62 protein-coding genes (2 of these 62 cut by a window edge) are annotated in these 57,671 nt (G+C 48.4%); all 62 read left to right on the plus strand.

What is annotated here, in order from left to right; translation table 11 throughout:
* Positions 1–214, plus strand: the end of a protein-coding gene (trmFO, locus tag JZI27_RS08805; RefSeq protein WP_122907564.1) for an FADH(2)-oxidizing methylenetetrahydrofolate--tRNA-(uracil(54)-C(5))-methyltransferase TrmFO. It extends 1,088 nt beyond the left edge of the window; the window shows 214 of its 1,302 coding nt (coding positions 1,089–1,302); its start codon lies off the left edge, out of view; it ends in the stop codon at positions 212–214.
* Positions 215–287: 73 nt separating this feature from the next.
* Positions 288–1,226, plus strand: a complete 939-nt coding sequence (xerC, locus tag JZI27_RS08810) for a tyrosine recombinase XerC (RefSeq protein WP_122907563.1) — start codon at positions 288–290, stop codon at positions 1,224–1,226.
* A gap of 16 nt (positions 1,227–1,242) precedes the next feature.
* Positions 1,243–1,785: an ATP-dependent protease subunit HslV gene (gene hslV / locus JZI27_RS08815; RefSeq protein ID WP_122907562.1), complete on the plus strand. Its 543-nt coding sequence runs from the start codon at positions 1,243–1,245 to the stop codon at positions 1,783–1,785.
* A 19-nt stretch (positions 1,786–1,804) separates the two neighbouring features.
* Positions 1,805–3,202, plus strand: coding sequence for an ATP-dependent protease ATPase subunit HslU (hslU, locus tag JZI27_RS08820; RefSeq protein WP_280207321.1), 1,398 nt, complete (start codon positions 1,805–1,807; stop codon positions 3,200–3,202).
* A gap of 43 nt (positions 3,203–3,245) precedes the next feature.
* Complete coding sequence (gene codY / locus JZI27_RS08825) at positions 3,246–4,025, plus strand: GTP-sensing pleiotropic transcriptional regulator CodY (RefSeq protein ID WP_122907560.1); 780 nt, start codon at positions 3,246–3,248, stop codon at positions 4,023–4,025.
* Positions 4,026–4,396: 371 nt separating this feature from the next.
* Positions 4,397–4,810 carry a flagellar basal body rod protein FlgB gene (gene flgB, locus JZI27_RS08830; RefSeq protein WP_280207322.1) on the plus strand — a complete coding sequence of 138 codons (414 nt, stop codon included), beginning with the start codon at positions 4,397–4,399 and terminating at the stop codon, positions 4,808–4,810.
* A 3-nt stretch (positions 4,811–4,813) separates the two neighbouring features.
* The gene (gene flgC, locus JZI27_RS08835) at positions 4,814–5,272 is read left to right on the plus strand and encodes a flagellar basal body rod protein FlgC (RefSeq protein WP_251243433.1); all 459 of its coding nucleotides are present in this window, start codon (positions 4,814–4,816) and stop codon (positions 5,270–5,272) included.
* Positions 5,273–5,290: 18 nt separating this feature from the next.
* The gene (gene fliE, locus JZI27_RS08840; RefSeq protein ID WP_122907557.1) at positions 5,291–5,587 is read left to right on the plus strand and encodes a flagellar hook-basal body complex protein FliE; all 297 of its coding nucleotides are present in this window, start codon (positions 5,291–5,293) and stop codon (positions 5,585–5,587) included.
* Positions 5,588–5,617: 30 nt separating this feature from the next.
* A complete protein-coding gene (gene fliF, locus JZI27_RS08845) occupies positions 5,618–7,201 on the plus strand; it encodes a flagellar basal-body MS-ring/collar protein FliF (protein WP_280207323.1) in 1,584 nt (527 codons plus the stop codon).
* A 13-nt stretch (positions 7,202–7,214) separates the two neighbouring features.
* Positions 7,215–8,228: a flagellar motor switch protein FliG gene (gene fliG / locus JZI27_RS08850; RefSeq protein WP_122907555.1), complete on the plus strand. Its 1,014-nt coding sequence runs from the start codon at positions 7,215–7,217 to the stop codon at positions 8,226–8,228.
* Positions 8,212–9,030 (plus strand): FliH/SctL family protein, encoded by an 819-nt coding sequence (locus tag JZI27_RS08855; RefSeq protein ID WP_280207324.1) that lies wholly within the window; start codon positions 8,212–8,214, stop codon positions 9,028–9,030. The genes fliG and JZI27_RS08855 overlap by 17 nt, the downstream gene beginning before the upstream one ends.
* Positions 9,027–10,346, plus strand: a complete 1,320-nt coding sequence (gene fliI, locus JZI27_RS08860) for a flagellar protein export ATPase FliI (RefSeq protein WP_280207325.1) — start codon at positions 9,027–9,029, stop codon at positions 10,344–10,346. Before JZI27_RS08855 ends, fliI begins: the two co-directional genes overlap by 4 nt.
* Position 10,347: 1 nt before the next feature.
* Positions 10,348–10,794: a flagellar export protein FliJ gene (fliJ, locus tag JZI27_RS08865; RefSeq protein WP_280207326.1), complete on the plus strand. Its 447-nt coding sequence runs from the start codon at positions 10,348–10,350 to the stop codon at positions 10,792–10,794.
* An 11-nt stretch (positions 10,795–10,805) separates the two neighbouring features.
* On the plus strand, positions 10,806–11,714 hold the full coding sequence (locus JZI27_RS08870) for a MotE family protein (RefSeq protein ID WP_280207327.1): 909 nt from the start codon (positions 10,806–10,808) through the stop codon (positions 11,712–11,714).
* Between the two features lie 68 nt (positions 11,715–11,782).
* Positions 11,783–13,009 carry a flagellar hook-length control protein FliK gene (locus tag JZI27_RS08875; protein ID WP_280207328.1) on the plus strand — a complete coding sequence of 409 codons (1,227 nt, stop codon included), beginning with the start codon at positions 11,783–11,785 and terminating at the stop codon, positions 13,007–13,009.
* Positions 13,010–13,033: 24 nt separating this feature from the next.
* On the plus strand, positions 13,034–13,429 hold the full coding sequence (locus JZI27_RS08880) for a TIGR02530 family flagellar biosynthesis protein (protein ID WP_251243440.1): 396 nt from the start codon (positions 13,034–13,036) through the stop codon (positions 13,427–13,429).
* Between the two features lie 170 nt (positions 13,430–13,599).
* Complete coding sequence (gene flgG, locus JZI27_RS08885; RefSeq protein ID WP_122907548.1) at positions 13,600–14,421, plus strand: flagellar basal body rod protein FlgG; 822 nt, start codon at positions 13,600–13,602, stop codon at positions 14,419–14,421.
* A 73-nt stretch (positions 14,422–14,494) separates the two neighbouring features.
* Entirely contained in the window at positions 14,495–14,716 is a 222-nt protein-coding gene (locus tag JZI27_RS08890; RefSeq protein WP_122907547.1) for a flagellar FlbD family protein, read from the plus strand.
* A 14-nt stretch (positions 14,717–14,730) separates the two neighbouring features.
* Entirely contained in the window at positions 14,731–15,186 is a 456-nt protein-coding gene (locus JZI27_RS08895) for a flagellar basal body-associated FliL family protein (protein WP_122907546.1), read from the plus strand.
* 38 nt (positions 15,187–15,224) lie between these two features.
* Positions 15,225–16,220: a flagellar motor switch protein FliM gene (gene fliM / locus JZI27_RS08900; protein WP_122907545.1), complete on the plus strand. Its 996-nt coding sequence runs from the start codon at positions 15,225–15,227 to the stop codon at positions 16,218–16,220.
* Entirely contained in the window at positions 16,213–17,553 is a 1,341-nt protein-coding gene (gene fliY / locus JZI27_RS08905) for a flagellar motor switch phosphatase FliY (RefSeq protein ID WP_122907544.1), read from the plus strand. Before fliM ends, fliY begins: the two co-directional genes overlap by 8 nt.
* A 38-nt stretch (positions 17,554–17,591) precedes the next feature.
* On the plus strand, positions 17,592–17,954 hold the full coding sequence (locus tag JZI27_RS08910) for a response regulator (protein WP_122907543.1): 363 nt from the start codon (positions 17,592–17,594) through the stop codon (positions 17,952–17,954).
* A complete protein-coding gene (locus JZI27_RS08915) occupies positions 17,954–18,628 on the plus strand; it encodes a flagellar biosynthetic protein FliO (protein ID WP_122907542.1) in 675 nt (224 codons plus the stop codon). The genes JZI27_RS08910 and JZI27_RS08915 overlap by 1 nt, the downstream gene beginning before the upstream one ends.
* Entirely contained in the window at positions 18,625–19,389 is a 765-nt protein-coding gene (gene fliP / locus JZI27_RS08920) for a flagellar type III secretion system pore protein FliP (RefSeq protein WP_122907541.1), read from the plus strand. Before JZI27_RS08915 ends, fliP begins: the two co-directional genes overlap by 4 nt.
* A 31-nt stretch (positions 19,390–19,420) precedes the next feature.
* On the plus strand, positions 19,421–19,690 hold the full coding sequence (gene fliQ / locus JZI27_RS08925) for a flagellar biosynthesis protein FliQ (protein WP_122907540.1): 270 nt from the start codon (positions 19,421–19,423) through the stop codon (positions 19,688–19,690).
* A gap of 3 nt (positions 19,691–19,693) precedes the next feature.
* On the plus strand, positions 19,694–20,470 hold the full coding sequence (fliR, locus tag JZI27_RS08930; RefSeq protein ID WP_122907539.1) for a flagellar biosynthetic protein FliR: 777 nt from the start codon (positions 19,694–19,696) through the stop codon (positions 20,468–20,470).
* 2 nt (positions 20,471–20,472) lie between these two features.
* Positions 20,473–21,570 carry a flagellar biosynthesis protein FlhB gene (flhB, locus tag JZI27_RS08935; protein ID WP_122907538.1) on the plus strand — a complete coding sequence of 366 codons (1,098 nt, stop codon included), beginning with the start codon at positions 20,473–20,475 and terminating at the stop codon, positions 21,568–21,570.
* A gap of 18 nt (positions 21,571–21,588) precedes the next feature.
* Positions 21,589–23,631, plus strand: coding sequence for a flagellar biosynthesis protein FlhA (gene flhA, locus JZI27_RS08940; RefSeq protein ID WP_122907537.1), 2,043 nt, complete (start codon positions 21,589–21,591; stop codon positions 23,629–23,631).
* Positions 23,628–24,977 (plus strand): flagellar biosynthesis GTPase FlhF, encoded by a 1,350-nt coding sequence (gene flhF / locus JZI27_RS08945; protein ID WP_280207329.1) that lies wholly within the window; start codon positions 23,628–23,630, stop codon positions 24,975–24,977. Before flhA ends, flhF begins: the two co-directional genes overlap by 4 nt.
* Before the next feature lie 5 nt (positions 24,978–24,982).
* Positions 24,983–25,846 (plus strand): MinD/ParA family protein, encoded by an 864-nt coding sequence (locus JZI27_RS08950; protein ID WP_280207331.1) that lies wholly within the window; start codon positions 24,983–24,985, stop codon positions 25,844–25,846.
* A gap of 32 nt (positions 25,847–25,878) precedes the next feature.
* A complete protein-coding gene (locus tag JZI27_RS08955; RefSeq protein ID WP_122907534.1) occupies positions 25,879–26,997 on the plus strand; it encodes a protein-glutamate methylesterase/protein-glutamine glutaminase in 1,119 nt (372 codons plus the stop codon).
* A 20-nt stretch (positions 26,998–27,017) separates the two neighbouring features.
* Positions 27,018–29,063, plus strand: a complete 2,046-nt coding sequence (locus JZI27_RS08960; protein ID WP_122907533.1) for a chemotaxis protein CheA — start codon at positions 27,018–27,020, stop codon at positions 29,061–29,063.
* A 15-nt stretch (positions 29,064–29,078) separates the two neighbouring features.
* Entirely contained in the window at positions 29,079–29,555 is a 477-nt protein-coding gene (locus JZI27_RS08965; RefSeq protein WP_122907532.1) for a chemotaxis protein CheW, read from the plus strand.
* 5 nt (positions 29,556–29,560) lie between these two features.
* Positions 29,561–30,187 (plus strand): chemotaxis protein CheC, encoded by a 627-nt coding sequence (locus JZI27_RS08970; RefSeq protein ID WP_280207332.1) that lies wholly within the window; start codon positions 29,561–29,563, stop codon positions 30,185–30,187.
* On the plus strand, positions 30,174–30,659 hold the full coding sequence (locus JZI27_RS08975; RefSeq protein WP_280207333.1) for a chemotaxis protein CheD: 486 nt from the start codon (positions 30,174–30,176) through the stop codon (positions 30,657–30,659). The genes JZI27_RS08970 and JZI27_RS08975 overlap by 14 nt, the downstream gene beginning before the upstream one ends.
* 2 nt (positions 30,660–30,661) lie before the next feature.
* Positions 30,662–31,048 (plus strand): hypothetical protein, encoded by a 387-nt coding sequence (locus JZI27_RS08980; protein WP_280207334.1) that lies wholly within the window; start codon positions 30,662–30,664, stop codon positions 31,046–31,048.
* Positions 31,049–31,065: 17 nt separating this feature from the next.
* Positions 31,066–31,854 (plus strand): FliA/WhiG family RNA polymerase sigma factor, encoded by a 789-nt coding sequence (locus JZI27_RS08985; RefSeq protein WP_122907528.1) that lies wholly within the window; start codon positions 31,066–31,068, stop codon positions 31,852–31,854.
* Positions 31,855–31,917: 63 nt separating this feature from the next.
* A complete protein-coding gene (locus JZI27_RS08990) occupies positions 31,918–33,336 on the plus strand; it encodes a DUF342 domain-containing protein (protein ID WP_122907527.1) in 1,419 nt (472 codons plus the stop codon).
* 60 nt (positions 33,337–33,396) lie between these two features.
* Positions 33,397–33,732, plus strand: a complete 336-nt coding sequence (locus JZI27_RS08995) for a hypothetical protein (protein WP_280207335.1) — start codon at positions 33,397–33,399, stop codon at positions 33,730–33,732.
* A 57-nt stretch (positions 33,733–33,789) separates the two neighbouring features.
* Entirely contained in the window at positions 33,790–34,302 is a 513-nt protein-coding gene (locus JZI27_RS09000) for a DUF6115 domain-containing protein (protein WP_280207337.1), read from the plus strand.
* A complete protein-coding gene (locus JZI27_RS09005) occupies positions 34,295–34,909 on the plus strand; it encodes a DNA polymerase III subunit gamma/tau (RefSeq protein ID WP_280207338.1) in 615 nt (204 codons plus the stop codon). The genes JZI27_RS09000 and JZI27_RS09005 overlap by 8 nt, the downstream gene beginning before the upstream one ends.
* 192 nt (positions 34,910–35,101) lie before the next feature.
* A complete protein-coding gene (gene rpsB / locus JZI27_RS09010) occupies positions 35,102–35,812 on the plus strand; it encodes a 30S ribosomal protein S2 (protein ID WP_122907524.1) in 711 nt (236 codons plus the stop codon).
* A gap of 134 nt (positions 35,813–35,946) precedes the next feature.
* The gene (gene tsf / locus JZI27_RS09015) at positions 35,947–36,834 is read left to right on the plus strand and encodes a translation elongation factor Ts (protein WP_280207339.1); all 888 of its coding nucleotides are present in this window, start codon (positions 35,947–35,949) and stop codon (positions 36,832–36,834) included.
* Positions 36,835–36,990: 156 nt separating this feature from the next.
* Positions 36,991–37,713 carry a UMP kinase gene (pyrH, locus tag JZI27_RS09020; protein ID WP_122907522.1) on the plus strand — a complete coding sequence of 241 codons (723 nt, stop codon included), beginning with the start codon at positions 36,991–36,993 and terminating at the stop codon, positions 37,711–37,713.
* A 2-nt stretch (positions 37,714–37,715) separates the two neighbouring features.
* Complete coding sequence (gene frr, locus JZI27_RS09025) at positions 37,716–38,273, plus strand: ribosome recycling factor (RefSeq protein ID WP_122907521.1); 558 nt, start codon at positions 37,716–37,718, stop codon at positions 38,271–38,273.
* Positions 38,274–38,339: 66 nt separating this feature from the next.
* The gene (locus JZI27_RS09030; protein ID WP_122907520.1) at positions 38,340–39,110 is read left to right on the plus strand and encodes an isoprenyl transferase; all 771 of its coding nucleotides are present in this window, start codon (positions 38,340–38,342) and stop codon (positions 39,108–39,110) included.
* Positions 39,111–39,127: 17 nt separating this feature from the next.
* Complete coding sequence (locus JZI27_RS09035; RefSeq protein ID WP_122907519.1) at positions 39,128–39,913, plus strand: phosphatidate cytidylyltransferase; 786 nt, start codon at positions 39,128–39,130, stop codon at positions 39,911–39,913.
* 40 nt (positions 39,914–39,953) lie between these two features.
* Positions 39,954–41,111, plus strand: coding sequence for a 1-deoxy-D-xylulose-5-phosphate reductoisomerase (locus JZI27_RS09040; RefSeq protein WP_280207340.1), 1,158 nt, complete (start codon positions 39,954–39,956; stop codon positions 41,109–41,111).
* Between the two features lie 36 nt (positions 41,112–41,147).
* Positions 41,148–42,419 carry an RIP metalloprotease RseP gene (rseP, locus tag JZI27_RS09045; RefSeq protein ID WP_122907517.1) on the plus strand — a complete coding sequence of 424 codons (1,272 nt, stop codon included), beginning with the start codon at positions 41,148–41,150 and terminating at the stop codon, positions 42,417–42,419.
* Between the two features lie 51 nt (positions 42,420–42,470).
* Positions 42,471–43,553, plus strand: coding sequence for a flavodoxin-dependent (E)-4-hydroxy-3-methylbut-2-enyl-diphosphate synthase (gene ispG / locus JZI27_RS09050; RefSeq protein WP_122907516.1), 1,083 nt, complete (start codon positions 42,471–42,473; stop codon positions 43,551–43,553).
* Between the two features lie 57 nt (positions 43,554–43,610).
* Entirely contained in the window at positions 43,611–45,356 is a 1,746-nt protein-coding gene (locus JZI27_RS09055; RefSeq protein ID WP_280207353.1) for a proline--tRNA ligase, read from the plus strand.
* 216 nt (positions 45,357–45,572) lie between these two features.
* A complete protein-coding gene (locus tag JZI27_RS09060) occupies positions 45,573–49,883 on the plus strand; it encodes a PolC-type DNA polymerase III (protein ID WP_122907514.1) in 4,311 nt (1,436 codons plus the stop codon).
* A 174-nt stretch (positions 49,884–50,057) separates the two neighbouring features.
* Positions 50,058–50,516, plus strand: coding sequence for a ribosome maturation factor RimP (rimP, locus tag JZI27_RS09065; RefSeq protein ID WP_280207341.1), 459 nt, complete (start codon positions 50,058–50,060; stop codon positions 50,514–50,516).
* A 42-nt stretch (positions 50,517–50,558) separates the two neighbouring features.
* Positions 50,559–51,650, plus strand: coding sequence for a transcription termination factor NusA (nusA, locus tag JZI27_RS09070; RefSeq protein ID WP_122907512.1), 1,092 nt, complete (start codon positions 50,559–50,561; stop codon positions 51,648–51,650).
* A 2-nt stretch (positions 51,651–51,652) separates the two neighbouring features.
* The gene (gene rnpM, locus JZI27_RS09075) at positions 51,653–51,943 is read left to right on the plus strand and encodes an RNase P modulator RnpM (RefSeq protein ID WP_122907511.1); all 291 of its coding nucleotides are present in this window, start codon (positions 51,653–51,655) and stop codon (positions 51,941–51,943) included.
* Complete coding sequence (locus JZI27_RS09080) at positions 51,940–52,239, plus strand: YlxQ family RNA-binding protein (protein ID WP_122907510.1); 300 nt, start codon at positions 51,940–51,942, stop codon at positions 52,237–52,239. Before rnpM ends, JZI27_RS09080 begins: the two co-directional genes overlap by 4 nt.
* 22 nt (positions 52,240–52,261) lie before the next feature.
* Positions 52,262–54,805 carry a translation initiation factor IF-2 gene (gene infB, locus JZI27_RS09085; RefSeq protein ID WP_280207342.1) on the plus strand — a complete coding sequence of 848 codons (2,544 nt, stop codon included), beginning with the start codon at positions 52,262–52,264 and terminating at the stop codon, positions 54,803–54,805.
* Positions 54,805–55,086, plus strand: a complete 282-nt coding sequence (locus JZI27_RS09090; protein ID WP_251243455.1) for a DUF503 domain-containing protein — start codon at positions 54,805–54,807, stop codon at positions 55,084–55,086. The genes infB and JZI27_RS09090 overlap by 1 nt, the downstream gene beginning before the upstream one ends.
* Positions 55,087–55,110: 24 nt before the next feature.
* Positions 55,111–55,476 carry a 30S ribosome-binding factor RbfA gene (gene rbfA, locus JZI27_RS09095; RefSeq protein WP_122907507.1) on the plus strand — a complete coding sequence of 122 codons (366 nt, stop codon included), beginning with the start codon at positions 55,111–55,113 and terminating at the stop codon, positions 55,474–55,476.
* Entirely contained in the window at positions 55,466–56,461 is a 996-nt protein-coding gene (locus JZI27_RS09100) for a DHH family phosphoesterase (RefSeq protein ID WP_251243456.1), read from the plus strand. Before rbfA ends, JZI27_RS09100 begins: the two co-directional genes overlap by 11 nt.
* Positions 56,454–57,380 carry a tRNA pseudouridine(55) synthase TruB gene (truB, locus tag JZI27_RS09105; RefSeq protein WP_251243457.1) on the plus strand — a complete coding sequence of 309 codons (927 nt, stop codon included), beginning with the start codon at positions 56,454–56,456 and terminating at the stop codon, positions 57,378–57,380. The genes JZI27_RS09100 and truB overlap by 8 nt, the downstream gene beginning before the upstream one ends.
* Before the next feature lie 2 nt (positions 57,381–57,382).
* Positions 57,383–57,671: the beginning of a bifunctional riboflavin kinase/FAD synthetase gene (locus tag JZI27_RS09110; protein ID WP_122907504.1), read on the plus strand. It continues 653 nt past the right edge of the window; only the first 289 of its 942 coding nucleotides appear in the window; its start codon is at positions 57,383–57,385; its stop codon lies beyond the right edge, outside the window.

Below are 57,671 nucleotides of genomic sequence, written 5' to 3' on the forward strand. Positions count from 1 at the left end.
GGCAAAAGGGGAAGAGCTTCTAGTCCTACCACCAGAAACGATTATGGGAAGTATGGCGCGTTACATTACGACGGCTGACCCTAAGCATTTTCAACCGATGAACGCAAACTTTGGACTGGTACCCGAATGGCCAGAACGAATTCGCAACAAACGGGAGAAAAACGAAAAACTTGCTGAGCGGGCGCTAGACATAATTCAGAATTTTACACAATAACGACACAATTTGCGTTGAAATCTGATTTTCCACTGTGTTACTATATAGGTGCTTCGAGGAGGGTGCATCCCATATGGATATTTCGCAGCAGCATGAAGCGGAGATTTCGATGTTTACTCGTTATTTGCGAATCGAAAAAAACGCCTCTCCTCACACGGTGAAGCAATACGTGGCAGATATCAGAGAATTTGTCGCCTTTATGGAACAGCACCAAATCACTGCATTTGCTGCTGTTTCTTATTTGCATGGTCGCTCATTCTTGGCACTCTTGGCTAAAAAGGGGCTCTCACGCCGAAGTATTGCCCGCAAGCTCTCTAGTTTGCGAAGCCTGTGTCGTTTTTTATTGCGTGAAGGTCAATTAGAACAAAACCCTTTTCAACTGGTCTCGACTCCAAAAATGGAGAAGAAACTCCCTTCCTTTTTGTATCCACAAGAAGTACAGGCGTTTTTTGACCTTCCTGACATGTCTACTCCATTAGGGATACGCGATCGACTGATCTTTGAACTGCTATATGCCAGCGGCATGCGCGTGTCCGAATTGGTCATGCTATCTGTAGATAATGTGAATCCGTCTATGGGAGTCGCTCTGGTTTTCGGTAAAGGAGCAAAAGAACGATATGTTCCGATAGGAAGTTATGCTTGTGACGTTCTTCGGCAATACCTAGAATATGGAAGAGAAAAACTGATGGCGGGTAAGGAAGATCACGGCTACCTGGTTGTGAATTACCGGGGGGAGCCATTATCGGATCGAAGCGTTCGCCGGACCGTAGACAAATATGTAGAGACCTATGCGCTACACCTGCGCGTGTCTCCTCATACGTTTCGTCACACATTTGCTACCCATATGCTGAACGGTGGAGCTGATCTGCGTACTGTTCAGGAATTGCTGGGTCATGTCAATGTATCGACGACACAGGTATATACGCATGTGACCAAGGAGCGGCTGCGCCATGTATACGACACCGCTCACCCTCGCGCGATGACGCGCGATTCCGGTTCCACCAAATCATGAACGGGAGGAATCCGATATGGAACAGTTTCACGCCACCACAATATTTGCCGTTCAACACAACGGTTCCGTAGCGATGGCCGGAGATGGTCAAGTCACCTTTGGCAACAGCATGGTCATGAAGCACGGTGCCAAAAAAGTAAGACGTCTCTACAGAGGCGAGGTATTGGCCGGTTTTGCTGGATCTGTTGCAGACGCGATTACGCTGTTTGAAAAATTTGAAGGAAAACTGGAAGAATACCACGGCAATCTGCAGCGAGCTGCTGTAGAACTGGCAAAGGAATGGCGAATGGATAAAGTTCTGCACCGACTCGAAGCGATGATGATCGTGGTGAATAGGGAGCATATCTTGCTCATTTCAGGAAACGGGGAAATCATCGAACCGGACGATGGAATCTTGGCAATTGGATCAGGCGGGAGCTTTGCATTGGCCGCTGGTCGAGCTTTGAAAAGGTACGCGCCTCATCTGAGTGCTCGGGAAATTGCAGAAGCATCCTTACAAACAGCAGCTGATATCTGCGTCTTCACCAACAACAACCTCGTCGTGGATGAGTTGAACTGATCGAAAGGGAGGTCATTGTGTGCTGAATTTTGAGCAGTTAACCCCGCGTAAAATTGTAGAGCATTTGGATAAATACATTGTCGGGCAGGCTCAAGCAAAGAAAGCCATTGCAGTAGCTCTCCGCAATCGCTATCGCCGGAGCCGGTTGCCAGAACAAATGATAGACGATGTCGTTCCAAAAAACATCCTGATGATCGGACCAACAGGTGTGGGGAAAACAGAGATTGCGCGCAGAATTGCAAAACTGACCGGTGCTCCCTTTATTAAGGTCGAAGCGACCAAATTTACCGAGGTTGGATATGTAGGACGCGATGTAGAATCGATGGTACGCGATCTCGTAGAAGCATCCATCCGCACGGTAAAACAGGAAAAGATGGAAGAGGTTAAGGAGAAGGCTGAAAAGCTGGCGAACGAGGCGATTGTAGAGGTTCTCGTACCTTCGCGCAAGCAGCAGAGCTCCTTTAAAAATCCACTTGAAATGTTTTTTGGTGGTCAGCAGCAACAGCAGCAGAATCACACCGATACCGATGAAGCATCCCTTCAGCAGCAAAGAAGACAAGTCGCTTGGCAGCTGGATAATGGACAGCTGGAAGACCAGGTCATCGAGATCGATGTAGAAGATCAGTCGCCAACCATGTTTGACATGTTCCAAATGCCGGGTACAGAACAAATGGGCATGCAAATGCAGGATATGCTGGGTAACCTATTGCCAAAGCGGACGAAGAAACGAAAATTGCGAATTAAAGATGCCCGAAAGGTATTAATTCAGCAGGAAGCGCAAAAACTGGTGGATATGGACGAAGTTACACAAGAATCAGTCCGACGGGCCGAGCAGCATGGAATCATCTTTATCGATGAGATTGACAAGATTGCAGGCAAGGATGGGCGCGGCCCAGACGTTTCGAGAGAAGGGGTACAACGAGATATTCTTCCGATTGTCGAAGGGTCCACCATTATGACGAAATACGGCCCAGTTAAGACAGATTATGTCCTCTTCATTGCAGCAGGAGCTTTTCACATTGCGAAGCCATCGGATTTAATTCCGGAGTTGCAAGGTCGCTTTCCGATCCGCGTGGAATTGACTAGTTTGAGAGTCGAGGATTTTGTCAGGATTTTGACAGAGCCGAAAAACGCTTTGCTGAAACAGTACACGGCGCTGCTGGAAACAGAAGGTGTCCATGTAGAATTCACGCCAGAAGCCATTCAAGAATTAGCGAAAATGGCAGCGGAAGTAAACCAATCAACAGATAATATCGGAGCAAGGCGCTTGCACACGATTTTGGAAAAGCTGCTGGAGGATCTCTCCTTTGAAGCTCCAGATATTCATCTAGAAGTAGTAAAAATAACCCCAGATTACGTTCAGCAAAAATTGGGAACAATCGCCGGAAACAAAGATTTGAGCCAATATATTTTGTAAGGGCAGAATGGGTGCAACATTTACCTTGGGAGGATAAATACCAATGGATCTATTGTCGAAAACAAGAAGAATTAATCGCATGCTGCAGAAATCTGCAGGGCATGCCGTAAACTTCAATGAAATGGCGCAAGTATTGAGCGATGTGATCGAAGCCAATACATTCGTCGTCAGCCGCAAAGGAAAATTGCTCGGCTTTGCTATTCACCAAGAAATGGATAACGCTCGTATGCGCAAAATGCTGGAAGAGCGCCGTTTCCCGGAAGATTACAGCCAAGGTCTCTTGAAAGTAGAAGAGACATCGGCTAACCTGGATGTCGACAGCCCGTACACGATTTTCCCGGTAGAAATGAAAGAAGTATTCCGTACTGGTTGGACAACGCTCGTTCCGATTATGGGTGGTGGCGACCGATTGGGAACACTGATTTTGGGAAGAATCAACGATCAATTCGTAGATGATGACATGATTCTCGCTGAAGTAGGGGCAACTGTGGTAGGAATGGAGATTCTGCGTGAGCGTTCCGAAGCGATTGAAGAAGAAGCGCGCAGCAAAGCAGTCGTTCAAATGGCGATTGGTTCCCTTTCCTACAGTGAACTGGAGGCGGTTGAGCACATTTTTGAGGAGCTTGAAGGAAAAGAAGGCTTACTGGTTGCCTCCAAAATTGCGGACCGCGTAGGTATTACACGTTCGGTGATTGTGAATGCATTGCGTAAATTGGAGAGCGCAGGTGTCATCGAATCTCGCTCTCTGGGTATGAAAGGTACGTTCATCAAAGTCCTGAACGAAAAATTACTGCCAGAACTAGAGAAACTGAAAAGCTCCTAAGACAAATGAAGTCCAGTATTATCATGCTATAAAGGCGTGGCAACTTCGGTTGCTGCGCCTTTTTTACTGGGTAAATATACCTACGCATAATGAGCTTGTGATATGCAGCTGGCAAATTTTGTAGAAAATAATAGGGTATAATATCCTGCAAGAATCTGACATTCACCAATATTTCATCTAAAAAACATCGTAATGACAATAAGGCGTTTGTTATTTAGTCCCATTGAATCATTTTAGGAAAGTACATGAAAAGGGGCTTTTTCCGCAATTGTGATTTTGCTATGATGATAACGAGCAAGATGTCGAAAATAGTGGAATAATCGGTGCATTTGTGGAAATTCCGTAAATTAGATCACATTGGGGGAGAAAACATGCTGGAAAGCTATCATTTGCAGATCCTAGAGCGATCGCTGGATGCTGCAACGCTTAGACATCGCACGATCGCAAACAACATCGCAAACATAGATACTCCTCAATTCAAAAGCAGTCAGGTGGTATTCGAGGAACTCTTGCAGCAAGAGTTAAGCGGTGTGGGAGGACAGCAAAAGCTGGAAGCATATAGAACTCACGCACAACACATTGCATTTGTCAATGCGGGAAGTCTTCCAATGCCACAGATTGTATCGAATCAAAATAACGTCATGCAAAACAATGGAAATGACGTTGACTTTGAATCAGAGATGAATCTCCACGCAAGAAACCAAATCTGGTACAACGGCTTGACACAATTTACGGCCGGTCATTTCCAAAAACTAAAAAATGTGATTCAAGGTGGGGGGAAATAGGGAATGAATTTGTTTCAAGGATTGAACACTAGTGCCTCTGCACTTACAGCCAATCGGCTGCGCCTTGATACGATTGCCGCCAACATCGCAAATGCTGAAACAACAAGAGCTACATACGTAAACGGGCAATGGCAGCCGTACAAAAGAAAAATGGTTGAATTGTCCCCAAAGTCGGCCCAGAGCTTCGACAATTTCCTGCAAGCTGCAGTAGGGACTGTAACGGGTCAAGGTTCCGAGCACGGGGTGCGCGTAACTTCGATTCGAGAAGACAATACGCCGCTCAAGCGCGTGTTTGATCCTACACATCCGGACGCAGATGCGGAAGGCTATGTTCTGAAACCAAACGTGGACTTCATGAAAGAAATGGTGGACTTGATTTCCGCCTCCAGATCCTACGAGGCGAATGTGACTGTTCAAAATGCAACGAAAAGCATGCTGATGAAAGCACTTGAAATCAGATAAGGTAGGTGAAAATAAAGTATGGACATCAATGCGATCTCTCAACTGAGTCCTATTCGGACACAAAATGTGCAGAGTGTACAAACACCTGCTGAGGTAACCAAAGGTTTTTCTTCATTTCTTTCAGACGCTCTGAATGATGTAAATCAAGCACAAGTAGCGTCCTCCAGAATGCAAGACGCATATGCCACTGGTAATGTGGAGCTTCATCAGGTTACGATTGCTAGCCAAAAAGCATCCGTCATGCTCGATCTGACCATGCAGGTAAGAAACAAGGTTATCGAATCCTATCAAGAGATCATGCGGATGTCTATCTAAGAGTTGTTGGTATCCTTCGAGAGGTGAATCATGAACGAACGTATAGCTTTATACAGAGAAAAGCTTAGTGCTAAATGGAGCCAGTTTTCAAAGAAACAAAAATGGATGATCGTCGGGATATCCTTTTTCTTGCTCGCATCACTTGGCCTATACATATTCATCGCTTCTCAACCGGTTTACAAGCCACTCTATAATCAACAGCTGAGCGAAAAAGAAATCGGAGCGATCAAGCAAGAACTGGAGAGCAAGCAGATCCCATACAAAATTACGGGTGGCGGTACTGGCATTGAAGTGCCGGAGAAGATGGCGCAGGATGTCATCGTGGATTTGGCTGCTCAAGGCATTCCGAGTCAAGCCGGATTCAACACCGAATTGTTTTCAAGTACATTGGGTATGACGGACCGTCAATTCGATGTGATGAAAAAAGAAGCGCTACAGCAAGAACTGCGAAAATTGCTAGAACGTGTCAAAGGGGTTAGAAGTGCACAGGTGATGGTGACATTGCCACAAGAAAGCTTGTGGGTCACACAGACAGCTGACACGGCAACCGCTTCTGTTATTGTAGACGTCGAACCAGGGATGACTCTGGATCAAAAGCAAATCAACTCGCTCTACCTGCTCGTATCTCGAAGCGTTCCGAAATTACCGATGGAAGCAATTGCAATCATGGACCAATACTCCAATCCATTGGAACGCACAGATGGAAATGAAAACGAAACTTCTTTGAGCAGTTTTAAACAGCAAGAAGAGATCAGGGCGGAAGTCGAAAAGAAAATCCAGCAAAACCTGTACAATTTGCTTGGTACGATTATGGGCAGAGACAAAGTGATCGTCCATACGTTTATCAAAATGAACTTTGACAAGGAAAACCGCGTGGAAAATCTCGTGGAAGCACCTGACAAAGAAAATAACGAAGGACTTATCATTTCTTCTCAACGTTTATCGAAAGCTTTTTCAGGACAAGGAAACCCTCCAGGCGGTATTGCCGGGACAGGGGATAATGCTGTACCAAGTTACCCGGGCAACAATCCTCAAGGAACGAACAGCCAATATGAGGAATTGAACGATACGATCAATCGTGAAGTGAATCGGATTACACGTAATGTGGTTATGAGCCCGTACAAGATTGAGGATATGACCATCAACGTAGGTGTAGAACCACCGGCAGGCGGTCAGTTGGACGATGCGACCATCGAAAGCATCAAACAGGTTCTTCGCAATGTTGTACGCGTAACCTTGAGTAATAACGGAATCGAACTTACTCAGGAAGAGCTAGATCAGCACATTTCTGTTTTGCCACGAGAATTCTCGGGTAAAGTCAATGTAGCGGACTCTACTTCACTCGATCCTGCTTTGCTTTGGACTGTAGGTGGTATCGCAGCATTGGCACTTGCAGCCGTTGCGTTCCTGCTCTATCGCAGACGTCGTCAGTCTCAAATGCTGAAAGAGGAAGATTCTGAACTGTTGGCAGATACACAACCGATGGAAATCCCTGACTTGATGTATCAAGAGGATAACGATCAGGTTGTCGTCAGAAAGCAACTTGAAAAATTGGCGCGAAGCAAGCCAGATGAATTCGTCGTACTGCTTCGTACATGGTTAGCAGAAGATTAAGGAGTGAAAGGGTATGGCTCGCGGCGCTAAAGAGTTGACTGGACGACAGAAGGCGGCTATCCTGCTCATCTCGCTGGGGCCCGAAATCTCAGCACAGGTGTTCAAACACTTGCGTGAAGATGAGATTGAGCAACTGACATTGGAAATTGCCAATGTCCGTAAAGTGGATACCGACGAAAAAGACAAGATCTTATCCGAGTTTCACCAGATTGCAGTAGCAAAAGAAGTGATTGCCCAAGGCGGTATTACCTACGCCAAAGAAATTCTGCAAAAAGCACTGGGTGAAACCAAAGCGATGGATATCATCAATCGCTTGACGGCAAACCTGCAGGTCAGACCATTTGATTTTGCCAGAAAGGCAGATCCGGGTCAGATTTTAAACTTTATTCAGAATGAGCATCCACAGACGATTGCATTGGTACTCTCTTACCTTGAGGCGCAGCAGGCTGCTATGATCCTCTCTGCGTTGCCGCAAGAACGTCAGGCAGAGGTAGCCAAACGCATTGCGATGATGGACAGCACCTCTCCAGAAGTGATTGCACAGGTAGAGCAGGTTCTGGAGCAAAAGCTATCTGCAACAGTTACACAGGACTATACGCAAGCAGGGGGCATCGAATCCATCGTTGCAGTACTCAACGGCGTAGACCGCGGAACCGAGCGCACGATTCTCGATTCCCTGGAAATTCAGGACCCGGAGTTGGCCGAGGAAATCAAGAAGCGCATGTTCGTCTTCGAAGATATTGCAACTTTGGACAATCGTTCCATTCAGCGTGTCATTCGCGATGTGGAAAATGCAGACCTGCAGCTTTCACTCAAGGTTTCGAGCGAAGAAGTGCGTGAAGTTATTTTCCGCAACATGTCCAAACGGATGGCCGACACGTTCAAAGAAGAAATGGAGTTCATGGGACCTGTCCGACTTCGCGACGTCGAAGAGGCTCAATCTCGTATCGTTGCGATTATCCGTCGCCTAGAAGAGGCGGGTGAAATCATCATCGCACGCGGTGGAGGAGATGATATCATTGTCTAGGATCATCAAGAGCGCGAATTACAAGCCCTCAGACGATTCTTTCCTCCTCTCGGTGACGCCTGTAATTCATCAGACGGAAGTGGATCCTGAAAGGTTGCAAAAAAATCAAGAAATTTTAAATCAAGCCGAAATCGAAGCAAAAACGATTGTTCAGGATGCGGAAGAAACCGCTCAAACGATATTGAGACAGGCTTCAGAGCAAGCAGAACAACTCAAGCAACAAGCTATGCAAGAGATCGAGCTTTGGTGGCAACAAAAACGTGAGGAAGCAGACACCTTGTTTCAAGAGGTGAAAGAGAGCGCCTATCAGTCTGGTTTTGTAGACGGACGCTCGGAAGGTCACCGTCAAGCGTATGAGGAAGAGACCGATGCCGTTACGCAGGCGCGATCAATCCTGGAGCAAGCGTATACCACCAAAGAACAGATCGTGGCAGAAGCAGAACCGTTCCTCGTAGAGCTTAGCTTGGAGGTTGCACAAAAAGTAATCGGTAACGAGCTGGAGCAGCAGCCCGATCTCGTGCTCGAAATGGCAAAAAAGGTTTTGAGACGATCGCGTGTACATGGAAACATCACGGTATGTGTGAACCACAAATACTTCGAAAGCGTGCAGGAGAACCGCGCTCAGCTGCTCGCCTTGTTGGATGGACAAGCTGAACTCTCCATCTACCCTGACTACACCGTTCAAGACGGAGGATGTGTCATCCGTACACAGCTCGGCAGCGTAGATGCTCGTGTCGATACACAGCTAAGTGAAATCAAACGCGTTTTGCTGGAGATTGCCCAAGGAAGTGACCATGCATGACCATCCTAGATCTATCTCGGTACCGACAAGCATTGCAAGCAATGGATACCATGCGTGTGAATGGCAAGGTCACACAGGTCGTTGGTTTGACGATCGAATCCGAAGGGCCAGAAGTCAGACTCGGTGAGATCTGTCATATTACCCCGCACCACAGGCAGGAACCGATCATCGCTGAGGTAGTAGGTTTTAGGGATAACAAGGTATTGCTTATGCCTCTGGGTGAACTGACGGAGATTGGGCCAGGCTGTGATGTTGTAGCGACGGGTCGCTCGCTGGATGTCAAAGTCGGTCCGGAGATTCTAGGGAGCATTCTGGACGGTCTGGGAAGGCCATATCAAGGGTCTTTGCCATTTGGATTGACTTCCTATCCAACCAACAACATGCCGCCTAATCCCATCCTCAGACCGCGTATCAAAGAACCTTTGAGCGTAGGTGTCCGAGCGATCGACGGACTGCTGACGATTGGTAAAGGTCAGCGGGTGGGTATTTTCGCCGGATCCGGGGTAGGGAAGAGTACACTGATGGGGATGATCGCCCGAAATACGACGGCTGATATCAACGTCATTGCCCTGATTGGTGAACGTGGACGCGAGGTCATGGAATTTATCGAGCGAGACCTCGGAGAAGAAGGCTTAAAACGCTCGGTTGTGATAGTCGCTACCTCCGATCAACCCGCTATGATTCGGATCAAGGGTGCCATGATCGCTACTTCCATCGCGGAATACTTTCGCGATCGCGGCATGAATGTGATGCTGATGATGGACTCTGTGACACGTTTTGCAATGGCACAGCGCGAGATCGGACTTGCCATCGGTGAGCCGCCCGCGACGAGAGGATATACGCCTTCTGTATTTGCTCTACTGCCTAAGCTGTTGGAGCGTGCTGGTACAGCAGATCGGGGAAGCATTACGGCCTTTTACACGGTACTGGTTGACTCAGACGACATGAACGATCCGATCGCGGATGCTGTTCGCGGGATTTTGGATGGACATATCGTATTGGATCGGAAAATTGCTCAAAAAGGTCAATTTCCTGCGATCGATGTGCTGCAAAGCGTGAGTCGTGTCATGACGGAGATCGCGAGTGATTCCCACCAGGAGGCAGCCCGCCAGCTAAAGCGGCACATGGCAACCTTTCGGGAAGCGGAAGATTTGATCAACATTGGCGCCTACAAACCAGGTACGAATCGAGAAATTGATGCTGCGATCCGCTATCGGGACATCATACGGGATTTTACAGCGCAAGGTACCCACGAGCCATCAGATCTAGCAGGAACCGTAAAAGCATTAACAGCCCATTTTGGAGGAGTGAACTAGCGTGAAAAGTTTTACCTTTCATCTCCAAAAAGTTCTTGATCTGAAAGAAAAGGAGAAGGAGCAGGCGGAGTGGGCTTTCGGTAAATCGCTTCAGCGCAAGAACGAGGAAGAGTGGAAGCTAGTACGATTGCACGAGCACCATGACGATATGACGCTCAAGCTGGAAGAGGTCCAGGCGCAGCAGTGCAGTGCGGCCGACCTCATCATGCTTACGCAGTATCGACAATCCGTAGAGCGCTCCATTTCCAACCAGAAAAGAACGCTGCGAGGTTGTGAGCAAGAGGTGGAGCGTTGCCAATCCAGTTTGACTGAACGGATGAAGGAATCACAGCTCTGGCAGCGCATGCGGGAGCGTTCTCTCACTCAATTTCTCGACGTACAAAAGTTGAAGGAACAAAAAGAGTTGGACGAAATCGGCACACAGCTCTACCTTCGGCGAAGCAACTGAGGAGGTACCAAATGGAAGAGATCCAAGAAGAACGGGAGTACAGCAGGTGGGAATGGTTCTTTTACATGATTGTCATTCCAGCTCTGTTTGCCAGCCTCCTTGGTGGTGTACTCCTCAGCTTTCTAGGCGTGAATGTACTGGGGAACGTACTCCAGTGGGCAAACACGATACCGTACGTGGAAAAGATTGTCCCGGACGATTACGTGGCTGCTCCTAAGACAGAGGAGAAACAGGATCTGAATCAACAGGTTGTAGCTCTGCAAACCGAGCAGACAAACAATCAGCAAGCGATCACTGCCTTGCAAAGTGAAACGGCAAAAAAAGTTGCCACGATACAATCGCTGGAAAAACAGGTGCAGGATTTAAACAAAATGCTGGAAGACAAGCAAGCTACTGAAGCTGAGCGTCAACAGCAATACCAGGATTTAGCCAAGGTGTATACGACGATGTCCGCTAAAAATGCAGCAGCTATTATCGGAAATCTTAGTTTGGAAGAGTCGGTCACCGTTATGACTAAAATGAAGCCAAACCAGCGAGCAGAAATTTTGGCCAAGATGGATCCAAAGCTGGCGGCTGACATCTCCATTTTGTTGAAAGACTCTGTCGTCAACAAGGACGATGACATTGCTGCCTTGCAAGAACGTGTGCAGGTGCTAACCAAAGCCCTGAGCGAAACACGCGAAGGATCGTCAAGCAATGTCGACGATACGTTTGCCAATACGTTCGCGCAGATGCCTGCAGAGGATTCAGCAGCTGTGATTCGCGCAATGATGCAGACGAACAAGACCAAAGCATTGACTCTGTTATCGTCGATGCCTGAGGCGAGACGAGCACAGACTCTTTCTGCGATTGCCAAAGAAGACAAGAAAAGCAATGACAATCTGGCAGCGCGGATCTCGGAGGAGTTGCTGCGACAATAGAGTGTCCACGTGTCACTCGAGTCGTTATCATAAGCAACAAATTTTAAACAAACAAGGAGGTGAATGAGATGATTGTAGCCAATACTTCGCTGCCAAACGGTGCTTCTGGTACGATTAATGCGCAAGCAGGAACGAGCGGAAGCCCAGGTGTATCTGGTCTAGGGGAGCTTTTCTCTCTGCAAATGGGTTTTGCCCTGCAGAATATGCAGGCCGAAGAGGAAGGCGCTTTACTCGGTCAGGGGTTGAGTGAGGAAGAGATGAAGGCTCTTGAAGAATTGATGGCTCTCCTCCAACAAATGCTTGCTGCGAATGACCAAGGCAATCAGGAGCTGGAAGCGTTTATTGCCAATAATGGCAAGGTGATTGAGCAACTGGGGCAAAAAGTTCAAGTGCCCTTCCCGCAAGTGGGCGAGGATCTGAAACAGCTTCTGACAAAATTGACTCAAAACGAGCCAGCGACCGATGAAATGAAGCAGCTAGCTACACTTCTCGCCAAGCTGAACGGTGATCAGGCTGTGAATGATCCAAAGCGAAATCAACAATTGGTTCGAAACGACGCCCTGCCACTTAAAGGTGTTGGTCAAGAGGACATGTACAAGTCCATTCAGCCATTGCGCATCAACCAAGGGTTGTCTGCTTACAAGGCTGAAGCGGGGATCCAGTCACAAACCGTCCAACTGTCCGCACAGTCTTCCGGATTGTTCAATCAGGAAAACAGCGAGGGTGGAAATCTTCCCCAATTTGGTGGACAGGCTCCTGTGGTGGCGGCAAATCCAGCTCCTGTGGCTCAAAGCTTCCAGCGTGCAGAAATGCCGGCTCAGCATGTAGCAGCCAATCAGCTGCCTGAGCAAGTCACTCAGATCTTTGTGAAGCAGATGAATCTGACACAGGTAAACGGCATCCACACAGCAAAGCTGATCCTGAATCCACAGTCTCTTGGACAAGTGGACGTGACAATTACGTCGAATAACGGCGTTATTACCGCGCACTTTGCTGCTGAAACAAGAGCAGGTAAGGAAATCTTGGACAACCAGCTCGTACAGCTGCGAGCAGCATTGAGCCAACAAGGTCTGCAAGTGGATCGCTTGGAGGTAACCCAACAGCAACAAGCGGATAGCTTCAGCTTCCAACAGCAACGAGAGCAGGCAAAACAGCAACAGGAACAACAATCAGAGCAAAAACAGCAGGATGATCAAGCAGAATTTTCACTAGACACATTGGTGGACGAAAGTGAAAATGCGAGCCAATGGAACCGTCCAGGGGACACATCACGTGAGATCGATGACATCGTTTAGGCTTGGAAAAAAGGAGGAGGCACCATGAACCAATTTCGAGTGGCGCAACCCTACTTTCCACCGACAACGAATCACGTAGCCAAGGCTGCTCCTCAAGCGGCGACTGGAAATGGCTCCACTTTTCAACAGTACCTGACAGAGTCGCTCGGTCAAACGGTAAAAGGAAAACCTCTTACGTTCAGCCAGCACGCTGTCAATCGACTGCGAGACCGGGGCATTACGCTTGAAGCCCCGCAGATCGAACGTCTGGAAACGGCCGTGCAGAAGGCAGCTTCTAAAGGAGCCAAAGAATCGTTGATCTTGATGGACAATGTGGCTTATGTCGTGAGCATCGTGAATCGGAAGATCATCACCGCTGTAGATGATGGAAGCATGAGGGACAACGTGTTTACCAATATCGATAGCGCCATATTTGTTTAGCTAACTGTAAGATAGGCTGGACCTTCAAGGAGGAGGCCTACGGTTACCGATCGACAGAGGTAGCCAAACACAACGTCATGACTGTTGTGTTTAACCACAAGCGGTCACATCAGCTTTAATGAAAAACGTCGAGACGTTTTTCACAGAAAAAGCAGAGGAGGAAACAAATCATGTTGCGTTCCATGTACTCCGGTATTTCCGGACTTCGCGGATTTCAAACGAAACTAGATGTCATTGGTAACAACATCGCAAACGTAAATACCGTAGGCTTTAAAAAAGGTCGCGTGATGTTTCAGGACATCCTGAGCCAAAACGTTCAAGGTGCAAGCGCTCCAGCTGAAGATGGCGGTAAAGGGGGTACAAACCCAACGCAAATCGGTTTGGGAGCATCCATCGCCTCCATTGACACTGTATTCAATGCAGGTAGCCCGATGACGACCAACCTGCCAACAGACCTCTCCATCGAGGGGGATGCCTTCTTCATGGTCAGCCCTGATGATGGCGAAACCATGTACTACACGCGTGCTGGTAACTTTACACGCGATTCGCAAGGCTTCTTGGTTAACCCTCAAGGATTAAAACTGATGGATTCCGGTGGCGGAGCCATTCAAATCAACCAAGCGGATGGAATCATCTCCTATTCCATCGGTAAAGATGGCTCGATTACCACTGTTGATGATACAGGTGCGCTGGATACGCCTTATACCATCGGTCTGATGACATTCAACAACCCAGGTGGTCTGAAAAAGATCGGAAACTCCCTGTATGAAAATACTGTGAACGCTGGTCCTCGTGACGAAGATCCGATGACCCCAACTACAGCTGCTGAAGCACGTGTAAGCGTCATTTCTGGTCAGCTGGAAATGTCCAACGTAGACCTGTCTGAAGAATTTACGGAGATGATCGTGGCACAACGTGGATTCCAAGCGAACTCCCGTATCATTACGACTTCCGACACTGTATTGGAAGAGTTGGTAAACCTCAAGCGTTAATCGCATAGTGGCTGAGTAAGGGGAGGAGTAGAACCTCTTCCCCAACTCCCACGCGAAAGGAGATTACGTTGAAGTGATCAAATTGACACGTTTTAATGGGGCAACCTTTTACCTGAATGCTACACATATTGAAACGGTAGAGGCTACACCGGATACCGTAATTACTCTTTTCAACGACAGAAAATACATCGTCAAGGAATCAGCGGAGTCTGTCGCTAAGCATGTCCAAGCCTTTTATCAAAATGTTCATCCGGCGACGGGAGCACCCAGATTACCGGACGATTTAAATGAATAGCGGGAGGCATTGCGATGTTCCAAAATCGATTGTTTAACATGGCACTAATTATTATCATCGCGATTTCTCTGTTAGGTGTAATTTCCTTCGTACTCTGGCAGACTTTTTTATCGCCAACCTCGCAAACAGCTAGCAAGGATGTAAAAGAAGTAAAAGTCTTATCAGCGAAGGAAATGCAGGAATACTCGGTGGATACCGGAGAAATTACGACCAATCTTTTGACAAACAATTACATCATCGTTCGTTTTACCATTACTGCAGAAGATTCGAAAGCAAAGGCTGAACTCGAACAGCGTCTCCCTCAAGTCAATCAGGTGATCATTAAAGCACTCGCTGGTCTGACACCAGAGGATATCAAAGGGACAGAAGGCGTCAACAAGCTGGAAGCCAAAATCATGAACGAAATCAGTTCTGTCATGCAAGAAGGCAAGATCATACAAGTAATCACGACCAAACGAGTGTTGTCCTAGAAGACATGTACGCATACATAGCAAGGAGGTGACGATAGATGGCCGAGGTTCTCTCACAAAGTGAGATTGATGCGTTATTGGCTGCCCTTTCTTCTGGAGAAATGGATGCCAATGAGCTGAAAAAAGAAGAGACTGAGCGCAAGGTAAAAGCATATGACTTTAAGCGCGCCCTGCGATTTTCCAAAGATCAGATTCGCGGTTTGACGCGGATCCATGAAAACTACGCGAGGCTGTTGACGACTTATTTTTCTGCTCAGCTCCGTACCTTCGTGCAAATTACGGTTGCCTCCGTCGATCAATTGCCGTATGACGAGTTTATTCGCTCCATCCCGAAAATGACCATCCTGAACATTTTTGAAGCTCCACCCCTGGAAGGTCGCATGGTTTTGGAAGTGAATCCAAACATCGCCTACACCATGCTCGACCGACTATTAGGTGGGCAAGGTGCCATTCCGGAAAAACTGGGGGCACTTACGGAGATTGAAACAACGGTGATGGAGAGAGTGTTCGGAAAAGCACTGGACACATTCCACGAGGCATGGAAGCAAATTATTGAACTGGATCCTTACTTGGAAGGCTTGGAGATGAATCCGCAGTTCATGCAGATCGTATCTCCCAACGAAATCGTTGCCGTTATCTCTTTCAGCACCAAGATCGGTGATACAACCGGGATGATCAACCTGTGCTTGCCTCACGTGGTACTAGAGCCGATCATGTCGAAGCTCTCTGGTCAATACTGGTTCTCCAAACAGAAGAAAACACGAGATGAAGAAGAACGCCTTCGTGTGGAAGAGCGAGTGAAGACTGCGAAGCTGCCTATTATTGCTGAAATGGGTACTGCGACGATCTCGGTCGGTGATTTCCTGCAGCTGCAAAAAGGTGATGTCATTCAGCTAGATCAATCGGTAGACAACAAGCTGAAAATTAAGGTGGGCGAGCAATTGAAATTCCTGGGACAACCAGGGACGCAAAAAGGTCGGATCGCCGTTCAGATTGATGAAGTCATAGAGGAGGGGGAGGAACACAATGAGTAGAGACATGCTTTCTCAAGACGAGATTGACGCGCTGCTGCGTGCTAACAACTTGGTTGAGGATGATGAAGAAGAAACAGCAGTCGTCGCTAACCAAGACGTTACGGATTACCTTTCCCCGTTCGAGCAGGATGCACTGGGTGAAATCGGAAACATATCCTTTGGGAGTGCAGCGACAGCATTGTCTACCTTGCTTAGCAAAAAAGTAGACATCACCACACCATCCGTAAGCGTGGTTAGTGTGAATGAGCTGGAAAACGAGTTTCCGATACCTCATGTCGCTGTGCATGTTGAATACACGGACGGGTTCAAAGGCATCAACCTGCTTGTGATTCGTATGGAAGACGCAGCCGTGATTGCTGATCTGATGATGGGCGGTGAAGGACGTCCGGATAATACGGAGCTGTCGGAACTTCACATCAGTGCCGTTCAGGAAGCGATGAACCAAATGATGGGTTCTGCTGCCACCTCCATGTCGACAATGTTCAACCAATTCATCAACATCACGCCTCCTGGAATTGATGTGATGGATCTGGCGCAAGGAAAAGGCGGAGATACATTCTCAGAAGACGACAGTCCACTCGTCAAGGTATCCTTCCGTTTAAAAGTAGGGGAACACGGGGAGCTCATCGATTCGAACATCATGCAATTGCTACCGCTAGCCTTTGCGAAAAAGATGATCGATCGGCTGGTGGGTGGAGATGAGGAAGCGGCTGCAGCTGCAGTAGCCGAAATGGAAATGCCAGCGATTCCACTTCCATTGCCTACTGCACACGTACAAGCGGCACCAACGCAAGCACCACCAGCGGCGCCACCTGTTGCTCCAGCACAACCAGAGCCAATGTATCAGCAACCACCGATGGGCTACGCACAACCGCCAATGGGATATCCAGGACAGCCTGCATACCCGGACGCTTATGCAGTACCACCTGGTTACGCACCGTATCCACCACAATATCAGGCAGCTCCTGTGGCACCAACACCACAGCACTATGGTAATCCGATGGTTAATCAGGCAAACGTCAAGCCAGCGCAATTTGCGCCTCTCGGAGGTGGTCATATGGGACTGGGAGAAGAGCAGAATTTAAACTTGCTTTTGGACATTCCACTTCAAGTTACAGTTGAACTTGGACGCACGAAAAAGTTGATTCGAGAAATTCTTGACTTATCAGCAGGTTCCATCATACAGTTGGACAAGCTGGCAGGTGAACATGTCGATATTTTGGTAAATAACAAGTTAATTGCCAAAGGCGAAGTTGTCGTTATTGATGAGAACTTTGGTGTGCGTGTGACCGATATCATCAGTCAGTTCGATCGTGTTCAAAAATTGCAATAAAACAAAATTAATTGCCAAGCATTGGGAGGAAGCTATCCATGTCTAACAAGGTACTAATCGTAGATGACGCTGCATTCATGCGCATGATGATCAAGGAAATTCTGTCGAAAAACGGCTACACCATTGTGGGTGAAGCGAGCGATGGTGCACAGGCAGTGGAAAAATACAAGGAGCTGGGTCCTGACCTCGTCACGATGGATATTACAATGCCTGAGATGGACGGTATCGCTGCACTGAAAGAAATCAAAAAAATGGATCCAAATGCGCGTGTGATCATGTGTTCCGCGATGGGTCAACAAGCAATGGTTATTGATGCGATTCAGGCGGGCGCAAAAGATTTCATCGTGAAGCCATTCCAGGCGGATCGCGTCTTGGAAGCGATCAAAAAAACCTTGAGCTAATGAAAAAGATCTGGAATGCAGGGACGCGACTCTTCTGGGTTTGCTGTCTCACCATGCTGCTTGTCGCCTCCCTCCCGACTTTGGCAACAGCTGAAGGCGGCTCTGTATTCGATGGGATCAACAGTGGAAAGTCAACATCGAGTGATGCGCCCGCCGGTGAAGAACAGCCGGCGGCCATTCCCGGTAATGATTCAGGAAATATGTTGGGATATTTTGTACAAGTTATCTTTTCACTCGGCTTTATTATTGTCCTGATCTATTTCTTGCTGCGATTCCTGGGTAAAAGACAGATTGGCCAGACACAAGGACCGATTAAAATCATAAGTGCCGCACCTCTCGGAAACGGGAAAACACTGCAAGTCATCTTGATTGGGGAGCGGCTCTACATCGTGGGCGTTGGTGAAAATGTCCAGTTGCTCAAGGAAATTCCACCAGGTGAGGAAGCAGACGTCATTTTAGCAGACGCTGAAATTCCTCCATTAAATAAGCAGTTTTCCTGGTGGCCATTTGGTAAGAAAAAAGAAGCAGACGAGGAGCTTTACTTCTCTTCTGAAGTAGATGGCAAGACCTTTCAGCAATTGATGAACGCGCAATTGAAAGCAAGCAATCAAAACCTTGCTCAAAAGGATGAGTGGGGGAAAGAGGAAGCACAAGACAGAGGGGACACACGATGAAACTTTTTTGGCAGCTGCTGGTGATGGCCTTCATGTTGCTGGCGATACCAAATATGGTCTTGGCAGCTCCAGTGGGCACACCGCTTATTCCAACCATTGATTTGCAAATAGGCGGTGGGACTGGCACTCCACAGGAGACATCCTCGGCAATACAACTGTTGCTGATATTGACAGTCCTATCCGTTGCACCCGCTATATTGCTACTGATGACCAGCTTTACCCGGATTGTCATCGTCCTGTCATTTGTTCGCAATGCATTGGCGACGCAACAAATGCCACCCAACCAGGTGTTGATTGCACTGGCTTTGTTCATGACCTTTTTCATCATGGCTCCTACGTTTGCACAGGTCAATGAAACGGCTGTACAGCCCTTTATGCAGGGGCAGCTTACACAGGATCAGGCACTAAATGCTGCGATTATTCCTTTTAAAGAATTCATGGCCAAGCAAACACGGGAAAAGGATTTGATTCTCTTCCTGGAGTATGCGAAGGCGGAAAGGCCGACAACGATCGAGGATATTCCGCTCACCGCACTCGTTCCGGCGTATGCCATCAGTGAATTGAAGACAGCGTTTCAAATCGGATTTATGATCTTCATCCCTTTTCTTATGATCGATTTGATCATTTCCAGCATTTTAATGGGGATGGGGATGATGATGCTTCCGCCAGTCATGATTTCATTGCCGTTCAAGATTCTTCTCTTCATCATGGTGGATGGCTGGTATCTCGTCGTAAAATCACTGCTTACCAGTTTTGGCTAATTCCGAAGGGCACGCACAAGGAGGTAGAGGCATGACACAAGAACTGCTGATGCAAATTGCCCAAAGCGCTGTTTATACCATCCTTATAGTGGCAGCACCTGCACTCGGGATCGCCCTCTTGATCGGTTTGATGGTGAGCATTTTTCAGGCAACGACTCAGATTCAGGAACAGACGCTGGCTTTTGTACCAAAGATCGTAGGCGTTTTTATCATTATCCTCGTGGTGGGACCTTGGATGCTGCAAACGATGTTGGATTTTGCGATGGGGATTCTTGGCAACCTCCATCGATTTGTAGGGTAGCGTATGAATCTGATTCTAATGCAATTACCCGTTTTTTTGCTTGTATTTGTCCGTATGACTGCTTTTTTTGTCGCAGCACCGTTCTTTAACATACGTAACGTTCCAAGTCAGTTTAAAATTGCTCTGGGGTTTATCGTGGCGTTGGTCAGTTACCAATATGTTCCGCCTGTCGAGCAAGTACCGATGGATCTCACCTTTATCATTCACGTCCTCAAGGAAGTGCTTGTCGGAGTCATTTTAGGTTTGATTTGTGAAATCATGTATACGGCTGTCCAGGTAGCGGGCGGGATGATGGATATGCAAATGGGTTTAGCGATGGCAAACGTGATAGACCCACGTACAGGGGCTTACATACCCGTAACAGGGAACTTTAAAAACATTTTAGCTACATTATACTTCTTTAGTATTGACGGACATCACATGCTGATTCGCGGAATTATTAGCAGCTATCAGATTATTCCGGTGGATCGGATGTGGGCACCCTTTGGCAGTGAGCAAGTGATGATGACAGCTGTAAAAGTATTTTCTCAGATGTTCTTGAGTGCATTTATGATAGCTGCACCATTGGTCGTTGCCCTTTTCCTTGTTGATGTTTCCTTAGGGATTGTGGCGAAATCAGTACCGCAATTCAACATCTTTGTCGTGGGATTGCCACTGAAGCTGCTTGCCGGTTTCTTGCTTTTGATTGTGCTGATGCCAGCTTTCCTGCTAACGTTGAATGCTTTGTTTGAAAAAATGTTCCGTGGACTTGGAGAAATGATGAAATGGCTCGGAGGATAAGCATGAAACGCATACAATTTGCCTATCCTGTTGACTTGCAGTATTTCAATGGAGAAAAGACAGAAAAAGCTACGCCCAAAAAGCGGGACGATGCTCGAAAAAAAGGGCAAGTAGCGAAAAGCTCTGATCTCTCTCCTTCCATAGCTTTAACGGCTTTCTTTGTCCTTCTTCTTATGTTAGGTGCTTCGATGCTCGATACCTTTCAGGGAATCATGAGAGAGTCACTTGTCACCTACACAGGATGGCAGGTAAATGAGGAAAATCTGAAAGTGATCATCATGCAGTTTATTTTTGAGGCGGTAAAAATCGTAGCTCCTGTTATGGCGCTCTCGTTTCTGGTCGCGTTGGTTGTCAATTACATGCAAGTGGGTTGGTTGTTTACTACCAAAACGTTGGAAATGAAACTGGAGAAAATCGATCCGATCAAAGGGGCAAAGAAACTTTTCTCACTGCGCTCATTAGTAGAACTTTTTAAATCCTTATTAAAAATTAGTGCAGGAATTTTTGTAGCTTATTTGATCCTGTGGGACGCGAAGGAACAATTGGTGCAGCTATCGATGCTCTCGTTGGGAGCAGTACTTACCTTCGCGGGTGGGCTAGTTATCAAGCTCGGTGTGTACATAGGCTTACTATTATTTATTTTTGCGGTGCTAGATTATGTGTATCAACGATATGAGCACGAAAAAAATCTGCGCATGTCCAAGCAGGACCTGAAAGATGAACACAAGCAAGCTGAAGGTGATCCTTTAATCAAAGGCAAGATTCGCGAACGGCAGCGCAGCATGGCATTGCGACGGATGATGCAGGATGTACCCAACGCGGATGTTATCATTACCAACCCTACTCACTTCGCTGTAGCTATTCGCTACGATGCGAACGATATGAGTGCTCCAACGGTGGTGGCCAAAGGACAAGACTACCTTGCTTTGAAAATCAGGGAGGTGGCCAAAAAGCACCGTATCATTACAATGGAAAACAAGCCCTTGGCCAGGGCTCTCTATAGTCAGGTTGAAGTAGGACAACAAATTCCCGAAGAGTTGTTTAAAGCGGTCGCGGAGATTCTCGCGTACGTATACAAGCTGCAGGGGAAAGTGAAATAGGTGGAAGGAGGATCTACAGTGGGATTTAAATATAAAGAGCTAGGAACCGTCTTATTTGTAATAAGCATTGTGGTCATGATGGTGATCCCACTCCCTTCAGAACTGCTCGATTTGCTGCTTATTCTGAACATCTCCCTTGCGTTAACGATTTTGCTTGTCTCGATGTACACCAAAGAAGTTCTGGAATTTTCGATTTTTCCTACCGTATTGCTCATTACAACACTCTTTCGCCTAGCACTGAACGTATCTACGACGCGAAACATTCTCTCGGAAGGAGAGGGTGGTAAGGTAATTGAGACCTTCGGAAGCTTTGTCGTCGGGGGGAACCAAGTGGTAGGTTTCGTAGTGTTCCTGATCCTGATCATTATTCAGTTTATCGTTATCACGAAAGGTTCCGAGCGCGTAGCCGAAGTTGCAGCCCGCTTTACCTTGGACGCGATGCCAGGTAAACAGATGAGTATTGACGCTGACCTGAACGCAGGAATGATAACCGAAGCAGATGCGAGAGCGCGACGCAAAAAAATCGAAAATGAGGCAGATTTTTACGGTTCGATGGATGGTGCCAGTAAATTTGTAAAAGGGGACGCCATCGCCGGGATTATCATCTTCATCGTCAACATTATCGGTGGTTTCATCATCGGGATGTTAATTCACGGAATGGGCTTTGCAGAATCTGCCTCTCACTTCACGACCATGTCTGTCGGGGATGCGCTCGTCAGCCAAATTCCAGCGTTGCTGATCTCCACAGCTGCCGGTATCATCGTCACACGCTCCACAACAGGCGAGGGCTTGGGTGAAGATATTGCCAAGCAAATGTTTAGCTTTCCTAAACTGCTGTACATCGTTTCGGGTTGTATCCTGATGCTCGGTTTGTTTACTCCAATCGGTCTTTTGCCCGTAATACCGGTTGTGGGGATCCTTACGTTTGCAGGATGGAAGCTGGCACAGAAACAAAAAGTCGATATGCAAGAATCGGCAGATCTGGTGGAAGAGCAGCAGATCGAAGAAGTCCGAAGCCCAGAGAGCGTTGTCAATCTCCTGCAGGTAGACCCGATCGAGTTCGAGTTTGGCTACGGACTGATTCCTCTCGCAGACGTGAAGCAGGGGGGCGACCTCCTGGATCGTGTCATCATGATCCGGCGTCAAATCGCGTTGGAAATGGGGATTGTGGTACCAGTCATTCGGATCCGCGACAATATTCAGCTGCGGCCTAACGAATACATGATCAAAATTAAAGGCAACCAGGTAGCCAAAGGGGAAATCATGCTGGACCACTATCTGGCCATGAGCCCGGGAATTGAAGATGATTCGATTGTCGGAATAGAAACCGTTGAACCTGCGTTTGGATTGCCTGCATTATGGGTAACAGAAGAGAATAAGGAAATAGCTGAGATGTCCGGTTACACGGTAGTTGATCCTCCATCTGTTGTAGCGACGCATTTGACGGAAATTGTAAAACGCTATGCGCATGAATTACTTGGCCGTCAAGAAACGCGTGCTTTAATTGACAATGTGAGAGAAACCGCTCCAGTACTGGTAGATGAGTTGATTCCAGGATCTCTGTCGATTGGTGACGTGCAAAAGGTCCTGCAAAAGCTCTTGCGGGAAAAAGTTTCCATCCGCAATCTGCCCGTTATTTTGGAAGCGTTGGCTGACCACGCTGTCTACACGAAAGATCCAGAGGTATTGACTGAATACGTCAGACAAGCGATGTCTCGCCAGATCACCTTGCAATACACAGAGACCGGACAACCTTTGCGCGTATTGACTGCAGGTGCAGGTCTGGAAAAGGCGATTTCCGAACGAATCGAGCAATCTGAGCAGGGAAGCTATCTTGCCATGGACCCGGAAACCTCCCAGAGAATCTACCATGTCATGTCGTCTGAGGTGAGCAAGATGGTAAACTCCGGACAGCAACCGATTATTTTGTCTTCACCAGCAATTCGGATGTATCTTCGTCAACTGCTGGATCGGATGATGCCTGATGTTCCGGTATTGTCTTACAGCGAATTAGAACCACATGTTGAAGTGCAAAGTGTAGGGATGGTGAACATTTCGTGAGAGTGAAACGGTACATAGTCGATTCCATGCCACAAGCTTTGGAAAGAATCAAAACGGATCTGGGTAGCGATGCGGTCATATTGAACTCCAAACCGATCAAAACAGGTGGTGTGTTCGGTATGTTCAGCAAACAGCGAATCGAAGTGATCGCAGCGATTGACGAAAAAGCATCAGAAGAAAACAAACCTACCGCATCGGATCGGCAATTGGATGTACCGTCTCGCAACACAGCTGGTACTTACACAGCACAGCAAGCGTATCGCAGGCCGACCGCAGCTCCTTTGGAAGCGACCGCAGCTACGACCGCAGTCGCTTCCAGAACGCAGGATGAGCATGCTCTGGGACGAACGCCTTCCACTGATGAGGCTGTGGGATCGTCAGAATTAAAGAGACAGGATATCACGGCAGTAGAAGCCCAACCCGTAACGAACACCCTTTCGCGAATTGATGGAGGAAGTCAGTCTGCGGCCAATGGTGGAAATGAGCTGTTGGCAAATGAAGTTCGGGACATGCGCAAGATGTTTGAAAAGCTGCTGGTGAACGATTTGAGCCAGCAGTTGCCAGAAGCGGTCCAATTGGTAAGAAATCGATTGATGGAGCAAGAGGTTTCCGATGAAATCTCCGCAGAGATCATTCGTTCCTTGATGGATTCTTCCAGGCCCGGGCAAGAGTGGACGAAAGAAGAAGCCTTCAGAGCAGCGAGAGAAAAAATCTCTGCTATGTTCTCGGCAAATTTGCCACCGTCACAAAAGCTGGAGCGCAATATCGAATATGCCTTTTTCTTTGGACCAACCGGTGTAGGGAAAACGACGACGATTGCCAAGCTTGCAGCGAACAGTATGCTGCAGGACAAGCGCAAAATCGGCTTTATCACAGCGGATACCTATCGCATGGCAGCCATCGAGCAGTTGAAAACGTATGCCAACATCTTGAATGTTCCGTTGGAAGTTGTATTTTCTCCGAAAGAGATGGCCCAAGCGATGGAACGCTTAAGTGATTGCGACCTGATCTTTGTAGACACCGCAGGGCGTAATTTTCGAAATGACGAATATGTGGAAGGCATTCGCGAGCTCGTCCAGCACGGAAAGAACAGTGTGAATTACCTGGTGCTCAGTCTGACATCCAAGTACAGTGACATGAAAGCTATTATCCAAAACTTTTCCGAAGTACAGGTCAGTCAGATTATTTTTACCAAAGCGGATGAAACACACAGCTACGGAAGCATGTTGAATGTTTCCACGGAAACAGGGCTTGCCCTCTCTTACATCACGACAGGACAAAACGTGCCTGATGACATTATGGTGGCCCAACCGGGAATGGTGTCCACCATGATTATGGGAGATTGAAATGGATGAGCGATCAAGCAGAACAACTCCGCGAACGGATGCAGCGAACGAATCAGACACGCCAAACGAAACTGGTCACAGTGACCAGTGGTAAGGGTGGCGTAGGCAAGTCGAATTTCAGCTTGAATTTCGGTCTTGGCTTGATCGAAAAAGGGCATAAAACCATCTTGTTTGATGTAGATCTAGGCTTAGCCAATCTGGATGTCTTGATGGGGATTTCTCCGAAGAAGCATCTCTTTCATCTACTGGAGCCAGATACGTCAGTATGGGATATTTTGGAGCAGGGTCCAGGGGATCTGGAATTCATCGCAGGTGGATCAGGCTTTACACAGATCATGCAACTGGAGGATTCCAAGCTAGATCGCTTGTTTAACCAGCTACAACCCCTTCATGGGTATGCCGATACGATTATTTTTGATACTGGAGCTGGACTTTCCAAAGAATCCATCCGCTTTATGCTCTCATCTGACGAGGTTATTCTCGTCACTACACCGGAACCTCCAGCGATCACAGATGCCTATGCAGTCATTAAAATGCTACACTCCCGAAATCCTGATATCAAGATACGCTTGGTGATCAATCGGGTAACGTCGGAACGAGAGGGCAAGATGACTTCTGACAAGCTGGCGATGGTTGCCAAACGCTTTCTGAATATGGACATTCACTCGCTCGGATACGTCTCTGATGATCCCTATGTCTCTAAGGCAGTGAAACAACAACGTCCTTTTCTCCTTACATATCCAGAATCGCAAGCATCCCGAAGCATTCGAAGACTGGTGGGGCAGTATTTGCAAAGTTCCACGGAAGCAGAGGCTCATCCGAGTGGTTTGAAAGGATTTATTGCGAAGCTGAAACACTTCATTCGATAAGGCAACAGGAGGTTGGAAGGGAGCGACAGCTTATGAGTAAGATTCGAGTGCTCGTCACCGACGATTCAGCGTTTATGCGAAAAGTGATTTCCGATATTCTATCCACAGATTCAGATATTGAAGTAATCGATCGAGCTAGGAATGGACTGGAATGTATTGAAAAATGCCAAAAGCTGCAACCCGATGTCCTGACTTTGGACATCGAGATGCCGATTATGAACGGACTGGAAGCACTAGAGAAACTGATGAGTGAACATCCGGTACCGACTGTCATGATCAGCAGCTTGACGCGTGAAGGGGCGGATGCCACGATTCGCGCGTTGGAGCTTGGCGCTTTTGATTTTGTGACAAAACCTTCTGGCCCCATTTCTCTTGATATCCATAAAGTAGCAGACCGTTTAATAGAGCGAGTAAAAGCTGCCGCCACGTCAAATCTTCGTGGAAGAAGAACATCCGTGGTGGAGAAGATCATAGAAACACCGCCTGTACCGCAAACAACAGCGCGATTTGAACCTCGTCCTCCCTTACGACCAGTCGTACCGCCGAATCCTGTCAGCCTGAGTCAACACGTAGGAGCGGGTACCAAGCTTGTTGTATTGGGTACATCCACAGGAGGACCGAAAGCCCTACAGACTGTGCTGACTTCTTTGCCGGCACAATTCCCAGCGCCGATTGCGATCGTGCAGCACATGCCTGCAGGCTTTACAAAATCGCTTGCCCAAAGACTGAATTCTTTATCCAACATCCAGGTAACAGAGGTGCAGGATGGAGAATTCTTGGAGCCAGGTACGGCGTATATCGCTCCGGGCGGCTATCATTTTGAAGTTCACAGTAACAACGGACGCTTGCAAGCACGGTTAAACCAACAGGAGCCTCGTGCTGGTCATCGCCCTTCCGTAGACGTATTATTTGAATCTGTCAGCAGATTGACAAATGTCGACAAATGGGCAATTATCATGACAGGCATGGGAAATGATGGTACAAAAGGTCTGCAACTTATGAAGGAAAAGGGTGTCGTGACGAGCATTATTGAAGACGAATCGACATGTGTCGTCTACGGCATGCCAAGATCCGCTGTTCAAGCGGGTCTAGCCGACAACGTAGCTCCTTTGGACAAGATTCCTGAGCTGTTGTGCAAGCTCTTGCACTGATTTTGGGAGGTGGATCACCTATGGATATGAATCAGTATTTGGACATGTTTATCGAAGAATCAAAAGAGCACTTGCAAGCGATTAACGCAAATCTTCTTATTTTAGAAAACGATCCTACGAACATCCAGATTGTCAATGAAATTTTCCGATCTGCACATACGCTAAAAGGCATGTCTGCCACAATGGGATTTGAAGATATGGCTAGCCTGACGCACGAAGCGGAAAATGTGCTCGATCTGATCCGTAATGACAAATTGACTATCAATAGCGAAATTATGGACGTCATTTTTCAAAGCGTAGATTTGATTGAGGGCATGGTGATCCATATTACGGAAGGCGGAGATGGATCCGCCGATGTATCCAATCCGGTACGTCAGCTGCGTGCGATTGTTTCTGGTGATTTTTCAGCACAGCAAGAGGTTGCAGCCGCATCTGCCGTTGCAGAGCCTGAAGCTGTGGCAATCGAAGCGACGGTTGAATCCTCGGATCGGGATTACGGGCTGGATGATTACGCTCAGACTGTTTTGAAGCAATCCAAGGACGCTGGTAACAATCTTTTCTGGATCAAAGTTACGCTCAATGACAATTGCTTGCTCAAAGCAGCGCGTGCCTATATGGTATTCGACCAGCTCGAATCCTTGGGTGATGTGATCAAAACGACTCCGGCAGTTCAGGAGATTGAGAATGAGCGTTTCGATCAATCGTTTGAAGTCGTGTTCGTCACGATGCATCCACTGGAAAAAGTGAAGACCGCGATTCAGAATATCTCGGAAATTCACGAGGTTCTGATTGAAGTCATTTCGGTTAAGAAAACAGACCAGGAGACGCCGGTAGCCAAGACGACAGCTCCTGTAGTGAATGAAACGAAAAAGCAGGAGACGGCACAACCTGCTGCAGGCCGTAAACCTGCTGCTGGAGGAAAAACCATTCGCGTCGATATCGAGCGTCTGGATATCCTGATGAACCTGTTTAGCGAACTGGTTATCGATCGTGGCCGATTGGAGCAGCTGGCACGTGAGATCGGTAAAACCGAACTCCAGGAAACGGTTGAACATATGAGCCGTATCAGCGGTGATTTGCAAAGTATTATCCTGACTATGCGCATGGTTCCAGTCGAACAGGTATTCAACCGCTTCCCGCGGATGATTCGCGATTTGGCAAAGGACCTGAACAAAAAAGTGAATCTGGAGATCTTCGGAGCTGAAACAGAGCTGGATCGCACTGTCATCGACGAGATTGGGGATCCATTGGTCCACTTGCTTAGAAACTCGCTTGACCACGGTATTGAATCCGTCATAGACCGCAAGAAAGCTGGAAAATCGGAAGAAGGAACGATTGAACTTCGCGCGTTTCACAGCGGCAACCACGTCTTTATCGAAGTCAAGGACGATGGTGCAGGCATAAACAAGGACAAGGTGTTGAAAAAAGCACTGGAACGCGGAATTGTTACTCAGGCAGTTGCAGACACGATGACAGATAAGCAAATTCACGAATTGCTGTTTGCTTCCGGCTTCAGTACTGCCGAGGTAATTTCCGATATCTCAGGCCGTGGCGTTGGTCTCGATGTTGTAAAAACCAAAATCGAGTCTCTGGGTGGAAGTGTCGGCGTTGATTCCATACGCGGCAAAGGAACCACATTCCTGGTGCAATTGCCACTGACGCTCTCGATCATCTCCGCTATGCTGGTTCAAGTGAAAAATGAAAAATTTGCGGTTCCTCTCAGTTCGATCATCGAAACCGCAGTCTTTAAGAAAGATCAAATCATGATGGCTCACCGCCAAAAGGTCATTGATTTCAGAGGTCGTGTCGTTCCTCTCGTCTCCCTGCAAGAGATTTTCCAAATACCTAGCGACCAGATTGAAACCGACGATGAGGTAGCAGTGGTTATTGTTCGCAAAGGGGAGAAAATGGCGGGACTGGTTGTGGATTCGTTTATCGGCCAACAGGAAATCGTCTTGAAATCCCTGGGTAAATACATGGTAAATGTCTTCGCCATTTCCGGCGCAACCATTTTGGGTGACGGACAAGTAGCACTCATTATCGACTGTAACGCACTGATCAAGTAGAGGAGGGGCAGACACATGCTCGAGCAAAAAGAGATCGTAGGCGAAGTGAAAGTGATTGTCTTTCGGTTAAAGGACGAGGAGTACGGCGTCGAAGTACAGCAGGTGAGATCCATTGAGAAATTGGAACATATCACCCGGGTTCCCCGTACACCAAAATTCGTCAAAGGGGTCATCAATCTGCGCGGGGTCGTGACGCCGATCATTGACTTGAGAAAGCGATTTGATTTGGAAGAAAGTGAGTATTCCGAGTCAACCAGAATTATTATTGTTGCAGTGAATGACCTGGAAGTTGGCCTAATCGTGGATGCCGCCAACGACGTAATCGATATCCCAGTAGATGCGATCGAACCTCCACCTGAAGTGGTTGGTGGAGTGGAAGCTGCCTATTTGAGAGGAGTGGCGAAGCTGGACAAGCGTCTCCTCATCCTGCTCAACCTAGACAAGGTGCTGAGCACGGAGGAAATCAATCAATTGGATGCATTTGAGGGATAAGGATAATGGCCAATTTTACAAAGTTTGGGGATTTTCAGTTCGACGTCTTACGCGAAATCGGAAATATCGGAGCCGGACATGCTGCAACCGCTCTTTCCAAGCTCATGCAGAAGGAAATCGATATGAAAGTACCGCAAGTGCGAATTATCCCCTTTGATGAAGTGGCAGATTGTGTGGGCGGAGCGGAGAACGTAGTAGTGACTGTTTTCCTCCGAGTGGAGGGAGACAGTCCAGGCAACATGTTTTTCATACTGGATATGGATTCTGCCACGCATTTGCTACACCAGGTTACGGGAATCAGCAAAACGGTTCAGGAATGGGAAGAGATGGAAGTCTCCGCATTGCACGAGATTGGAAATATCCTGACAGGATCCTATCTTTCTTCATTAGCCGACTTTACGCAGTTGAACCTGCAGCCGTCTGTGCCTGGACTTGCAGTGGATATGGCGGGCGCTATCTTGAGCTATGGCTTGCATGCACTGGGGCAGACGGGCGATTTCGCACTCACGATTGATACGGCTTTCTTTGAAGGAAATGATCAAGTGAAAGGCAACTTTTTCCTGATACCAGATCCAGATTCGTTACCGATACTATTTCGTTCACTAGGAGTTCCGTTCGATGGAGATTATTAAGATAGGTATGGCTGATCTCGGTGTAGCAAAACCACCGAGTCGGTTACGTACCACGGGCTTGGGGTCATGTGTGGGGGTTGTTCTGTACGACGAGGTTCATAAGGTTGCTGGCATGGCCCACGTCATGCTCCCGGAGTCTACTCTTGCAAAAAACGGGGAGCCTACTGTTGGAAAGTATGCAGATACAGCGATCCCCTCCCTCATCCAGCAAATGCAAAAAGAGGGAGCGTCTATTCGCCATATGGTTGCGAAATTAGCCGGAGGGGCACAGATGTTTGCTTTTCTAGGCACCAACGATATGATGCGGATTGGTCCTCGAAATGTGGAAGCATGCAAATTGGCGCTAAAGGGAGCACAAATAAAGATTGTGGCGGAAGATACGGGAGGAAACTGCGGACGTACGATCGAGCTTGACTCTACCAATGGCGTGCTGCAAATCCGAACCGTAAATCAAGGTGTGAAGGAAGTATAGTGATGCTGGGAACTATTTGGATAAATACAGGATTAGCCCTTCTCGCTTTTGTCGTAACATTTGGTGTCGCATGGGTTAGTAACGTCTGGCTTGTCTCCCTGGAGCGTGCCGGCGTCGCATTTCTCCTATTTTTCCTTGCTGCTTTCCCAATCCGTTGGCTTTTCGGTTTGATTGCACCACCTTCTGAACCTGCATCTACAGCAGTCGATGCCGACGGAGCAGGGAGTGCAGAGTCTCCTGGATCCACTCATCCAACCGGTGAGCAGGTCGAGGATTCTGATGAGCAGGATTCATTTACACCGCTCACTTTTGCACAACCGGAACGCAATCCCTTAACTGAGGATCCCACCACCGTTGCAGAGGTTATTAGGCGCTTATCAGATGAGTAAAGGTTGGTGACTAATTCGTGGCACGGCTAACCAGTCAGGAAAAAGCTAAAGAATTTGATAAATGGGTTATGTGGAAACAAGAAGGCAGTCGCGAGGCAGAAGTGGATCTCGTTACTCAATTCTTGCCATTGGTAGACAAGGTGGCAAATCGGGTAGCAATCAACCTGCCTGCGAATGTCGACAAGGACGACTTGATCAGCTACGGTCGCTTTGGCCTTCTGGATGCCCTGGCAAAATTTGATCATACCCGTGGTCTTCAGTTTGAGACTTACGCTATGTGGCGGATTCGGGGTGCCATGATCGATGGATTGCGTGAGAATGATTGGATTCCACGCACAGTTCGAGACAAGGCAAAAAAAATAGAAGAAGCATATACCTATTTGGAACAACAGTCACTGCGGATGCCGAGCGATGAAGAAGTATCCAAACATTTGGGGATCAGCGAAAAGGAATTGCAGCAAGTGTTTTATGAGACGTCCCTCGCGACGATGGTCTCGATCGATGAAGCGGTGGGAGACGAGGAAGAACAAAAAACAGCCAGACATTCATACATCGTGGATGAAGCAACTCCTCGACCAGAAACCGTTGCAGAAGTTTCCAGTTTAAAAGAAGTCTTGGTAAATGTAATTGACAAGCTCCCTGAGAAAGAAAGAATAGTGGTTTCGTTGTTTTACTTCGAAGAAATGACATTATCAGAGATCGCTGAAATCATGAGCTTGTCACCATCCCGAATTTCTCAACTTCACTCCAAGGCGTTATTCCGACTGCGCTCTACATTATCCAGGTGGAAGTCTCAGTTGATCTAAATTCTGAGGGAACACGTACGACGGCAATCCTAACAATCCCAAAGATTTAAGAGGGGGGGTAGAATGATGGAAGGGACAAGGCAATATCAATTAGAGGTAAAAATATCACCCGACAAATTGGAAGCCGGAATCATTCTAAGAGCGGAAGAAACAGAGCTGGAACATATCCTCATTACCGAAACCGATGTATACAAAGCGCTGCAGCAGCATCGAGTGTCCTATGGAATCCGTAAAGATGCTGTAAGCAACTTGTGTATGATGCCTCAAAAATTTCTGAATGTGCTGTTGAACGTGGCAAGCGGAGAGCCCCCTGTCAATGGTGTAGATGGTTCGATCGAGTACCCTTACTTGGCTTCGGTTCAAGAAGAAGATGGACCCAAGGAAATGGAAGATGGGCGTGTCGATTTCTACAATCTCACCAGTATTCCCAATGTGGCGAAGGGTCAACTTTTGGCTAGAAAAAAACCAGCTACCGCTGGCAAACCAGGTACTTCCGTTACCGGAGAGCCCATCGCGCCCAAAGCCGGAAAGGAACCCGTACTCAAGCCTGGAAAAAACGTCGTGCAAAATCAAGAGCGGACGATGATTTATGCTGCCATAGACGGACAGGTTTCTTTCACTGATCGGGACAAGATGAACGTATTCCCCATTTTTGAAGTGAATGGGGATGTCGATTTTGGAGTCGGCAATATTGATTTTGTGGGAACGGTGGTCATTCGCGGGAACGTCCTGAATGGTTTTCGTGTAAAAGCTTCTGGCGATATCCGTGTCCTCGGAAGTGTTGAAGGTGCGGAGCTGGAAGCGCAAGGATCGATTGAAATCAAGAGTGGCATTGTCGCTCAGGATAAAGGCTCGATCAAAGCGGGACACAATGTGCAAACCTCCTTTATTCAAAATGCTAATGTGACTGCTGGAAATCAGGTCATTGTTTCGCAAAGCATCATGTTCTCAACTGTTCGCGCTGGCAAACAAATTTTGTGCAATGGCGCCAAAGGAATCATTATTGGTGGCGTTTTGCAAGCCGGCGAAAAGATTGCAGCTCGTGTGTACGGAAATACAAGCGCGACACCTACTATTCTTGAGGTCGGAGTGAAGCCGGAGCTTCGCCAGGAATTGGCTTCGATTCAAAAAGATTTGCAAAATGTATATGAAAATTTGCGCAAAACAGATCAAGGCTTAGGGGTTATCAATCAGATTCTCCAGGTGAGTGGCGAATTGCCAGCTGACAAGCGCCTGATGCAGGTCAAGCTTGCGAATACACGCTTAGTCCTGGAAAAAGAAGTAAAGAATTTGGAGTCACGCAAAAAAGAAGTAGAAGCGGAATTGGTAGGAGAAGTCCCAGCCGCTATCGAAGTGTATACCTGTATGTATCCAGGTATCAAGATGACGTTTGGGAAGCTGGTCCATTTTATCAAGCATGAGTATGCCAGAACTCGCTTCATGGTATTAAACGGGGAGATTACCGGAGCCACACTGATGTAGGGAACCTGCGCTACGTAACTTCTGGTGAATCTTGCAGGGAGAGAAGGGGGCTTACGCACAATGAGTCTGAAAGCAGTTGAATTGCAGGTGGCCATTCCTCGCATGACAGAAGTAGGACGAATTCAGGAGCAACAACTCCAACGCCCCACTCATGAACAAGTGCTGTTACATGATGAGCGTAAGCAACTGGATGAGCACAATCGCCAGAGACCTATAGATGTGGAGCATACGGAAAAAGGCATGATCCGTGAACGCGAACAAAAGCAGAAAAAAAAAGACGAGCCTGCAGCGATTCTGACAACTACGGGTTCAGACTCGACGACCGAGGAGAAAACGGCAGAAGCCGTGGACATGCGTGATCCTTTACGCGGGCGTTTTATCGATATTTCGTTATAATCCATGTATATTATAGAAGATAAATAATCAAGACATGCCAAGATAAGGGTGGCTAGGATGGACGTAGTGTATATCATCTTGATCGGAGCAGGGATCGTCATCATGCTGCTTGCCTTGATCATCAAGCAAAAAGAGACAAATGATGTCAATCCTGAATTACTGACACAGCGCACGACGGACAAGGCAGAGCTGGAGCGTGGCTTGCAACGATTCGGCAAACAAATCAAGCATCAGCAAGAGATGGCGACTGCGGAATTACAGCAGACTCGTTCTGATCTCATGCAAGAGATGGCGCTATTGCGAAAGCGTATTGATGAATTGGAACGGCTTGGCAATCCCCCCCAAGGAGAAGAGCCCAAGTCCGTATCTGTTGAGTCTGGCAGTACAAAGAAGGAAAAAGTGGATGTGGATATGCTTGCCTTGAAGGAACGCTATCGCCGAGTATTTGAGTTGGAAAAAGAGGGTTTGTCACCCGATGAGATAGCCAAGCGCCTAGGAGCTGGGCGCGGTGAGATTGATCTGATCTTTATGCTGGCAGCAAAGCATGAGAGGGGTCAAGCCCATGCGTAAACGAGAATTGTTGACAGGCTTTGGTGCAGGGATTCTGGTTGCCACCGCAATCATTGGACTTACTGCGCCCAAGCCGGTTTCCGTTTCAGCACCTGGTGCCATGACCGAAGATCAGATAAAAGAAGCAGCAAAGACAATGGAGATGGTCGTACTGAACAAGGAAGAGTACGAGCAGTGGCAAGGTGAAAAGAAAGTAAACGTCAAGCCAGCTGCGACTCCTCCCTCTTCCCCTGACAAGCCTGAGGTGAATCAGGTAACCCCACCACAGGTCAACAACGTTGAGACTCCTTCTGTACCCGAGCCAGAAGCTTCTTCGCCTGTTGAAGTACCAGCGGCACAATCCGTGACCGAAACGGCTCCCCCACAGGTAGCAGACGCACCGACAGCGCCCCAGACTGCTTCCTTTACCGTCCCTTACAAGGCTACAGCTGAAAAGGTAGCACAAATTTTGGTTGCAGAAAACATTTTGCCTGCTGACAATTCATTTGTGGATGAGTTGCGGTCACAAAACAAACTGAATCGAATCCGCGTTGGAACCTACGAGCTTTCGGTTCCAGCAACAGAGGAAGAGATCGTTAAATTAATCACTACACCGCCCAAGAGATAGGCGGCTTTTTTTTGCGAAAAAAAGGGAATTCGTTTGTTGCAATTGAAACACCCATATGATATATTCATTAACGGTGTTGAAATTCGCACGTCCACCAATCCCAGTAACGGTGCTACCATTGGTAGTTTTGCTGAGAAATGCGGTGAGGCGGAGGGAAGCATCACAAAAACCATTTTGAAGGAGGTGTGAAATATGGCAGTAATTTCGATGAAACAATTGCTCGAGGCTGGTGTTCACTTTGGTCACCAAACTCGTCGTTGGAACCCGAAAATGGCTCGCTATATCTTCACCGAACGTAACGGTATCTACATTATTGACTTGCAAAAAACGGTTAAAAAAGTTGAGGAAGCTTACAACTTCGTACGTGAGCTCTCCCAAAACGGCGGAAAAATTCTCTTCGTTGGTACGAAGAAACAAGCACAAGAATCCGTTAAGGAAGAAGCAGAACGCACAGGTCACTACTTCATCAACCAACGCTGGTTGGGTGGTACGCTGACTAACTTCACAACCATCAAAAAACGTACATCTCGCTTGGCTGAGCTGAAACGTATGGAAGAAGATGGCACGTTTGAAGTTCTGCCTAAAAAAGAAGTAATCGTACTTCGTAAAGAAATGGATCGCCTGGAAAAATTCCTCGGCGGTATCGCTCATATGGATCAACTGCCGGACGCTCTGTTCGTCATCGACCCACGCAAAGAGCGCATTGCTGTTGCTGAAGCTCGCAAACTGGGTATCCCAATCGTTGCGATCGTTGACACCAACTGCGATCCAGACGAGATTGACTATGTGATCCCTGGTAATGACGATGCTATCCGCGCAGTAAAACTGCTTACTGCGAAAATGGCTGATGCCCTTCTCGAAGGCAACCAAGGCACAGAGCAACAAACCACAACAACTGCGTAAGCATGTGTGAGAGGGTGGACTGAGGGTGTCAGAACCCCCCGTCCACCCTTTTTTGACGAAATGAATGAGTCTTTTGCAAGCGGTAGTTAGAAAGGCTATACTTAGACGGTAACTTATCAAGGAGGTTTCTCTCAATGGCAATTAGTGCACAAGCGGTTAAAGAACTGCGTGAACGTACAGGCGCAGGTATGATGGATTGCAAACGCGCGCTGGAAGAAACAGCAGGCGATATGGAAAAAGCAATCGATTTGCTCCGTGAAAAAGGTATCGCAAAAGCAGCGAAAAAATCCGGACGTATTGCAGCAGAAGGCTTGACTGCTACTGCAGTAGCTGGCAACGTTGCAGCAATCGTTGAAGTGAACTGCGAAACAGACTTCGTAGGAAAAAACCCTGAGTTCCAAGCTCTGGTGAAAGACATTGCAGAACACGTGGTTAGCCAACGCCCTGCTACGGTTGAAGAAGCTTTGGAGCAACCTTTCAAGAGTGCTGGAGAAACACTCGCTCACGTTATCAACGAAAAAATTTCCACAATCGGTGAAAACATCTCCTTCCGTCGCTTCTTCGTAAGCGAAAAATCGGATGCTGGTGCGTTCGGTGCTTACCTGCACATGGGCGGAAGAATCGGCGTTCTGGTTACTCTGGAAGGTACCCAAGACGAAACGCTGGCCAGAGATCTGGGTATGCACGCAGCTGCGTCCAACCCACGCTTTGCAAACCGTGAAGAGGTTTCCCAAGACGAGATCGAACGCGAGCGCGAAGTATTGAAAAACCAAGCGCTGGCTGAAGGCAAACCTGCGAATATCGTAGAAAAAATGGTGGAAGGCCGCCTGTCCAAGTTCTTCGAAGAGTACGTACTCGTTGAACAACCATTCGTTAAAGATCCAGACAAGAAGGTTGCTGCACTGCTGAAAGAAGCTGGCGCTACCTTGAAAGAATTCGTTCGCTTCCAAGTAGGCGAAGGGATCGAGAAGAAGCAAGAAGATTTCGCTGCTGAAGTAATGGCGCAAGTGAATAAGCAATAAGAAGGGGAATAGGGAACACCTTTGTGTTCCCTATTTTCGAACTGAGAGTTTCACATATGTGAAACTCTCCTGCACGTAAAAAGCAGATGTGCCCGCGTGTGTCGGAAGGAATCCGGCAATACACAGAGAATGACTCATGAATGGAGGCCGTTTCATATGCCAATTCCTGCCTATAAACGCGTTGTGTTAAAATTAAGTGGGGAAGCTCTGGCGGGAGAATTAGGATACGGGATAGACCCGAAAATTATTTTCTCCGTCGCCAATCAGATCAAGGAAATTGTAGAGTTGGGAGTACAAGTCGCTGTCGTAGTCGGTGGCGGCAATATCTGGCGCGGACTTTCCGGAAGCTCCAAGGGCATGGACCGTGCTACAGCTGACTACATGGGCATGCTGGCTACAGTCATGAACTCGCTCGCCTTGCAGGACGGACTGGAGCAAGTGGATGTTCCAACTCGCGTACAAACCTCCATTGAGATGAGACAAGTAGCTGAGCCATACATACGTCGACGTGCCATTCGTCATCTGGAAAAAATGCGAGTCGTGATCTTTGCTGCGGGTACAGGCAATCCGTACTTCTCTACGGATACCACTGCAGCTTTGCGGGCTGCTGAGATCGAGGCAGAAGTAATCCTGATGGCGAAAAACAAGGTTGATGGCGTATACTCTGCTGATCCTAGCCTGGATCCAAATGCGGAAAAATACGATAAGCTCACCTTCCTGGAAGTTCTCAATAAGGGACTAGGTGTAATGGACTCTACAGCATCCAGTTTGTGCATGGACAACAGTATTCCGTTAATCGTCTTCAACATCTCGGAAGAAGGCAATATTCGCCGTGCTGTAATGGGTGAGAAAATCGGTACTCTAGTAAAGGGGGAATAATGATGCCACAAAATGTAACGAAAGACATGGAAGATCGTATGAATAAAGCGATAGCAAGTTTGAAGAAAGATCTCAATACCCTGCGCGCTGGACGTGCAAACCCAGCCATGCTGGATCGCGTTGTGGTTGATTACTACGGTTCACCGACACCGATCAGCCAGCTGGCGAATATCAGCGTGCCTGAACCACGCATGATTATCATTCAGCCTTGGGACAAAGCAGCTTTGAAAGAAATCGATCGCGCGATTCAACAATCTGATCTTGGAATTTCGCCATCCAACGACGGTGTGATTATCCGACTCGCTATTCCTCCGCTTACAGAAGAGCGTCGTAAGGAATTGGTGAAACTGGCTGGAAAAAGCGGTGAAGATGCAAAAGTAGCGATCCGTAACATTCGTCGTGATGCCAATGACGAGATCAAAAAGCTGGAAAAAGCGGCGACTATCTCTGAAGACGAATCTCGTCGTCATCAGGACAACATTCAAAAGACAACGGATAAATTCATTGCCGAAGTAGACAAAATTGTAAAAGACAAAGAAAAAGATATCTTGGAAGTGTAAGGAAAGAAGAATCCCCCTCTATGGAGGGGGATGTATGTCTATATCTCTCATTACGGGGGAACACTTATGTTAGAACATCTAGCGCGTAAATGGACCCGCAAGGAAAAACAACTGGATATGACTGAACTGGATCGTTCCGGCAAGATTCCTGAGCATGTAGCAGTAATCATGGACGGCAACGGTCGGTGGGCCAATATGCGCAATCTTCCCAGAGTGGCCGGTCATCGAGCAGGAATGAAAACGGTAAAGGACGTCGTCAAAGCAGCAGACGAACTCGGCGTTCGCTACATGACCATGTATGCTTTTTCAACAGAAAACTGGAAGCGGCCTCGTGACGAGGTAGATTTTTTGATGAAGCTTCCACAAGAATTTTTGTCGACAGAATTGGATGAATTGATTGAACGGGGGGTGCGAATTCGGATGCTTGGGAGCAAGGATAAGCTGCCAGGTCATACGTTGGACGCCCTTTTGGAAGCGGAAAAAAGAACAAAGGACAACACGGGCTTACAACTTAATTTTGCCCTCAATTACGGGGGACGTGATGAAATCGTCAACGCCTTTGCTGAATTGGCTGAACTTGTCAAAACAGGAGAACTCGACCCGAAAGAGATCAATGAACAGTATATTTCCCGCTACCTGTATACTAGCGATATTCCAGACCCTGATTTGTTGATTCGAACCAGTGGAGAAATTCGTCTAAGTAACTTTATGCTGTGGCAACTAGCCTACACAGAAATGTGGTTTACGGATGTCCTTTGGCCTGATTTTACCCGAGATCATTTTTATCAAGCCATTGTGGAATACCAAGGCCGAGCTCGTCGCTACGGGGCGGTATAGCCGAGAGGTGGAATCAGTTGAAGCAACGAATCTTAACAGGCTTGATTGGCGGTATCGCATTTCTTTTCCTGATTTATTTGGGGAATGCGTGGTACTCCCTGCTTGTTCTAGCTTTGGCCGCTGTGGGCCTGTTTGAATTTATGAGGATGGCAGGGCTTCAACAGTACTTGACGGCAGAGATTTTGGGATATGTGTTGATGATCAGCATTGTCTGGCCATCCCTTGCCTTTTCTGCCTGGGTGGACATCAGCATACCGGATCTGATGCTGCCCGTCTTCCTGATGCTGTTGATATACTCCGTATTACGGAAAAATCAGTTTCACATTGAACACATCGCTCTTACCATTGTAGGAGCGTTATACATAGGCTACGGTTTTACATTCATGGCTGCAGCCCGAAACCTTCCCGACGGATTGATGATTACGATCCTCGTCTTTTTTGGCATCTGGTCAACGGATTCGGGAGCTTATTTTATCGGCAAAGCAATGGGGAGACATAAGCTTTGGCCGGAGATTAGTCCGAACAAAACAATTGAGGGAGCGCTGGGAGGACTGCTCGCAGCTCTAGTGGTAGTGATGGGAGTCAACGCTATTACGGGCTCCATTTCAATCACAGACGCCCTACTCGTTGCTCTTGTGACGGGGATCGTTGGACAGTTAGGGGATTTGGTGGAATCTGCATTCAAGCGTCATTACGGGGTAAAGGACTCTGGGCATATCATTCCAGGCCATGGTGGCGTGTTGGATCGATTCGACAGCATGCTCCTTGTTTTTCCGGTGTTGCATCTATTAGGTATTGTCTGACATGGGACGCATATAGAAAGAGATATAGAGGGTGAGTAGCGTGAAACGAATAGCGCTCTTGGGCTCCACAGGCTCAATTGGAACAAGCACACTAGACGTAGTTGAACAGCACCCTGAGAGCTTCTCGGTTGTCGCTTTGGCAGCCGGGACCAATGTGGAGGTGCTGGCGGAGCAGGTGAAGAAGTTTCGGCCACAACTTGTTTCTGTCGGTACGGAGGAAGCTGCGTTTGCCCTGCGCGGGTTACTGGGATCTGAAGCCAAGCCAGAAATTGCCGTGGGAGCGGAAGGATTGGAGCAGGTCGCTCGTCATCCAGAAGCCAACTTTGTGATGACTGCGGTAGTTGGCAGTGTTGGGGTTGCGCCTACCTTGGCAGCCATCGAAGAGGGAAAAACGATTGGTCTTGCCAACAAGGAAACACTGGTGAGCGCAGGGCCTGTAGTGATGAAGGCCGCTAAGGAAAAAGGTGTTCAGATTATTCCAGTAGACAGTGAGCATTCGGCTATTTTCCAATGCTTACAAGGAGAGCGGCGTGAAGATGTATCGAAAGTGATCATCACAGCATCAGGTGGATCCTTTCGTCATTTGACACGTGATGAGTTGGCCAACGTAACACTTGAACAAGCATTGGCACATCCCAATTGGAACATGGGTGCAAAAATCACCATCGATTCGGCAACAATGATGAACAAAGGTTTTGAAGTGATTGAAGCACATTGGCTATTCGATTTGCCGTACAAGCAGATCGATACCATTCTGCATTATGAAAGCATCATCCATTCGATGGTCGAATTCAAGGATAGTGCAGTCATGGCGCAGCTTGGTACTCCTGACATGAGAGTGCCGATCCAGTACGCGCTCAGTTATCCGACACGCATGCCGTTGCAAACAGAGCCTCTTAACTTGGTAAAACTGGGTACGCTTCATTTTGCTGTCATGGATTTTGAGCGTTATCCTCTGTTACAATTGGCCTATGAGTGTGGAAAAGCAGGCGGTACCTACACGGCTGTATTGAATGCGGCCAACGAGGTTGCCGTTGATCTGTTTCTAAAAGGCTCTATCGGATTTCAGGCGATTGAACAAATCGTACGGAAAACCTGTGATGCTCACAAAGGAATTACAAATCCTACTTTGGAAGAGATTTTTGCTGCTGACCAATGGGCTCGCTCGCAAGCACGGGCGTTCGTAAATAACGGTTAAGGCAGTACGATACTGGTATGAAAGGTGGCTGTTCAATTGCCTTTACCCAATCTGGATTCCGTAGAATCGGTTCTTGCGATCGTAGTCGTGTTTGGTGCTCTTGTATTCTTTCACGAGCTGGGTCACTTTCTTTTAGCGAAAAGAGCGGGCATTTTGTGCCGTGAATTTGCTCTAGGTATGGGACCCAAAATCTTCAGCGTGAAAAGGGGAGAAACGGAATACACGCTTCGATTGTTGCCCATCGGTGGGATGGTGCGCATGGCCGGAGAAGACCCAGAAATGGATATGCTACAACCCAATATGGAAATAGCGATCGAGCGCGACGCTGTCGGGAAGGTCACACATTTTCTGTTAGATGGCGCGCAGAGTGGCGGTTCAGCGAGAGCCATTACGGGTACCGTGCTCCGCTATGACTTGGAAGAAGCGCTGACGGTGACGATGGAAGTGGACGGAGAACAACGCAATTTCTCCATTCATCCACAGGCGCAATTGGTGAAGGATGGGCGTGAGGTTCAAATTGCGCCATTGAATAGACAGTTTAAAGGGAAAAGCGTGTCCCAGCGTTTTTGGGCCATTTTTGCCGGTCCTGCAGCCAATTTTCTGCTCGCCTTTGTCTTGTTTGTCGCACTGGGACTTTCATACGGTGTGCCCAATGATGCACCTTTGATCGGTGAGGTAAAAGCAGGAGGTCCAGCAGCTGCAGCTGGTTTGTTAAAAGGGGATAAGGTGCTCTCTATCGAGGGGACACGGGTAGAAACATGGCAGCAGGTCGTCGAGATTGTCAGCAAGTCGCCCAATAAGGAATTGACTTTCGAAATCGAGCGTGAGGGTCAAGTTTCAAAGGTTCCACTAAAAGTGACTTCAGATGAGAACAACATCGGGAAGATCATGGTTACCCAATCCCTGACTTCTGCACCTGGTGAGGCATTGAAATACGGAGTTACCTCGACATACAAATTTACGGTCATGATTTTGAAAGGTCTCGGTATGCTGTTTACGGGCGGCGTAGGTCTGGATGATTTGAGTGGACCAGTAGGGATCTTTAAAATGACGGGAGAGTTTGCTCAACAGGGGATGGCAGTCTTGATGCAATGGGCTGCTGTATTGAGCATTAACCTGGGACTGTTTAACCTATTGCCGCTACCAGCATTAGATGGAGGGAGACTTGCCTTCCTCGCTGTGGAGGCTCTTCGTGGGCGTCCAATTGACCCGCAGAAGGAAGGAATGGTTCACTTCCTTGGCTTCGCCTTCTTGATGCTCTTGATTTTGGTTGTGACCTGGAATGACTTGCAACGATTGTTTGCATAGCGACGTAATACATGATGATGAATGACAGACAAATATAAAGGATGGTGCAAAATGTACAAGCGCGAGGAGACGAAACCGGTATTTGTTGGAGGAGTGCAGATCGGAGGACAGAAAAGTGTGGTCATCCAATCGATGACGACCGCAGATACGCGCGATGTAGAAAGCACACTTGCCCAGATTCAACGGCTGCATGATGTCGGTTGTCAGATTGTACGCCTGGCCGTCATCAACGAGGATGCGGCTCGCGCCATCAAACAGATCAAAGAGCGCTCCCCATTGCCGCTTGTGGCCGACATTCACTTCGACCACAAGTTGGCTCTGATTGCTCTGGAAAGCGGGATTGACAAGATTCGGATCAATCCCGGCAACATCGGCTCCAAAGAAAAAACGAAACGTGTTGTGGAAGCATGCCGGGAACGCAACGTGCCGATTCGAATCGGGGTAAACTCCGGTTCTGTAGAGAAGCGCTTGCTGGAGAAGTACGGATATCCGTCTCCAGAAGCAATCGTGGAAAGCGCGATAGATCACGTAGAAATTTTGGAAGATCTCAACTATGACAACATTGTCATTTCGCTAAAATCATCAGACGTGCCAACGATGATCCAAACGTATTCCTTGATGGCACAAAAACGCAATTATCCCTTGCATGTGGGTGTGACAGAAGCGGGTACTCAGTTTTCTGGAAGTATTAAATCCTCAGTTGGGATTGGGACCGTGCTGTCGATGGGAATCGGTGATACGATTCGCGTATCGCTCACAGCTGATCCTGTGGAAGAAATCAAGGTCGCGAAGCAAATCCTGCGCAGCCTGGATATCGTGAATAACGACCCTGTCGTGATTGCCTGCCCATCCTGCGGACGCTGCGCCATCGATCTGATCGGTTTGGCAACCAAAGTGGAGGACGCGATTTCGACGCTGAAAGTACCGCTCAAGGTAGCCGTTATGGGCTGTGCCGTGAACGGGCCAGGTGAAGCGCGTGAAGCAGATGTAGGGGTAGCTGGCGGAAACGGTGAGGGACTGATTTTCCGTAATGGTGAAATTATACGGAAAGTGAAAGAAGACGAACTGTTTGAAGAATTGATGAAAGAAATCAATGAAATGGTAGATGAGCAAAAGCCTGCTCAAGTAAAATAGGCTTTTTGGAGATCAAGACGTTGATTGCTGATGAGGCATAAGGAGGACACGCACGTGTTGAAGCAAAGCCAAATGTTGATTCCTACTTTACGGGAGGTGCCTGCTGACGCGGAGATTGCCAGCCACAAGCTGCTGCTTCGTGCCGGAATGGCTCGCCAGCTGGCATCCGGTATTTATACGTACCTGCCACTGGCACTCCGCACTCTGCATAAAATCCAAGCTATTGTGCGTGAAGAGATGAATCGCGCGGGTGGGCAAGAGCTGTTGATGCCAGCGATGCAGCCCGCAGAATTGTGGCATCAGACAGGGAGATGGGATGTTTATGGTCCCGAGTTGGTCCGCTTGCAGGACCGTCATGATCGTTCCTTTGCACTTGGACCGACGCACGAAGAGGTCATTACCAGTCTGATTCGCGACGAGATCAATTCTTACAAAAAACTCCCGATCAACCTCTATCAGATTCAGACGAAGTTCCGGGATGAGGTAAGACCTCGTTTTGGCTTGATCCGCTGCCGTGAATTTATTATGAAGGACGCCTACTCCTTCGATACGACGCAAGAAGGATTGGATATCAACTTCCAAGCCATGTATGACGCCTATACACGCATTTTTACCCGCGTCGGTCTGAATTTCCGTGCTGTAGAGGCGGATGCTGGCGCAATCGGCGGTAAAGGTACCTATGAATTCATGGCACTGTGCGAAATTGGAGAAGATACGATTGCCTATTCAGAAGAAGGCGATTTTGCTGCCAACCTGGAAAAGGCAGAAGTCGTGTACAAGCCTTCCGCAAAGCCAGAGGGTGAAGTACCTGCGTTTGAAAAAGTTCATACGCCAGGAGTCAAAACGATTGAGCAATTGACGAAGGCAATGAACGTCGATGCCAAACAAATCATCAAAAGCCTGATCTACCGCGTAGATGAAAAGCTCGTTATGATTTTGGTTCGCGGTGACCATGAATTAAACGAAGTGAAGCTGAAAAATCTTTATGACGCTACACAAGTGGGAATGGCTCAAGAGGCAGATCTTCGCGAATTGACCGGTGCACCAGCTGGATTTGTGGGTCCTGTGGGTCTCGATCCTGAAAAGGTGGAAATCATTGCGGATAATCATGTGCAGGATGTCCATGATGGTATCGTCGGTGCCAACGAAGCTGATTACCACCTGGCTCATGTAGTCATCGGTCGCGATTTCAAGGTAGGACGCTTTGCAGATCTGCGCAATATCACAGAAGGTGACGAGTGCCCACGTACTGGCGGTGCAATCAAGTTTGCACGCGGTGTAGAAGTAGGTCATGTCTTCAAGCTGGGTACAAAATACTCTCAAGCGATCGGTGCCACCTTCCTGGATGAAAACGGACGAAGCCAACCGATGATCATGGGTTGCTACGGTATTGGCGTGTCGCGTACGATTGCTGCTGCCATCGAACAAAACAATGATGAGAACGGAATCATCTGGCCTGTAGCCATTGCGCCTTTCCACGTACATGTCATTCCGGTCAATGTAAAAGTGGACGAGCAAAGACTGACAAGCGAACAAGTCACTGAGCAATTGCATCGTGCGGGAGTGGAAGTCTTGTTCGATGACCGTCCAGAACGTGCAGGTGTCAAGTTCAAGGACGCTGACCTGATCGGTTTGCCATTGCGCATCACGGTATCCGATAAAGCGGCTCAAGAAGGTACGGTAGAAGTTCGTATCCGTAAAACGGGCGAGACACATAACGTAAAATTGGACGAGCTCGTACCAACTGTGAAAAAGCTTTTGGCCAGCATCGATCACACGGGGGCAGAACTGTTCGGTGAGTAAAAAGCAAGCAGGATTTGAGTAGGATTTTGTCGAAAATTACGGGGTACTTCCCTCATACATCGGGAGTACCTCTTTTTCATGCACGATGGCATGAGGGCAGCATAGTCGTCTATGCAGCTTGGTTGTCGTTGCAGCCTAAAACCTGCCTCTACACAGTGAACGCTCCTCTTTGGGGAGGCTTCAATAGGGGTTTTCATATGGGAAGGTGGGAGTATCGTGGACCGTTTACAAGAACAAAAACATCGCTTCTCCCTGTTGATCAAGCAAATGGACGTACCAGCGGAATGGGTAGAGCGCTTTTTCCTAGACGGACAAATAGACAAGCTGGAGTTGTTTAAGCAAAACAAGAAGTGGGTGTTTCATTTTACGCTGCCATCCCTGTTACCTGCACAAGTGTTCCAAGCCTTCACTCAGCGTTTGACACAGACCTTCTCGCATCTGGCAGAAGTGGATGTGTTCTTTCGCTATCGCCAGCTACCTCCGCTTGAACTCGCTGTTGATGAGTACTGGGAGGTTTTGCTGTCTCGTCTGGAGGGGAGTCTCAATTCATTGGCTGTCACCATGCGAAGCGCGAGAAAGCTGGTGGAGCAGCAAGAGGTAAAAGTATATCTGCCAACGGAAATGACTGTTGAAATGATCAAGCGCAAGAAGGCCGATACGGAGCTGATTGCCATGTTCGAGCAGACGACGGGATGTGTACCGCGATTTAGCTTCCACGCAGAGGAAAGCGATGAAGCATACAAGGCCTTTGTCGAGCAAAGGGATGAAGAAGAACGTGCATTGGTAGAAGTCGTGATGTCCGCTGTCCAGCAGGAGAAGGAAAGTAAAGGTGGCGACAAGTCTGAAGCCATTACGACGATGATGATTGGGTATGAGATCAAGGACGCACCGATCCCTATTCATGAAATTCAGGATGAAGAACGGCGCATTGTCATTCAGGGTGCGGTCTTTAACGTAGAGCTAAAAGAGCTACGTAGCGGCCGTCATCTTCTGACCTTCTGTGTAACAGACTTTACGGATTCCTTGACGGTCAAGATCTTTTCCCGCGACAAGGAAGACGTCAAGATGCTGGAGGCACTCAAGGACGGCATGTGGGTGAAAGTACGAGGAAGCGTACAGCATGATACCTTCATGCGGGAATTGGTGATGAATGCCAATGACCTCAATCAGATTGAGCAAGTGGTACGCAAGGACAAGGCGGAAGAAAAACGTGTTGAGCTTCACAGTCATACACCCATGAGTGCGATGGATGCAGTGGTGTCAGTCAAATCACTCGTTTCTACAGCCGCCAAATGGGGCCATCCCGCGATTGCCATCACGGATCACGGTGTGGTGCAAGCCTTTCCCGAAGCGTACTCCGTCGCCAAGAAGAACAACATCAAATGCATTCTGGGGATGGAAGCCTATGTCGTAGAGGATGGTATCGACATCGTCTACAACCTGACATCGGAAAATAACCGGCCGATCGACGAGCATATAGAATACGTCGTTTTCGATACGGAAACGACAGGTCTGAATGCAGCTGAACATACGATTATCGAGATCGCTGCGGTCAAAATGAAAGGCTCGGAGATCGTAGATCAATGGACAGAGCTGATCGACCCACAGCTGGAAATTGGACCGAAAACCACCGAGATTACCGGAATTACCAATGAAATGCTGCGCGGGAAGGAAACGTTGGACGTCGTTCTGCGCAAATTCAAGGATTTTGCTCAAGATGCCGTACTAGTCGCACACAATGCTGAGTTTGATAAGGCGTTTATCAACGCATGTGCCAAACGAGTCGGCATGGAGCCTTGGAACAACGCATTTTTGGATACGCTGCCGCTCGCTCGCTTGATGTACAAAGGGATGCGCAATTACCGACTGGGCACGCTGGCCAAAAAGTTTAATGTCGAGCTGATCAATGCTCACCGCGCCTTGGATGATACTGTCGCTTTGGCGCACGTATTCCAGCAGATGCTCAAGGATATAAAAGAAGCATCGATTAAGACTTTAGCCGAGCTGAATGAGAAGAGCAACGAAGAAGCGGATTACAAGAGCAGCCGTCCTTTTCACGCCACCATTTTGGTGAAAAACAAAGAGGGGCTAAAGAACCTGTACAAGCTCGTCAGCCGCTCTCACGTGGAGACCTTTTACCGATGGCCAAGAATCCAGCGTAGCCAGCTGAGCAAGTACCGCGAAGGGCTTCTGATTGGAACGGCATGCAAGGATGGCGAGATGATGCAGGCGATCCTGCGGGGGAAATCACCGGAGGAATTGAAAGAAGTCGCAGCTTATTATGATTACCTGGAAATTCAACCTGTCGCGCAGTATTCTCCGCTTTTGCGCAATGAAGAAATCCCTTCTCTGGAAACCATGAAGGGCTATCATCGCATGATCGTGGATTTGGGAAAAGAACTGAACAAGCCTGTGGTGGCGACGGGGGATGTACATTTTCTGAATCCGGAGGACGATATCTTCAGGGACATCTTCCTGCTCTCCAAGGGAGATCCTACGGCCGGCAATCAACCGCCGCTCTATTTCTTTACGACCGAAGAGATGCTGGAGGCCTTTGCCTTCCTGGGTGAAGAGACGGCCAAAGAGGTTGTCGTAACCAACACCAACCTGATCGCTGACATGATCGAGGATGTCAGTCCGATTCCGGATAAGCTGTACACGCCGATCATCGAGGGAGCAGATGAAGAGCTGCGCCAGATGTGCTATGACAAAGCCCGTTCTTTGTACGGAGATCCACTGCCTGAGCTGGTGGAAAGTCGTCTGGAAAAAGAGCTGAACAGTATTATCAAACACGGCTTCGGCGTGATTTATCTGATCTCGCAGCGCCTGGTGACCAAGTCGTTGAATGACGGATACCTGGTAGGTTCCAGGGGGTCCGTGGGATCGTCCTTCGTGGCCACCATGTCCGAGATTACCGAGGTGAATCCGCTGCCGCCGCACTACCGCTGCCCTAGCTGCAAGCATAGTGAATTCATTACGGACGGATCGATCGCCTCCGGGTTTGACTTGGAGGACAAGGATTGCCCTTCCTGCGGTACTCCATTTGCCAAGGATGGACAAGACATTCCGTTTGAGACGTTCTTGGGCTTCAAGGGAGACAAGGTACCGGATATTGACTTGAACTTCTCCGGGGATTATCAGCCGCGTGCGCACAAGTACACGCAGGAGCTGTTCGGAGCAGATTATGTCTATCGTGCGGGGACCATTGGAACGGTAGCGGAAAAGACCGCTTACGGTTACGTGCGTAAATATGCAGATGAGCGCGGATTGACCTTGCGCAATGCCGAGGTCGCTCGCCTGGTCAACGGCTGCACCGGTGTAAAGCGGACTACCGGTCAGCACCCGGGCGGAATTATCGTCGTCCCAGACTACATGGAAATTGAAGATTTTTGCCCCATCCAGTTCCCGGCCGATGACAATGAATCCGAGTGGCGCACGACGCATTTTGACTTCCACTCCATTCATGACAATCTGTTGAAGCTGGACATTCTCGGACACGACGATCCGACCGTCATTCGGATGCTGCAGGATCTGACGGGGATGGACCCGAAAACCATCCCGCTGGATGACAAGAAAACGATGTCGATCTTCAGTTCTACTGAAGCTTTGGGTGTGACTCCTGAGCAGATTGGCTCGAATATGGGAACGCTGGGTATACCGGAGTTTGGCACCAAGTTCGTCCGTCAGATGCTGGAAGACACCAAGCCGACGACGTTTGCGGAGCTGGTACAGATCTCGGGACTTTCTCACGGAACAGATGTCTGGCTGAATAATGCGCAGGAACTCATTCGCAACGGTACGTGCAAGCTGCCGGACGTAATCGGTTGCCGCGACGATATCATGGTGTATTTGATTTATAAAGGACTGGAGCCATCCCGAGCCTTTAAAATCATGGAGTCCGTGCGGAAAGGAAAAGGCGTGCCGGAGGAAGATCAGGAAGAGATGCGCAAGAACAACGTCCCGGACTGGTATATCGAATCCTGTCAGCGGATCAAGTACATGTTCCCGAAAGCCCATGCTACCGCATACGTCATGATGGCGGTACGGATCGCCTATTTCAAGGTGCATCGACCCCTTGAGTTCTACGCGACCTATTTTTCCGTACGCGCTGATGACTTTGACATTCCCCTCATGGTAAAAGGATCTGCTGCGATCCGGCAGAAGATCGAGGAGATTGAAGGCAAGGGTCATGACGCCCAACCGAAGGAAAAAGCCCTGCTTACTGTTTTGGAAATGGCGCTGGAGATGGTGGAGCGCGGCTTCTCTTTTGCCAACGTAGACTTGTATCGCTCAGACGCAACTCGCTTCCTGATCGAAGGAAACTCGTTGCTCGCTCCATTTAACGCGCTCCCTGGGCTTGGTACAAACGCCGCGATTTCCATCGTGAAAGCTCGCGAAAACGGAGAATTCCTCTCCAAGGAAGATTTGTTGTCGCGTTCACGCATTTCCAAAACCATTTTGGAATACCTCGAGGAGCAAGGGGCCTTGAAAGGATTGCCAGAATCCAATCAGCTATCCCTGTTCTAAAGCGCACAAAAGACCCCCGAATCATCCAAAGGTTGTCAGCGAAGGGCTGTTATGCTATAATTTTTTTGGAAATACTGGTTTTATACGCATGACAGATCGAGAGTGGGGAAACCCACTCTTTCTTTCTGGCCAAACCTCATGCTTCATTTTTCACCGGATAAAGGAGGTACTTGCTTGAGCAAGGTAACGGACATTGTCACCGAACTGGTCACTCCCATCGTGAGTGAGATGGGGCTGGAACTGGTTGACATCGAGTACAAAAAAGAAGGCAGCAACTGGTTTCTGCGCGTGTTCATCGACAATGAAGTCGGCAATATTGACATCGATGACTGTGCCCTTGTGAGCGAGAAATTAAGCCAGAAGCTTGATGAAACGGATCCGATTCCAACCGCTTATTTTCTAGAAGTCTCGTCACCGGGTGCAGAGCGTCCGCTGCGAAACGATAAAGACTTCAAAAAAGCTGTCGGCAAACACGTAAATATTACGACCAAAGAACCGATAGAAGGAGCTAGCGTGTTCGAGGGTGAACTACTATCCTTTGAGGATGGCAAACTCACGGTTAAAGAAGCGAAGAAAACGTACATCATTTCCCAAGAGCAAATTGACACGGCCCGTATGGCAATCGTCTTTTAATAGACAGGGTTGGTGGTAGTAAAGGAGGAGGCAACGCAAGTCATGAACGGCGATTTTATTGAGGCATTAGAGGCCATTGAGAGAGAAAAAGGCATCTCCAAAGATATACTGATCGAAGCCATTGAAGCAGCTCTTATCTCTGGATACAAAAGAAACTTCAACTCTGCACAAAACGTGCGGGTGGATGTGAATCGTCATTCTGGACTAGTGCGCGTGTACGCACGCAAGAACGTCGTGGAGGAAGTGCTGGATCCACGTCTGGAGATTTCTCTTGAGGCAGCTCAAGAAATTGATCCGAACTTCCGTCTGGAGGATATCGTGGAGATCGAGGTAACGCCGCGCGACTTTGGACGCATTGCTGCACAAACAGCGAAGCAGGTCGTTACTCAACGTATCCGTGAGGCAGAGCGGGGCTTGATTTACAGCGAATTCATCGAACGCGAAGACGATATCGTCACAGGTGTCGTTCAGCGTATGGACGCACGCAACTACTACATTGATCTGGGCAAGGCAGAAGCGGTTATGCCGATTACGGAAAAAATGCCTTCCGAAGACTTTAAGTCACAGGATCGTGTAAAGGCGTACATTATCAAGGTGGAAAAGACCACAAAAGGTCCCCAGATCGTCGTTTCCCGCACTCATCCAGGACTCTTGAAGCGCTTGTTTGAGCTTGAAGTGCCAGAGATTTACGACGGTGTCGTGGAAATCAAGTCTGTGGCTCGTGAGGCTGGAGATCGCTCCAAAATCGCTGTTCATTCCATCAATCCTGACGTGGATCCTGTAGGTGCCTGTGTAGGGCCTAAAGGCATGCGCGTACAGACGATTGTTACTGAGCTAAAAGGTGAGAAGATCGATATCGTACGCTGGTCGGAAGATCCTTCCGAGTATGTGGCGAATGCACTCAGCCCTGCAAAAGTATTGCATGTTGAAGTGAATGCAGCCGATAAAGTAACCCGGGTCATCGTACCTGATTACCAATTGTCACTTGCAATTGGCAAGCGCGGTCAAAATGCTCGACTTGCTGCCAAATTGACTGGCTGGAAAATCGATATCAAGAGCGAAACACAAGCTGATCAAGAAGGCATCGTCTATCCGAAATTACCTGAGGGCGATGAAGGAGCGGACAACGAATAATCATGAAGCAAAAAAAGATCCCTTTGCGTAAATGCATTGTCTGCCAAGGCATGTTTCCAAAAAAGGAATTGATCCGTGTAGTCCGAACGCCCGATGAAGAAATCGTCATCGATTTGACCGGAAAGGCCGCCGGACGTGGGACTTATGTATGTCGGCAGGATAGCTGCCTGAAACCGGATGCTTTTGCATCTGGAAAATGGAAAAAAGTGCTGGAGCGCGCCTTGAACATGTCCATTACCCAGGAGAAGTACGATGCTTTTCGCGATAACTGGATGGAGATGATGGGTCGATGAACCCAAAGGCAGCTCAGCTGCTCGGATTGGCAATGCGAGCAAGGAAAGTGATTACCGGAGAGGAAATGGTCCTGCAGGCTGTTCGTAGCGGTCAGGCCCGACTGGTGTTGCTCGCGGCTGATGCATCTGGGAATACCGCCAAAAAAGTGCAAGACAAATGTTCCTATTACGGTGTTTCATGTGTAACCACGTCAGACCGATATTCACTGGGACACGCGATCGGAAAAGATGGGCGAGTAACCGTGGCGGTAACGGATGGGAAGTTGGCGGAAAGCATTCAGCGTCTGCTCACCTAATTTACGAAAGGGTGGAGTACATTTGAAGACACGTGTGTATGAATATGCCAAACAACACAACATGAGCAGTAAGGAAATCCTCAATTTACTAAAACGTTTAAATATCGAAGTTGCAAATCATATGAGTATCATGGAAGAAGGGACGATCAAGAAGATCGAGGATCATATGGCCAAGTTACGGGCTGGGTCCAAGCCGGAACAGCGCACTGCACCAGCAGCCGCCGCAAGACCGAAACAAGCAGACGATCAACGACGCCCCAACGACTCCAGAGGACAACAAACCCGATCCCAACAATCGGGCCAGGGTCAGCCAGCACAGCAACAGAACGTGGAACGTCCGGCAGATCGTGATCGTGGAGGAAGCAACCCAAGCAACCGTCCCGATCAACAGCGTCCTCAACAGGGGAAAAATCAGGGGAAGAATCAGGAGAGAAAACCTAACAATATGAGAAGTCAACCCGCAAAACCGACTGACCGCAAACCGCAGACATCGAATCAACAAAGACCGCAAAACCAGCAACGACCACAGAACCAAAATCGCCCACAAAATCAAAATCAGCAACGTCCACCGCAAACCCAAAATGCGGCACCGCAAGTGGAAGGACGCACTGGAGACGATTTTGAAGACAAAGTGAAGCTTCCGTCCAATGTTAGCACCGAAAAACGGGAGAAGATCAAGAAAGCACCTCCAACTAAAAAGACATTTGAAGACAATAAAAAGAGCCAACCGTTCCGTGGTGGGAATAACCGCAACCAAGGCAGAAACCGCAATAACGGACGAGGTCAGCAATCAGCACCCCGTCCAGTCATTGAGCCACCTACCAAAATTACCTTCCAGGACTCGCTTACAGTAAATGAGCTGGCGGTAAAACTGCGCAAGGAACCGGCGGAAATCATTAAAAAGTTGTTTAATTTGGGTATTATGGCTACGATCAACCAGTACCTGGAAAAAGATGCGATTGAACTGATTTGTGCCGAGTACAATGTGGAAGTCGAAGAAAAAATCGTCATCGACGAAACCAACTTCGAGACATTGGAAGAAGTAGACGAACCCGAAAAAATGCTGGAGCGTCCTCCAGTTGTGACGATCATGGGTCACGTTGACCACGGAAAAACGACCTTGCTTGACGCTATTCGTTCTGCGAACGTCGCTTCCGGCGAAGCGGGCGGTATCACGCAGCATATCGGTGCCTATCAAGTAGAAATCAAAGGGAAGAAGATTACCTTCCTGGATACACCTGGTCACGCCGCCTTTACAACCATGCGGGCACGCGGTGCACAAATTACGGATATTACGATCCTGGTAGTTGCTGCCGACGACGGTGTCATGCCACAAACTGTGGAAGCGATCAGCCACGCCAAGGCAGCTGGTGTACCGATCATCGTGGCTGTCAACAAAGTAGATAAGCCAGAAGCAAATATTGATCGTATCAAGCAAGAGCTGACAGAGTACGAATTGGTTGCTGAAGAGTGGGGTGGCGAAACGATCTTCTCGCCAATTTCCGCAAAACAACGTATCGGTATCGAAGAGCTGCTTGAGTACATTCTGCTCGTTTCTGAAGTGCAGGAACTGAAAGCCAATCCGGACAAACGCGCTCGCGGTACTGTCGTAGAGGCTGAGCTGGATAAAGGTCGTGGCCCTGTCGCTACTATCCTGGTTCAGCAGGGTACACTCCATGTGGGTGACCCAATCGTAGTGGGCTCTGCTTACGGTCGTGTCCGTGCGATGGTGAACGACAAGGGACGTCGTCTGAAAGAAGCTGGCCCGTCTACACCTGTAGAAATTACAGGACTGAACGATGTACCTCAAGCCGGCGACCAATTCAGGGTGTTTGAGGATGAGAAAAAAGCGCGTGCGATCGGTGAAGCGCGTGCCTCAAAGCAACGTGAGTCCGAGCGTCGTGAAAATACGCGCGTATCCCTGGACGATCTGTTCCAACACATCCAGGAAGGCGACATCAAGGAACTCAACCTGATCGTAAAAGGGGACGTACAAGGTTCCGTAGAAGCGCTCCGTGGTTCCTTGGAGAAGATCGATGTGAATGGTACACGTGTGAAGATCATTCATACTGGTGTAGGTGCGATTACCGAATCAGACGTGACACTGGCGAATGCTTCAAATGCAATTGTGATTGGTTTCAACGTACGTCCTGAACCAAATGCGCGCAGCATGGCTGAGCAAGAGAAGATCGACATTCGTTTGCATCGCGTCATTTACACCGTCATCGAAGAGATCGAGCAAGCACTGAAAGGTATGCTGGATCCTGTTTATAAGGAAAGCATCATCGGTCAAGCCGAGATTCGCGAAGTCTTCAAGGTTTCCAAAATCGGTAACATTGCCGGTTGCTATGTGACGGAAGGAAAACTGAGCCGTGATGCAGGTGCTCGCTTGATTCGTGAAGGTATTGTCATTTACGAAGGTAAGCTTGAGACCTTGAAACGCTTTAAAGACGATGCGAAGGATGTCAATGCCGGCTACGAATGTGGTTTGACCCTGGAACGCTTCCAAGACCTCAAGGTCGGGGACGTTGTGGAAGCCTTCGTCATGGTTGAAGTGAAACAATAATGTTTGCAGGTACGCGGATTGAACTGTTTCTGCCCGCATGCCAAAACTTGAAAGAGAAACGAGCCATCGTCAAGAGTCTGATTGGCAAGCTGCGGAGCCGGTTTAATCTTTCCGCAGCGGAGGTGGCTTATCAGGAGCAGTGGCAGCGTACCGAATTGGGTATCGCTGCCGTTGCTAATGAAATCTCTTTTTTGCAGCAAGAGATGCAGGCTGCTATTCGATTGGTGGAAAACCATCCCGACGTGGAGTTGATTCATGTCGATACGGAATACTACGGTTAGAGCAGCCGACGGAGGTGAAAAGGAATGAACAAAACACGCATGAGCCGCGTGGGTGAAGAGATTAAAAAAGAACTGAGTCTCGTTCTTCAGCGTGGACTGAAAGACCCGAGGGTTGGCTTCGTCACGGTTACAGATGTAGAAGTAACAAGCGATTTGCAGCTTGCTAAGGTATTCGTCAGCATTTTTGGCAGCGAGGAAGAGCGTAAAGCTTCACTGTCTGCCTTGCATAAAGCAAAGGGGTATCTGCGCACGGAGATCGGCAAACGAGTAAAGCTGCGCCATATCCCGGACTTTGTATTCAAGCTGGATGAATCGATCGACTACGGCTCCAAAATCGAAACGATCCTGCGGGAAATCTCCACTGAAGGGGAAAAACGGGATGAGTCATAATGGTGATCAAGTAAAGGAAGCGGCCCTATTCATGCAGGAGCACGACCGCTTCCTGGTTCTTTCTCATGTGAATCCGGATGGCGATGCCACGGGCTCTGCATTGGGCGTCTGCTTGATGCTTGAGAAATTGGGCAAGGAATACATAGTTGTCAACGAAGGAGAGACTCCGGCTAAATTTTCGTTTTTGCCTCGTTTTGATCTTCTTCGCAATCTTTCGGAGGAATCGCTGGACGATACGTTCGGGGCCGTAATCGCCGTAGACTGTGCCGATGAGTCGCGGATGGGCGATGTACGGTCTTTATTTGCGTCTGGGGCGGTGTTGCTCAATATCGATCATCATCCGACCAATGATGGGTTTGGTACTGTCAATCTGATTCGCACAGATGCTGCCGCTACGGCTGAAATCCTGTATGATGTCGCTATTGCAGCAGGCGTCAGTTTCGACGAGGAATTGGCTCTTTGCGTTTACACAGGCTTACTGACAGATACAGGAGGCTTTCGCTACTCTAACACATCTCCACGTGTGATGGAGATCGCGTCCAAACTGCTCCATTATGGAGTCAAACCGGGGGATGTAGCCGAGCGCTGCCTGGAAGAAATCACGTTTGCCCATGTGAAAATTTTGCGTCGGGCCTTGCAAACCCTCACACTGTCTCATCAAAACCTGGTCGCCTCCATCACGGTTCGGCCTGAGGATTTTGTCCAGGAGAATGCCGCACGTGAAGATGCAGGCGGTTTGGTCAACTACTGCCGAAACATTGAAGGCGTCGAGGTCGGTGTATCTTTTGTAGAATCGGAGCCTGGAGTGATAAAGGTGAGCATGCGTGCCCGTGATCGCGTTGATGTGTCTGCCATTGCCAAGCATTTTGGCGGAGGCGGGCATGCCAAGGCAGCAGGCTGTACCATGCGCGGAAACCTTGCAGACGTACAGTCAAAAGTTTGGCAGGTGCTGGGGGAAGCGGTAGGAGTGAAGGTTGATGAGTAATGTAAGTGGCGTACTGGTTGTGGATAAACCTGCCGGCATGACTTCGCATGACTGTGTGGCACGAATTCGACGACTGTACGGAACAAAGAAAGTCGGTCATACCGGTACACTCGATCCCGAAGTTACAGGCGTTCTTCCGATCTGTGTGGGGCATGCCACCCGACTGGTCGAGTATTTGCAGGAGCTACCCAAACGCTATGATGTCGTGATGCGCATCGGGTATGCGACGACGACGGAGGATGCGACGGGCGAAATCACCGAGCAAAAGGAAGTAGCGACAACGTCAATCACCAGAGAGCGTATCGAAGAGCTGTTCCAGCGCTTTATCGGAGAGATTGAACAAGTACCTCCCATGTTCTCTGCGGTGAAAGTAAATGGCAAACGACTGTACGATCTGGCGCGGGAAGGAACTGTCGTGGAGCGACAGGCTCGCAAGGTTACGATCTACGATTTGACCCTGCATGAGGTAAGTGTGGAGCAGGGTATGGTGGACGTTCGTTTTACGTGCACATGCTCAAAAGGCACCTACATGCGCACCTTATGTGTTGACCTTGGGCGTGCTCTGGGGTATCCTGCCCATATGAAGCTGTTGCGGCGTATCAAGAGCGGCCCGTTTACAGAGCAGGAAGCGATCCCATTAGGAGAATTGGAAGAAATGGCAGCGCAGGGCAAAGACATATTCTGTCCGTTGCTGAGCATCCGTGAGGCAGTATCTTTTCTGCCATCTTTTCAGGTAAAGCCAGAACGCGCCAAGGCTGTCCTCAATGGTCTGACTACTGGATTGCCAGGAGTGGAAGCGGAGGAAGGGAGCTTAATCTGCCTGTTTGCCGGTGAGCAATTGCTCGGTATCCATCGTGTATGCCGAGGGGAAAAAGGCCTCTTTGCCAAAGCAGAAAAAGTCTTTCCTTCCGAGGTGTAACTGTGAAAACGATATACTTAACCTATCCATTACCCAAAGATTTTCAGGAGGCGACACCCACTGCGATTGCGTTGGGGTATTTTGACGGCGTGCATATCGGACACAGACGCGTCATCCAAAAAGCGATCGATACGGCCAGAGCCAATGGCTGGCAAAGTACGGTCCTCACCTTTGATCCCCATCCTCGTGAGGTTTTGGGGCAAAGCGGATATACCCGTTATTTGACACCTTTGGCTGACAAGCTGGAGCAGTTTGAAAAGATGGGTGTGGAGAAGACGTACGTGATGCAGT

It is taken from the genome of Brevibacillus sp. AY1 (assembly GCF_029870785.1).
In the GTDB taxonomy this organism is placed as follows: domain Bacteria; phylum Bacillota; class Bacilli; order Brevibacillales; family Brevibacillaceae; genus Brevibacillus; species Brevibacillus invocatus.

Coding starts and splice junctions, on each gene's coding strand:
- xerC (WP_122907563.1), top strand. CDS start 288: ATGGATATTTCGCAGCAGCATGAAGCGGAGATTTCGATGTTTACTCGT.
- hslV (WP_122907562.1), top strand. CDS start 1,243: ATGGAACAGTTTCACGCCACCACAATATTTGCCGTTCAACACAACGGT.
- codY (WP_122907560.1), top strand. CDS start 3,246: ATGGATCTATTGTCGAAAACAAGAAGAATTAATCGCATGCTGCAGAAA.
- flgB (WP_280207322.1), top strand. CDS start 4,397: ATGCTGGAAAGCTATCATTTGCAGATCCTAGAGCGATCGCTGGATGCT.
- flgC (WP_251243433.1), top strand. CDS start 4,814: ATGAATTTGTTTCAAGGATTGAACACTAGTGCCTCTGCACTTACAGCC.
- fliE (WP_122907557.1), top strand. CDS start 5,291: ATGGACATCAATGCGATCTCTCAACTGAGTCCTATTCGGACACAAAAT.
- fliF (WP_280207323.1), top strand. CDS start 5,618: ATGAACGAACGTATAGCTTTATACAGAGAAAAGCTTAGTGCTAAATGG.
- fliG (WP_122907555.1), top strand. CDS start 7,215: ATGGCTCGCGGCGCTAAAGAGTTGACTGGACGACAGAAGGCGGCTATC.
- JZI27_RS08855 (WP_280207324.1), top strand. CDS start 8,212: ATGATATCATTGTCTAGGATCATCAAGAGCGCGAATTACAAGCCCTCA.
- fliI (WP_280207325.1), top strand. CDS start 9,027: ATGACCATCCTAGATCTATCTCGGTACCGACAAGCATTGCAAGCAATG.
- JZI27_RS08870 (WP_280207327.1), top strand. CDS start 10,806: ATGGAAGAGATCCAAGAAGAACGGGAGTACAGCAGGTGGGAATGGTTC.
- JZI27_RS08875 (WP_280207328.1), top strand. CDS start 11,783: ATGATTGTAGCCAATACTTCGCTGCCAAACGGTGCTTCTGGTACGATT.
- JZI27_RS08880 (WP_251243440.1), top strand. CDS start 13,034: ATGAACCAATTTCGAGTGGCGCAACCCTACTTTCCACCGACAACGAAT.
- flgG (WP_122907548.1), top strand. CDS start 13,600: ATGTTGCGTTCCATGTACTCCGGTATTTCCGGACTTCGCGGATTTCAA.
- JZI27_RS08895 (WP_122907546.1), top strand. CDS start 14,731: ATGTTCCAAAATCGATTGTTTAACATGGCACTAATTATTATCATCGCG.
- fliM (WP_122907545.1), top strand. CDS start 15,225: ATGGCCGAGGTTCTCTCACAAAGTGAGATTGATGCGTTATTGGCTGCC.
- fliY (WP_122907544.1), top strand. CDS start 16,213: ATGAGTAGAGACATGCTTTCTCAAGACGAGATTGACGCGCTGCTGCGT.
- JZI27_RS08910 (WP_122907543.1), top strand. CDS start 17,592: ATGTCTAACAAGGTACTAATCGTAGATGACGCTGCATTCATGCGCATG.
- JZI27_RS08915 (WP_122907542.1), top strand. CDS start 17,954: ATGAAAAAGATCTGGAATGCAGGGACGCGACTCTTCTGGGTTTGCTGT.
- fliP (WP_122907541.1), top strand. CDS start 18,625: ATGAAACTTTTTTGGCAGCTGCTGGTGATGGCCTTCATGTTGCTGGCG.
- fliQ (WP_122907540.1), top strand. CDS start 19,421: ATGACACAAGAACTGCTGATGCAAATTGCCCAAAGCGCTGTTTATACC.
- fliR (WP_122907539.1), top strand. CDS start 19,694: ATGAATCTGATTCTAATGCAATTACCCGTTTTTTTGCTTGTATTTGTC.
- flhB (WP_122907538.1), top strand. CDS start 20,473: ATGAAACGCATACAATTTGCCTATCCTGTTGACTTGCAGTATTTCAAT.
- JZI27_RS08950 (WP_280207331.1), top strand. CDS start 24,983: ATGAGCGATCAAGCAGAACAACTCCGCGAACGGATGCAGCGAACGAAT.
- JZI27_RS08955 (WP_122907534.1), top strand. CDS start 25,879: ATGAGTAAGATTCGAGTGCTCGTCACCGACGATTCAGCGTTTATGCGA.
- JZI27_RS08960 (WP_122907533.1), top strand. CDS start 27,018: ATGGATATGAATCAGTATTTGGACATGTTTATCGAAGAATCAAAAGAG.
- JZI27_RS08965 (WP_122907532.1), top strand. CDS start 29,079: ATGCTCGAGCAAAAAGAGATCGTAGGCGAAGTGAAAGTGATTGTCTTT.
- JZI27_RS08970 (WP_280207332.1), top strand. CDS start 29,561: ATGGCCAATTTTACAAAGTTTGGGGATTTTCAGTTCGACGTCTTACGC.
- JZI27_RS08975 (WP_280207333.1), top strand. CDS start 30,174: ATGGAGATTATTAAGATAGGTATGGCTGATCTCGGTGTAGCAAAACCA.
- JZI27_RS08980 (WP_280207334.1), top strand. CDS start 30,662: ATGCTGGGAACTATTTGGATAAATACAGGATTAGCCCTTCTCGCTTTT.
- JZI27_RS08990 (WP_122907527.1), top strand. CDS start 31,918: ATGATGGAAGGGACAAGGCAATATCAATTAGAGGTAAAAATATCACCC.
- JZI27_RS08995 (WP_280207335.1), top strand. CDS start 33,397: ATGAGTCTGAAAGCAGTTGAATTGCAGGTGGCCATTCCTCGCATGACA.
- JZI27_RS09000 (WP_280207337.1), top strand. CDS start 33,790: ATGGACGTAGTGTATATCATCTTGATCGGAGCAGGGATCGTCATCATG.
- JZI27_RS09005 (WP_280207338.1), top strand. CDS start 34,295: ATGCGTAAACGAGAATTGTTGACAGGCTTTGGTGCAGGGATTCTGGTT.
- rpsB (WP_122907524.1), top strand. CDS start 35,102: ATGGCAGTAATTTCGATGAAACAATTGCTCGAGGCTGGTGTTCACTTT.
- tsf (WP_280207339.1), top strand. CDS start 35,947: ATGGCAATTAGTGCACAAGCGGTTAAAGAACTGCGTGAACGTACAGGC.
- pyrH (WP_122907522.1), top strand. CDS start 36,991: ATGCCAATTCCTGCCTATAAACGCGTTGTGTTAAAATTAAGTGGGGAA.
- frr (WP_122907521.1), top strand. CDS start 37,716: ATGCCACAAAATGTAACGAAAGACATGGAAGATCGTATGAATAAAGCG.
- JZI27_RS09030 (WP_122907520.1), top strand. CDS start 38,340: ATGTTAGAACATCTAGCGCGTAAATGGACCCGCAAGGAAAAACAACTG.
- ispG (WP_122907516.1), top strand. CDS start 42,471: ATGTACAAGCGCGAGGAGACGAAACCGGTATTTGTTGGAGGAGTGCAG.
- nusA (WP_122907512.1), top strand. CDS start 50,559: ATGAACGGCGATTTTATTGAGGCATTAGAGGCCATTGAGAGAGAAAAA.
- rnpM (WP_122907511.1), top strand. CDS start 51,653: ATGAAGCAAAAAAAGATCCCTTTGCGTAAATGCATTGTCTGCCAAGGC.
- JZI27_RS09080 (WP_122907510.1), top strand. CDS start 51,940: ATGAACCCAAAGGCAGCTCAGCTGCTCGGATTGGCAATGCGAGCAAGG.
- JZI27_RS09090 (WP_251243455.1), top strand. CDS start 54,805: ATGTTTGCAGGTACGCGGATTGAACTGTTTCTGCCCGCATGCCAAAAC.
- rbfA (WP_122907507.1), top strand. CDS start 55,111: ATGAACAAAACACGCATGAGCCGCGTGGGTGAAGAGATTAAAAAAGAA.
- JZI27_RS09100 (WP_251243456.1), top strand. CDS start 55,466: ATGAGTCATAATGGTGATCAAGTAAAGGAAGCGGCCCTATTCATGCAG.
- truB (WP_251243457.1), top strand. CDS start 56,454: ATGAGTAATGTAAGTGGCGTACTGGTTGTGGATAAACCTGCCGGCATG.